The organism is Neoroseomonas terrae, from assembly GCF_018129025.1.
Lineage (GTDB): Bacteria > Pseudomonadota > Alphaproteobacteria > Acetobacterales > Acetobacteraceae > Neoroseomonas > Neoroseomonas terrae.
This window is the reverse complement of the sequence record NZ_JAAEDI010000006.1, coordinates 1-53,818: the sequence shown is the minus strand read 5'-3', so window position 1 is coordinate 53,818 and position 53,818 is coordinate 1. Positions and strand designations below refer to the sequence as shown.

At 70.0% G+C, this 53,818-nt stretch carries 60 protein-coding genes (1 of these 60 cut by a window edge); 36 read left to right on the top strand and 24 right to left on the bottom strand.

Annotation, left to right across the window (positions count from 1 at the left end; genetic code table 11):
• Nucleotides 1-913 carry the 3' portion of a Na/Pi cotransporter family protein gene (locus GXW78_RS06705; protein WP_211867236.1) on the top strand. Its footprint begins 779 nt before the window's first position, so only the last 913 of its 1,692 coding nucleotides appear in the window; its start codon lies off the left edge, out of view; it ends in the stop codon at nucleotides 911-913.
• Between the two features lie 42 nt (nucleotides 914-955).
• Here GXW78_RS06705 and flgH read toward each other — a convergent pair whose 3' ends face one another.
• Genes flgH through flgF form a run of 4 tightly spaced genes read right to left on the bottom strand, consistent with a single transcriptional unit; the run spans nucleotide 956 to nucleotide 4,181 of the window.
• On the bottom strand, nucleotides 956-1,690 hold the full coding sequence (flgH, locus tag GXW78_RS06700) for a flagellar basal body L-ring protein FlgH (RefSeq protein WP_211867234.1): 735 nt from the start codon (nucleotides 1,688-1,690) through the stop codon (nucleotides 956-958).
• Between the two features lie 5 nt (nucleotides 1,691-1,695).
• Nucleotides 1,696-2,646: a flagellar basal body P-ring formation chaperone FlgA gene (gene flgA / locus GXW78_RS06695; RefSeq protein ID WP_211867232.1), complete on the bottom strand. Its 951-nt coding sequence runs from the start codon at nucleotides 2,644-2,646 to the stop codon at nucleotides 1,696-1,698.
• The gene (flgG, locus tag GXW78_RS06690) at nucleotides 2,646-3,431 is read right to left on the bottom strand and encodes a flagellar basal-body rod protein FlgG (protein ID WP_211867230.1); all 786 of its coding nucleotides are present in this window, start codon (nucleotides 3,429-3,431) and stop codon (nucleotides 2,646-2,648) included. The genes flgA and flgG overlap by 1 nt, the downstream gene beginning before the upstream one ends.
• Before the next feature lie 12 nt (nucleotides 3,432-3,443).
• Entirely contained in the window at nucleotides 3,444-4,181 is a 738-nt protein-coding gene (flgF, locus tag GXW78_RS06685) for a flagellar basal-body rod protein FlgF (RefSeq protein ID WP_211867228.1), read from the bottom strand.
• Between the two features lie 162 nt (nucleotides 4,182-4,343).
• Between flgF and GXW78_RS06680 the strand changes: the two genes are divergently transcribed.
• The 9 genes from GXW78_RS06680 to speE all read left to right on the top strand — a co-directional run bounded on the left by GXW78_RS06680 (nucleotide 4,344) and on the right by speE (nucleotide 12,484).
• Nucleotides 4,344-4,871 (top strand): flagellar basal body-associated FliL family protein, encoded by a 528-nt coding sequence (locus GXW78_RS06680; protein ID WP_211867226.1) that lies wholly within the window; start codon nucleotides 4,344-4,346, stop codon nucleotides 4,869-4,871.
• A complete protein-coding gene (gene fliM / locus GXW78_RS06675) occupies nucleotides 4,868-5,932 on the top strand; it encodes a flagellar motor switch protein FliM (RefSeq protein WP_211867223.1) in 1,065 nt (354 codons plus the stop codon). The genes GXW78_RS06680 and fliM overlap by 4 nt, the downstream gene beginning before the upstream one ends.
• Nucleotides 5,929-6,360 (top strand): DUF6468 domain-containing protein, encoded by a 432-nt coding sequence (locus tag GXW78_RS06670; protein ID WP_211867221.1) that lies wholly within the window; start codon nucleotides 5,929-5,931, stop codon nucleotides 6,358-6,360. Before fliM ends, GXW78_RS06670 begins: the two co-directional genes overlap by 4 nt.
• Nucleotides 6,360-6,983, top strand: coding sequence for a MotE family protein (locus GXW78_RS06665; protein WP_211867219.1), 624 nt, complete (start codon nucleotides 6,360-6,362; stop codon nucleotides 6,981-6,983). Before GXW78_RS06670 ends, GXW78_RS06665 begins: the two co-directional genes overlap by 1 nt.
• 33 nt (nucleotides 6,984-7,016) lie before the next feature.
• Nucleotides 7,017-7,397, top strand: a complete 381-nt coding sequence (locus tag GXW78_RS06660; protein ID WP_211867217.1) for a chemotaxis response regulator CheY — start codon at nucleotides 7,017-7,019, stop codon at nucleotides 7,395-7,397.
• Nucleotides 7,390-7,980 carry a protein phosphatase CheZ gene (locus tag GXW78_RS06655; protein WP_211867215.1) on the top strand — a complete coding sequence of 197 codons (591 nt, stop codon included), beginning with the start codon at nucleotides 7,390-7,392 and terminating at the stop codon, nucleotides 7,978-7,980. Before GXW78_RS06660 ends, GXW78_RS06655 begins: the two co-directional genes overlap by 8 nt.
• Entirely contained in the window at nucleotides 7,980-10,907 is a 2,928-nt protein-coding gene (locus GXW78_RS06650; protein WP_211867213.1) for a hypothetical protein, read from the top strand. The genes GXW78_RS06655 and GXW78_RS06650 overlap by 1 nt, the downstream gene beginning before the upstream one ends.
• Before the next feature lie 163 nt (nucleotides 10,908-11,070).
• Complete coding sequence (gene speD, locus GXW78_RS06645) at nucleotides 11,071-11,529, top strand: adenosylmethionine decarboxylase (protein ID WP_211867211.1); 459 nt, start codon at nucleotides 11,071-11,073, stop codon at nucleotides 11,527-11,529.
• Nucleotides 11,530-11,611: 82 nt separating this feature from the next.
• Complete coding sequence (gene speE, locus GXW78_RS06640) at nucleotides 11,612-12,484, top strand: polyamine aminopropyltransferase (RefSeq protein WP_211867209.1); 873 nt, start codon at nucleotides 11,612-11,614, stop codon at nucleotides 12,482-12,484.
• A 41-nt stretch (nucleotides 12,485-12,525) separates the two neighbouring features.
• On the opposite strand, the gene fliP is transcribed toward speE, so the two are convergent.
• The 3 genes from fliP to GXW78_RS06625 form a co-directional block, all read right to left on the bottom strand.
• Nucleotides 12,526-13,278 (bottom strand): flagellar type III secretion system pore protein FliP, encoded by a 753-nt coding sequence (gene fliP / locus GXW78_RS06635; protein WP_211867207.1) that lies wholly within the window; start codon nucleotides 13,276-13,278, stop codon nucleotides 12,526-12,528.
• Nucleotides 13,279-13,490: 212 nt separating this feature from the next.
• Complete coding sequence (locus GXW78_RS06630) at nucleotides 13,491-13,739, bottom strand: flagellar biosynthetic protein FliO (RefSeq protein ID WP_211867205.1); 249 nt, start codon at nucleotides 13,737-13,739, stop codon at nucleotides 13,491-13,493.
• A 30-nt stretch (nucleotides 13,740-13,769) separates the two neighbouring features.
• Nucleotides 13,770-14,030, bottom strand: a complete 261-nt coding sequence (locus GXW78_RS06625) for a hypothetical protein (RefSeq protein ID WP_211867203.1) — start codon at nucleotides 14,028-14,030, stop codon at nucleotides 13,770-13,772.
• An 86-nt stretch (nucleotides 14,031-14,116) separates the two neighbouring features.
• Here GXW78_RS06625 and GXW78_RS06620 point away from each other — a divergent pair, with 86 nt between their 5' ends.
• From GXW78_RS06620 to GXW78_RS06580, 9 genes are all read left to right on the top strand, one after another.
• Nucleotides 14,117-14,497 carry a flagellar basal body rod protein FlgB gene (locus GXW78_RS06620; RefSeq protein WP_211867201.1) on the top strand — a complete coding sequence of 127 codons (381 nt, stop codon included), beginning with the start codon at nucleotides 14,117-14,119 and terminating at the stop codon, nucleotides 14,495-14,497.
• Nucleotides 14,498-14,507: 10 nt separating this feature from the next.
• Entirely contained in the window at nucleotides 14,508-14,915 is a 408-nt protein-coding gene (gene flgC / locus GXW78_RS06615; RefSeq protein ID WP_211867199.1) for a flagellar basal body rod protein FlgC, read from the top strand.
• The gene (locus GXW78_RS06610; protein ID WP_211867197.1) at nucleotides 14,915-15,211 is read left to right on the top strand and encodes a flagellar hook-basal body complex protein FliE; all 297 of its coding nucleotides are present in this window, start codon (nucleotides 14,915-14,917) and stop codon (nucleotides 15,209-15,211) included. The genes flgC and GXW78_RS06610 overlap by 1 nt, the downstream gene beginning before the upstream one ends.
• Before the next feature lie 40 nt (nucleotides 15,212-15,251).
• Nucleotides 15,252-15,521, top strand: coding sequence for a flagellar biosynthetic protein FliQ (locus GXW78_RS06605; RefSeq protein ID WP_211867196.1), 270 nt, complete (start codon nucleotides 15,252-15,254; stop codon nucleotides 15,519-15,521).
• Nucleotides 15,522-16,298, top strand: coding sequence for a flagellar biosynthetic protein FliR (locus GXW78_RS06600; RefSeq protein ID WP_211867195.1), 777 nt, complete (start codon nucleotides 15,522-15,524; stop codon nucleotides 16,296-16,298).
• Between the two features lie 3 nt (nucleotides 16,299-16,301).
• Nucleotides 16,302-17,363, top strand: coding sequence for an EscU/YscU/HrcU family type III secretion system export apparatus switch protein (locus GXW78_RS06595; protein ID WP_211867194.1), 1,062 nt, complete (start codon nucleotides 16,302-16,304; stop codon nucleotides 17,361-17,363).
• Nucleotides 17,364-17,389: 26 nt separating this feature from the next.
• Nucleotides 17,390-18,886, top strand: coding sequence for a hybrid sensor histidine kinase/response regulator (locus GXW78_RS06590; protein WP_211867193.1), 1,497 nt, complete (start codon nucleotides 17,390-17,392; stop codon nucleotides 18,884-18,886).
• Between the two features lie 173 nt (nucleotides 18,887-19,059).
• A complete protein-coding gene (recA, locus tag GXW78_RS06585; protein ID WP_211867192.1) occupies nucleotides 19,060-20,106 on the top strand; it encodes a recombinase RecA in 1,047 nt (348 codons plus the stop codon).
• Nucleotides 20,107-20,230: 124 nt separating this feature from the next.
• Entirely contained in the window at nucleotides 20,231-20,413 is a 183-nt protein-coding gene (locus GXW78_RS06580) for a hypothetical protein (protein WP_211867190.1), read from the top strand.
• 14 nt (nucleotides 20,414-20,427) lie between these two features.
• Here GXW78_RS06580 and GXW78_RS06575 read toward each other — a convergent pair whose 3' ends face one another.
• Nucleotides 20,428-20,697 carry a PepSY domain-containing protein gene (locus GXW78_RS06575; protein ID WP_211867188.1) on the bottom strand — a complete coding sequence of 90 codons (270 nt, stop codon included), beginning with the start codon at nucleotides 20,695-20,697 and terminating at the stop codon, nucleotides 20,428-20,430.
• A 167-nt stretch (nucleotides 20,698-20,864) separates the two neighbouring features.
• Between GXW78_RS06575 and alaS the strand changes: the two genes are divergently transcribed.
• From alaS to GXW78_RS06560, 3 genes are read left to right on the top strand one after another with little or no spacing between them, the layout of a single operon-like run.
• Complete coding sequence (gene alaS, locus GXW78_RS06570) at nucleotides 20,865-23,522, top strand: alanine--tRNA ligase (protein ID WP_211867186.1); 2,658 nt, start codon at nucleotides 20,865-20,867, stop codon at nucleotides 23,520-23,522.
• Complete coding sequence (locus GXW78_RS06565) at nucleotides 23,519-24,604, top strand: DmpA family aminopeptidase (protein WP_211867184.1); 1,086 nt, start codon at nucleotides 23,519-23,521, stop codon at nucleotides 24,602-24,604. Before alaS ends, GXW78_RS06565 begins: the two co-directional genes overlap by 4 nt.
• Entirely contained in the window at nucleotides 24,601-25,203 is a 603-nt protein-coding gene (locus tag GXW78_RS06560; RefSeq protein ID WP_211867182.1) for a hypothetical protein, read from the top strand. The genes GXW78_RS06565 and GXW78_RS06560 overlap by 4 nt, the downstream gene beginning before the upstream one ends.
• On the opposite strand, the gene GXW78_RS06555 is transcribed toward GXW78_RS06560, so the two are convergent.
• From GXW78_RS06555 to GXW78_RS06535, 5 genes are all read right to left on the bottom strand, one after another.
• Nucleotides 25,204-25,887: a DUF599 domain-containing protein gene (locus GXW78_RS06555; RefSeq protein ID WP_211867180.1), complete on the bottom strand. Its 684-nt coding sequence runs from the start codon at nucleotides 25,885-25,887 to the stop codon at nucleotides 25,204-25,206.
• On the bottom strand, nucleotides 25,884-26,348 hold the full coding sequence (locus tag GXW78_RS06550; protein ID WP_211867178.1) for a hypothetical protein: 465 nt from the start codon (nucleotides 26,346-26,348) through the stop codon (nucleotides 25,884-25,886). The genes GXW78_RS06555 and GXW78_RS06550 overlap by 4 nt, the downstream gene beginning before the upstream one ends.
• Nucleotides 26,329-27,432, bottom strand: coding sequence for an NAD(P)/FAD-dependent oxidoreductase (locus GXW78_RS06545; protein WP_211867176.1), 1,104 nt, complete (start codon nucleotides 27,430-27,432; stop codon nucleotides 26,329-26,331). The genes GXW78_RS06550 and GXW78_RS06545 overlap by 20 nt, the downstream gene beginning before the upstream one ends.
• 228 nt (nucleotides 27,433-27,660) lie before the next feature.
• On the bottom strand, nucleotides 27,661-28,875 hold the full coding sequence (locus GXW78_RS06540; protein WP_211867174.1) for an NADP-dependent isocitrate dehydrogenase: 1,215 nt from the start codon (nucleotides 28,873-28,875) through the stop codon (nucleotides 27,661-27,663).
• A gap of 426 nt (nucleotides 28,876-29,301) precedes the next feature.
• Entirely contained in the window at nucleotides 29,302-30,288 is a 987-nt protein-coding gene (locus GXW78_RS06535) for an MBL fold metallo-hydrolase (protein ID WP_246521932.1), read from the bottom strand.
• A gap of 136 nt (nucleotides 30,289-30,424) precedes the next feature.
• On the opposite strand from GXW78_RS06535, the gene GXW78_RS06530 reads away from it, so the two are divergent.
• The 3 genes from GXW78_RS06530 to GXW78_RS06520 all read left to right on the top strand — a co-directional run bounded on the left by GXW78_RS06530 (nucleotide 30,425) and on the right by GXW78_RS06520 (nucleotide 32,197).
• Nucleotides 30,425-30,619: a hypothetical protein gene (locus GXW78_RS06530; RefSeq protein WP_211867172.1), complete on the top strand. Its 195-nt coding sequence runs from the start codon at nucleotides 30,425-30,427 to the stop codon at nucleotides 30,617-30,619.
• A gap of 60 nt (nucleotides 30,620-30,679) precedes the next feature.
• Nucleotides 30,680-31,909 carry a flavin-dependent oxidoreductase gene (locus GXW78_RS06525; RefSeq protein WP_246521931.1) on the top strand — a complete coding sequence of 410 codons (1,230 nt, stop codon included), beginning with the start codon at nucleotides 30,680-30,682 and terminating at the stop codon, nucleotides 31,907-31,909.
• 78 nt (nucleotides 31,910-31,987) lie between these two features.
• Nucleotides 31,988-32,197, top strand: coding sequence for a DUF1127 domain-containing protein (locus GXW78_RS06520; RefSeq protein ID WP_211867170.1), 210 nt, complete (start codon nucleotides 31,988-31,990; stop codon nucleotides 32,195-32,197).
• 89 nt (nucleotides 32,198-32,286) lie between these two features.
• Here the strand turns inward: GXW78_RS06520 and GXW78_RS06515 are convergent, their stop codons facing one another.
• On the bottom strand, nucleotides 32,287-33,567 hold the full coding sequence (locus GXW78_RS06515) for a metalloprotease (protein WP_211867168.1): 1,281 nt from the start codon (nucleotides 33,565-33,567) through the stop codon (nucleotides 32,287-32,289).
• 97 nt (nucleotides 33,568-33,664) lie between these two features.
• On the opposite strand from GXW78_RS06515, the gene GXW78_RS06510 reads away from it, so the two are divergent.
• Entirely contained in the window at nucleotides 33,665-34,438 is a 774-nt protein-coding gene (locus tag GXW78_RS06510; protein WP_211867166.1) for an enoyl-CoA hydratase, read from the top strand.
• 21 nt (nucleotides 34,439-34,459) lie between these two features.
• On the opposite strand, the gene GXW78_RS06505 is transcribed toward GXW78_RS06510, so the two are convergent.
• Nucleotides 34,460-35,020, bottom strand: a complete 561-nt coding sequence (locus GXW78_RS06505; RefSeq protein WP_211867164.1) for a nucleoside 2-deoxyribosyltransferase — start codon at nucleotides 35,018-35,020, stop codon at nucleotides 34,460-34,462.
• 34 nt (nucleotides 35,021-35,054) lie between these two features.
• On the opposite strand from GXW78_RS06505, the gene GXW78_RS06500 reads away from it, so the two are divergent.
• The 7 genes from GXW78_RS06500 (at nucleotide 35,055) to GXW78_RS06470 (ending at nucleotide 41,016) form a co-directional block, all read left to right on the top strand.
• Complete coding sequence (locus tag GXW78_RS06500) at nucleotides 35,055-35,879, top strand: alpha/beta hydrolase (RefSeq protein WP_211867162.1); 825 nt, start codon at nucleotides 35,055-35,057, stop codon at nucleotides 35,877-35,879.
• A gap of 41 nt (nucleotides 35,880-35,920) precedes the next feature.
• The gene (locus GXW78_RS06495; RefSeq protein WP_211867160.1) at nucleotides 35,921-37,102 is read left to right on the top strand and encodes an ABC transporter substrate-binding protein; all 1,182 of its coding nucleotides are present in this window, start codon (nucleotides 35,921-35,923) and stop codon (nucleotides 37,100-37,102) included.
• 154 nt (nucleotides 37,103-37,256) lie between these two features.
• Nucleotides 37,257-38,177 (top strand): branched-chain amino acid ABC transporter permease, encoded by a 921-nt coding sequence (locus GXW78_RS06490; RefSeq protein ID WP_211867158.1) that lies wholly within the window; start codon nucleotides 37,257-37,259, stop codon nucleotides 38,175-38,177.
• Nucleotides 38,174-39,100 (top strand): branched-chain amino acid ABC transporter permease, encoded by a 927-nt coding sequence (locus GXW78_RS06485; RefSeq protein WP_211867156.1) that lies wholly within the window; start codon nucleotides 38,174-38,176, stop codon nucleotides 39,098-39,100. The genes GXW78_RS06490 and GXW78_RS06485 overlap by 4 nt, the downstream gene beginning before the upstream one ends.
• Nucleotides 39,093-39,845 (top strand): ABC transporter ATP-binding protein, encoded by a 753-nt coding sequence (locus GXW78_RS06480; protein WP_211867154.1) that lies wholly within the window; start codon nucleotides 39,093-39,095, stop codon nucleotides 39,843-39,845. Before GXW78_RS06485 ends, GXW78_RS06480 begins: the two co-directional genes overlap by 8 nt.
• A complete protein-coding gene (locus tag GXW78_RS06475; RefSeq protein WP_211867152.1) occupies nucleotides 39,845-40,555 on the top strand; it encodes an ABC transporter ATP-binding protein in 711 nt (236 codons plus the stop codon). Before GXW78_RS06480 ends, GXW78_RS06475 begins: the two co-directional genes overlap by 1 nt.
• 17 nt (nucleotides 40,556-40,572) lie before the next feature.
• On the top strand, nucleotides 40,573-41,016 hold the full coding sequence (locus GXW78_RS06470) for a cupin domain-containing protein (RefSeq protein ID WP_211867150.1): 444 nt from the start codon (nucleotides 40,573-40,575) through the stop codon (nucleotides 41,014-41,016).
• A gap of 269 nt (nucleotides 41,017-41,285) precedes the next feature.
• Here the strand turns inward: GXW78_RS06470 and phoB are convergent, their stop codons facing one another.
• From phoB to GXW78_RS06435, 7 genes are all read right to left on the bottom strand, one after another.
• Complete coding sequence (gene phoB, locus GXW78_RS06465) at nucleotides 41,286-42,002, bottom strand: phosphate regulon transcriptional regulator PhoB (RefSeq protein ID WP_211867148.1); 717 nt, start codon at nucleotides 42,000-42,002, stop codon at nucleotides 41,286-41,288.
• 28 nt (nucleotides 42,003-42,030) lie between these two features.
• Nucleotides 42,031-42,744: a phosphate signaling complex protein PhoU gene (gene phoU, locus GXW78_RS06460; protein ID WP_211867146.1), complete on the bottom strand. Its 714-nt coding sequence runs from the start codon at nucleotides 42,742-42,744 to the stop codon at nucleotides 42,031-42,033.
• A gap of 19 nt (nucleotides 42,745-42,763) precedes the next feature.
• Entirely contained in the window at nucleotides 42,764-43,603 is an 840-nt protein-coding gene (gene pstB, locus GXW78_RS06455; protein WP_211867144.1) for a phosphate ABC transporter ATP-binding protein PstB, read from the bottom strand.
• A gap of 17 nt (nucleotides 43,604-43,620) precedes the next feature.
• Nucleotides 43,621-44,514 carry a phosphate ABC transporter permease PstA gene (pstA, locus tag GXW78_RS06450; RefSeq protein ID WP_211867141.1) on the bottom strand — a complete coding sequence of 298 codons (894 nt, stop codon included), beginning with the start codon at nucleotides 44,512-44,514 and terminating at the stop codon, nucleotides 43,621-43,623.
• Between the two features lie 4 nt (nucleotides 44,515-44,518).
• Entirely contained in the window at nucleotides 44,519-45,487 is a 969-nt protein-coding gene (gene pstC / locus GXW78_RS06445) for a phosphate ABC transporter permease subunit PstC (protein ID WP_211867140.1), read from the bottom strand.
• Nucleotides 45,488-45,551: 64 nt separating this feature from the next.
• A complete protein-coding gene (gene pstS, locus GXW78_RS06440) occupies nucleotides 45,552-46,568 on the bottom strand; it encodes a phosphate ABC transporter substrate-binding protein PstS (protein WP_211867138.1) in 1,017 nt (338 codons plus the stop codon).
• 278 nt (nucleotides 46,569-46,846) lie between these two features.
• A complete protein-coding gene (locus tag GXW78_RS06435; RefSeq protein ID WP_211867136.1) occupies nucleotides 46,847-47,632 on the bottom strand; it encodes an enoyl-CoA hydratase-related protein in 786 nt (261 codons plus the stop codon).
• Between the two features lie 233 nt (nucleotides 47,633-47,865).
• Between GXW78_RS06435 and GXW78_RS06430 the strand changes: the two genes are divergently transcribed.
• From GXW78_RS06430 to GXW78_RS06420, 3 genes are all read left to right on the top strand, one after another.
• The gene (locus GXW78_RS06430; RefSeq protein ID WP_211867134.1) at nucleotides 47,866-49,569 is read left to right on the top strand and encodes a gamma-glutamyltransferase family protein; all 1,704 of its coding nucleotides are present in this window, start codon (nucleotides 47,866-47,868) and stop codon (nucleotides 49,567-49,569) included.
• 154 nt (nucleotides 49,570-49,723) lie between these two features.
• Nucleotides 49,724-50,311: a histidine phosphatase family protein gene (locus GXW78_RS06425; protein WP_211867132.1), complete on the top strand. Its 588-nt coding sequence runs from the start codon at nucleotides 49,724-49,726 to the stop codon at nucleotides 50,309-50,311.
• A gap of 115 nt (nucleotides 50,312-50,426) precedes the next feature.
• A complete protein-coding gene (locus GXW78_RS06420) occupies nucleotides 50,427-51,398 on the top strand; it encodes a Bug family tripartite tricarboxylate transporter substrate binding protein (RefSeq protein WP_211867130.1) in 972 nt (323 codons plus the stop codon).
• Here the strand turns inward: GXW78_RS06420 and GXW78_RS06415 are convergent.
• A complete protein-coding gene (locus tag GXW78_RS06415) occupies nucleotides 51,395-52,531 on the bottom strand; it encodes a mandelate racemase/muconate lactonizing enzyme family protein (RefSeq protein WP_211867128.1) in 1,137 nt (378 codons plus the stop codon). The genes GXW78_RS06420 and GXW78_RS06415 overlap by 4 nt on opposite strands.
• 179 nt (nucleotides 52,532-52,710) lie before the next feature.
• The coding region (locus GXW78_RS06410) for a thiamine pyrophosphate-dependent enzyme (RefSeq protein ID WP_211867126.1) at nucleotides 52,711-53,818 on the bottom strand (1,108 nt) is incomplete at its 5' end.

Sequence of the window (53,818 nt, the reverse complement as noted above, 5' to 3'; positions counted from 1 at the left end):
GATGATCACGGTGCCGCTGTTCTTCGTCTCGATCGAAGTGCTGCGCTGGGGCATGGGCTGGTTCGGCGGCGACCCGTCGGTGCCCGTGATGATCAACGGGCGCGAGACCTATCCGCTCGTGCCGGTCGCGGTCGGCCTCTACTCGACCGTGTTCAACATCTTCAACACCGCGCTGCTTTTCCCCTTCACCGGCGTGTTCGAGCGCGTGCTGTCTCGCATCGGCCGCAACGCCGAGGAGGACATCGAGGACTATTCGACGCCGAAGCACCTGACCGCGCAGGCGCGCGAGCACCTCGGCACCGCCGTCCCGGCGATCCGCGAGGAGATCGGGCGGCACCTGCAGGCGAGTGCGCTGTACCTGCAATCCGCGCGGCGCGTGCCGACGGCACCGGGCGACCTCGACGAGCATCGCCTGGCGATCGACATCCTGAGCCGCGACATCCGCGGCTACACCGCCTCGCTGTTCGTGCCGGGACAGACGCAGCAGCAGCAGGACCTGATCGCCAGCCTGATCGAGGAGGAAGACTTCGCGTCCAGCCTCGCCGAGACGCTGCACCAGGTCGCCCGCCGCGTGCAGCGGGACGAGTTCTCGCCCGAGGCCAAGCCGCTGGTCGAGGCGGTGCTGGACGCGGTGGGGGAGGCGATGGCCTGCGTCCTGCCCGGTGCGGCCCTGCGACCGATGCCGGGCCCGCAGGTGCTGTTCGACCTGCGCGAGAAGGTGCTCGGCCTCAGCGACGCGGTGAAGCCCTTCGAGCGCGGCGCGATCCTCGCGTTGCTGGGCAGCGCCGAGCGGGCCTTCATGCTGATCGGTCGGCTGGAGGAGGAACGCCGTTCAGTGCCGCGCGCGGTGCCGATGCCGGTTGGCGCCACCGCGGGTGACGCGATCGACGGCGCCGTGGTCCCCGCGGAGTGACGCGGGCGGGGAGGGGTGTCGCCCCTCCCCATCATCCCACCGTCAGAACGGCAGGATGATATCCAGCAGTTCCTGCCCCGTCCGCGGCCGCTGCACGTCGCTGATCGTCCCGCGGCCGCCATAGGAGATACGCGCTTCCGCCAGCCGATCATGGCGGATCGTGTTGTCCGAGCCGATGTCCTGCGGGCGGATCACGCCGCCGATCGTCAGGTCACGCAGCTCGCTGTTCACCCGCATCTGCTGGCGGCCCATCAGCACCAGGTTCCCGTTCGGCAGCACCTGGGTGACCGTGGCCGCGACGCGCAGCATCACCGTCTCATTGCGCCGTATCTGCCCGTTGCCGTTCACACCGCTCGTGGAATTGGCCTCGACGAGGCGCGAGGGATCGATGCCCGCCGGAAACAGGCGCGGATAGGACGCCTGCAGGCCGAGCATCTGCGGGATGCCCATCCCTTCGCTGTTGTTGCGGCCGCGGACGGTGCTGTTCTCGAGTTCCGCCTCGTCCGCCACTGAGACCAGCACCGTCACAAGGTCGCCCACCGTCGCGGCGCGCTGGTCCCGCAGGAAGGTACGGCTGCCCGGTCGCCAAAGCGAATTGTTGGCGAGCGGCGGGTCCTGCGGGTTCGGCATCGGCATGCTGACCGGCCGCCAACGCGGGTCGGCGGTCGGATTGGTCACACTGGCCATCTCCGGCGGGTCGCCCAGCCGCGACAGCCGCTCCGCGCCGGAACAGGCCATCATGGCGAGGGGCGTCATCAGCATCAGCAGGCGGCGCATCGGGGCTATCTCCGTGCGATCTGGAGCGGTACGGCGCCGAGCAGCACGCGCACGCGGCCGGGCCCGATCGCCTCCGCTTCCACGATCGACCGGGAGACGAGGTTCATCACCGGGATGCGCTCGCCCCGCGCGGCGGCTTCCAGGGCGCGGCCCTGCGCCGTGAGTGTCAGGCCCGGTCCGTCGAGTAGCATCAGCACCATCTGGTTCTTGGCGATCACCGTGGGTGCGGTCAGATCCACCAGCACATAGGGCAGGTTGGCCGCGATCGGTCGCCGCAGCTGGCGCCCGACGACGTCCTCCGCGCGCTGGGCGGCGCCGGGTCGGACGCGCTCGGCACGCTGCCGGATCTCGCGCAGATCCTCCGGCCCGACGATGTCGCCGACGGAGAGGCGCCGCGTCGCGACCACCACGGGAACAGTCGCCAGCGCCCGGCCGGCGAGGCGCGCGCGGAAGCCCGCCATGCCTTCGGCGGCGATGACGAGCGTGGCAGCGAAGCGCCGCGTCGCGACGTCGAAATGCACCGCGTCAAGCACGGTCTGCGGCAGCACGCCGAGGGGCACCATGGGTGGGACGAAGCCCGGCAGTTCCAGCTCGGCCTCCGGGTCCATGCCGAGCCGCACCAGCTCGTCGCGCAGCAGGCTCTCGATCTCCTCGCGCGGCAACGGGCGGCCGGGGCGCTCGACAATGCTGCGCTCCTCTCCCGACAGAGGGCGCCAGGCGAGGCCGTACCGGCGCGCGATCATCGAAAGCTGCGCGGCGTCGAGCGTCATCCGGCGCCCTGGGGCTGGCGCCGCGCCGATGACGGCGGCGGATGCCTCGCCGGCATTCTCGAACAGGTCGCCCAAACGCAGCGCGGCGTCCTCGGCGACGACCAAGGGGCGCGGCGCGGGCGGGAGGCCCTGCGCCCGCGCCGGCAAGGCAGCGAGGACCAGCAGGGCGAAAGCGCGCCGGCGCATCACCGCAGCCTCGTCAGCGTGGAAAGCATCTCATCCGACGTCGTGATGACGCGGGAGTTCATCTCATAGGCGCGCTGCGCGGTGATCAGCGAAGTGATCTCCTGCACCACGTTGACGTTGGAGGTCTCGATGAAGCCCTGCATCGTCTGGCCGTAACCGACGGTGCCCGGGGCACCCTGCTGCGCCTCACCCGAGGACGGGGTGGACAGGAACAGGTTGTCGCCGATCGCCTCCAGCCCGCCCTCGTTGGTGAAGATGGCGAGCTGGATCTGGCCCACATTCTGCGGCTGGACCTGGCCGTCGATCTTCGCCAGCACCTCGCCATTCGCGTTGATCGTCACGTCGCGGGCATTGGCCGGGATGGTGATGCCCGGCTGCACGATGAAGCCTTCCGCCGTGACGATGGTGCCCTCGGCCGACAGCCCGAAGGTGCCGTCGCGGGTATAGGCTGTCTCGCCGGTCGGCAGCTGGATCTGGAAGTAGCCGTTGCCACGGATGGCGAGGTCGAAGCGGTTCTCGGTCTGCGCCAGGTTGCCCTGTTCGCTGATGCGATAGACGGCGGCTGTGCGTACGCCGAGCCCGATCTGCGCGCCCGAAGGCAACGTCGTGCCGGTATCGGCCGATTGGGAGCCGGTCCGCCGAAGGTTCTGGTAGATCAGATCCTGGAATTCCGCCCGCCGGCGCTTGAAGCCGGTGGTCGAGATGTTCGCGATGTTGTTCGAGATGACTTCGACGTTGTTCTGCTGGGCCTGCATGCCCGTGGCGGCGATGGTCAGCGATCGCATCGGCGGTTTTCCTTACGAGCGGCGGCGCAGGATGCGCTCGACGGCGGTGGACAGGCGCTCGCCCTCGCGTTCGGCGAATTGGGCGGCGAACTGGAACTCACGCAGCTCGGTGGTGAGCCGCGTCATCTCGGCGATTGGGCGGACATTGCTGCCTTCCAGCGCGCCCTGGACCACGCTGGGGCGTTCGACGGGCTGCGGTGGCTCGCCGGCGGCGTCGAACAGCCGGTCGCCCTCGGCGCGCAGCGTCTGCGGATTGGCGAAGGTGACGACGCGCAATCGGCCGAGCGCTCCGTTCTCGCTGCGCACCGTGCCGTCGCCCTGGATGACGATGCGCGTGTCGTTGGGGGCGACGGCGATGGGGCCGCCCTCGGCGCCCATCACGGCGTTGCCCTCCATGTCGACGATCCGGCCGCCATCGCCGATTGAAAATCGCCCGGCGCGGGTGAAGCGCTCGCCGCGCGCCGTCTCGACGGCGAAGAAGCCATCCCCGGCCAGTGCGACGTCGAGCGGGTTGCCGGTGGTCTGCACCGGGCCGTTCTCCATCTCCCGCCATGTAGCGCGGTCCTGCACATACGCGACCGGGCGGCCGCCGGGCGGCGCCATGTCCTGCCGCGCGACGAAGTCGGTGAAGACCGGCCGCTGCGCACGAAAGCCCGGCGTATCGGCATTGGCGACGTTGTGCGCCAGCACCTCGGTGGCGCGCGACTGGAGCGTGAGGCGCGAAAGGATGATGTAGCCGGGACTGTCCATGAAGCCGCCGGGGCAACCGGCGTGCCAGCCCGCGACAGGGGCTTGGCCGGCATTTGCTGCCGGGGCGCGGCAAGCCCGACCTGCCCCCGGCACCGAGCGGCTCGCCCGCAAGCCTTCCTTAACGGCGCCTGTGGATGCTGCCCGGAGTGCAGGAGGCATGGCATGGCGGCGGCGTCAGCCGAGGGGACAGCGGGGAAGGGGGGAAGCGGGGGCAGGAAGAAGCTCGTCCTGGTCGCTGCGCCCGCGCTTCTGGCGGCGATTGGCGCAGGGCTCTGGTTCACCGGCATCCTGCCGCCGCTGCTCGGCCTGGGCCACGCGCCGGCCGCGGACGCGACCGCGCCGCAGGCCGAGGCGCCGCGCCCGCCCGCCTTCTTCGACATGCCCGAGATCATCGCCAACCTGAACGCGCCGGGCCGACGGTCCGTCTACGTGAAGCTACGCAGCAAGCTCGAGATCGCCCGCGCCGAGGACGCCGCCGCGATCCAGCTTGCCATGCCGCGGCTGCTCGACCTGTTCCAGACCCATCTCCGCGAAATGCGGCCCGAGGAGCTGCGCGGCTCGACGGGTACCCAGCGGCTGCGCGAGGAACTGGTCGCCCGCGCCAACATCGCCGTGGCCCCGCCGGCAGGCAGCAGCCAGCCCGCACCACGCGTCACCGACGTCCTGTTCCTGGAGATGCTGGTGCAATGAGCGGGCAGTCCGAGGAGGATCTCGCCGCAGCCTGGGGCGCGGCGCTGGACGAGGAAGGCGGAGACCAGCACACGCCCGACGCGGCGCGTGTGCTGAACCAGGCCGAGATCGACAGCCTGCTCGGCTTCGACAGCAAGGGCGGCGAGGCCGGCGAGGAGAGCGGCATCCAGAGGATCATCTCCTCCGGGCTGGTGTCCTATGAACGCCTGCCCATGCTGGAGATCGTCTTCGACCGTATGGTGCGGCTGATGTCGACGACGCTGCGCAACTTCACCTCGGACAATGTCGAGGTGTCGATCGACGGCATCGTATCGCTGCGCTTCGCGGACTACCTCAATTCCATCCCGTTGCCGGCGATGCTCGGCGTAACCCGCGCCGAGCAATGGGACAATTACGGCCTCGTCGTCGTCGATTCCGCGCTGATCTACTCCGTGGTGGACGTGCTGCTGGGCGGACGGCGCGGGACTGCGGCGATGCGCATCGAGGGCCGCCCCTACACCACCATCGAGCGCACCCTGGTCGAACGACTGATCGGCGTGGTGCTGGAAGACCTGACGGCGGCGTTCGAGCCGCTGTGTCCCGTCGTCTTCGGCTTCGACCGGCTGGAGGTGAACCCGCGCTTCGCCGCCATCTCCCGCCCGTCCAATGCCTGCGTGCTGGTGCGGCTGCGCGTGGACATGGAGGACCGTGGCGGAAAGCTCGAGTTGCTGCTGCCCTACGCCACGCTGGAACCGGTGCGCGAGCTGCTGCTGCAGCAGTTCATGGGCGAGAAGTTCGGCCGCGATTCCATTTGGGAAACTCACCTCGCCGAGGAACTGCGGTCCACCGAGGTCACGCTCGACGTCGTGCTGGACGAACAGATCGTGCCGCTGTCCTCCGTCGTCGGGCTGAAGGTCGGCGACCGCATCGCCCTCGGCGTCGCACCGGGCGCACCGGTACGGCTGCGCTGCGGGGAGGTCGCGCTGTTCGAGGCCGAGCTCGGCCGGCAGGAGCAGCGTCTCGCGGTGCGCATATCACGCGAGTTGGAACGTGCCAGGGGTGCTGTGGGGGCAGGGGCATGAGCTGGCTCGAATGGGGACTGCAACTTCTTCTGCTGGCGATGCTGGGTGCGGCGATTCCCTTTGCGCTGCGGCTGGAACGGGCGTTGCGCGAGATCCGGCGCGACCGGGCGGCGATGGACGGCAGCGCGCAGGGTCTGGGCGAGGCCGCCCGAATGGCGGAGGCCGCCATGGTGCGGCTGCGCGCCTCGGCGGAACTCGCGGGGCGGCAGGTGGCGGAGAAGCTCGCGACGGCCGAGCCGCTGCGCGACGACCTGCGCTACCTCATCGAGCGCGCCGAGACGCTGGCCGACCGGCTCGAGGGGCTGGTGCGCAACGGCCGCCCGCTGGTGCAGGAGGCACCGCGCGCGCCCGAGCCCGCGTCCTTGCAGAGCCAGGCCGAGCGCGACCTTCTGCGCGCCATCACCCTGGGCGCACGGGGCGCGCGCTGATGCGCCCGCCGCGCCTGCTGCCGGCGGTGATTCTCGCCATGGGCGGGCTGTTCCTGGTGAAGGCGGAGGCATTGCTTGCCATCCCGCCGGCGCCGGCGCTGACCGTCGTCTCGGCCGCGCGGGCGGCGGATCCGGCGCCGGCAGCGGCCGTTCGGCCACCGGTGCCGCCGCCGGCACCCGTGGTGCCCGCCGCAGCGCCCGATCCCGCCGCGCTGGCGGAACGCGCGCTGCTGGAACAGCTTCGCGCCCGCCGTGCCGATATTGAGGCGCGCGAACAGGCGGTCGCTGCGCAGGAAGTGATGCTCCAGGCTACCGAAGCGCGGCTGACCCGCCGCGTCGAGGAATTGACCGCGATGCGCCAGCGCCTCGAGGCGCTCGACCAAGCGCGCGGTGAGAGGGAGGAGGCCGGGTGGCGCGGCCTCGTCCGCACCTATGAGGCGATGCGCCCGCGCGACGCGGCGACGATCTTCGACGAGCTCGACGTCCCGGTGCTGGTCGAGATCCTCGACCGGATGAACGACCGCAAGGCCGCGCCGGTGATCGGCGCCATGCGCCCGGATCGCGCGCGGATGGCGACGGCGGAACTGGCGCGCCACCGCGCGCGTCGCACATCCGCGGACTGAACGGACCCCAAGGCAGGAGGCAAGACCCGACCGATGGACAGGAACACCAACGTCCTGATCGTTGACGACTACAGGACCATGCTACGCATCATCCGCAACCTGCTGAAGCAGCTTGACTTCAACAACGTGGACGAAGCGACGGACGGGCAGGAGGCGCTCGCGAAGCTGCGCGCCGGCAATTTCGGCCTGGTCATCAGCGACTGGAACATGGCGCCGATGACGGGGCTGGATCTGCTGAAGGAGGTCCGGGCTGACCAGCGGCTCAAGAACCTTCCTTTCATCATGATCACGGCCGAGAGCAAGACGGAGAACGTGGTCGCCGCGAAGCAGGCGGGCGTCTCCAACTACATCGTGAAGCCCTTCAACGCCGAGACGCTGAAGGAGAAGATCGAGAAGGTGGCGGTCCATGCCTGACGGGAACCCCATCAACCCGGAGGATGACCGGATCGAGGCGGCGGTCCGCGCCGTGCTCGGTTCCATGGCGGGCGACCTGACAGCGCGCGAGGCCGCGCTGCTGGCCGAGCTCGAAGCGCTCGGCCGCACCATCGCCCGCGCCAAGGCCGAGATCGCCGCGCTGTCGGTGGACGACATCACTGGCGCCCATATTCCCTCCGCGACCGATGAGTTGGACGCGATCGTCGGCCATACCGCTGAAGCCACGAACGAAATCCTCGATTGCTGCGAAGTGCTCGAACGCCTGCAATCGGAGGTACCCGAGGCGGCGGCGGCCGCGCTGCAGGGCGCGGTGACGCGCATCTACGAGGCGTGTTCCTTCCAGGACATCACCGGCCAGCGCATCTCGAAGGTCGTGTCGGCGCTGAAGGCCATCGAATCCCGTGTCGAGGCGGCGGTCGCCAATGCCGCGGGGCGGCCCGTTGCGTCGGCACCGGCCGCGGCACCGCGCACCGAGGGGCAGGAACTTGCCCAAGGGCCGCAATTGCCGGGCGGCGGAACGTCCCAGGCCGAGATCGACCGGCTTCTCGCGAGCTTCGACTGATGCGCCTGCCGGCGCTGCTGCTGGTCGCGGTTCTTGCCGCCGCTGCGCCGGCGCGTGGCGAAGGGCCGGTATCCGTCCCGATGCGGGTCGGTACGCATCCGGACCTCGGCCGCGTGGTCTTCGACTGGCCTCGTCGCGTCGGCTATGCCGTGGAAGAAGAGGCAGGCCGCGTCGTAATCCGCTTCGCCGAGCCGGCGCGGATCGACCTTGCCGCCGCCCGCCGTCCGCCGCGCAACGTGCTGACCATCGGGCAGGATGGCGATGCGGTCGCGATGCGCATCACGCCCGGTGCGCGGCTGCGGCATTTCCGCCTCGGCAATCGCATCGTGATCGATCTGCGCGATCCAGCCGCCGCGCAGCCATCGGCGCAACGGCCGCCGGAACGCGCCGCAGCGCCGTCAACGGGCGTAGCGAGGCCTTCGGCCGAACCATCCGCGCCACGGGTGCCGACGCCCGCAACTCCGACGCCGGAACGTCCGGCGGCGCTTCCGCAGGCCGCCCCCGCCGCGGTGCGCGCACTGTCTGAACCATCGGCGCTGACAGCCCCGCCGCGCCCTGCCGCGCCGGTCGCTGCACCCATCCCGGCCGCCCCGGCACCCAACCCATCTCCCGCCTTGCAGCAGGACATCGCCGCCAGCCTGCCCGCTCCCGGCACGACGCGCTTCCGGCTGGTGCATGGTGCGCCCGGCATCGTCTTCGATGCGGGCGCCGACGCCGCCATTGCGATGTTCCGTCGGGGCGATCGTGTTCATCTGGTTGTCGACCGTGCCATCACGCCGGACCTTGCGGCGCTGCACGGCCATCCGGTCTTCGGCCGGCTCGAGAGCCAGCCCGCCGGTGACGCGACCGTCTTCAGCCTGGCGCTGCCTGCGCCCGCGCGCCTCGCCGCGCGGCGCGACGGAACTTCCTGGGTCATCGAGGCGACGCGCCACGCCGTACCGGCTGACGCACCGGTGCTGCGTGCGGCCGCCGACGCAGGCCCGCCGGCGCGCCTGCTGTTCACAGGGGGGAACCCAGGCCAAACCGTGGCCATCGCCGATCCCGCCACGGGCGAGACACTGCTGGTCGGCACCCTTCGCCAGCCTGGTCCGGCGGTCCTGTTCGCGCGCCGCCTGCCGGAGTTCGATCTCCTGCCGACCATGCTCGGCGCCGCGATCGTGGCGCGGTCGGACCGGCTGCGGCTGCGCGCCCTCGCGGCGGATCGTCTCGTGCTCGAGGCTGCGGCCGGCGCCCCGCTCGGCCTCGGCATGCAGCCGGGCGACGAGCCGCCACCTGCCGCGATCGCCATGAGTCGCCTGCTCGAACTGCCGGCCGGTCCCGTGCCGATGCTGCTCGAACGGTTGCGCGCGGTCCTGTCCTCGGTAAACGCTACGCCTCCGCTGACGCGCGGCCGGTTCCGGCGCGACGCGGCGGAGACGCTGCTCGCCCTCGGCATGCCGCAGGAAGCGCAGGCGATGGCCGCCATCGCCTTCCAGGAGGACCCTCGATCGCGGGAGGATCCACGCCTGCTGCTCGCCCACGGTATCGCGGCGCTGCTCTCCGGCCGGCCCGGCGATGCGCAGGGCATCGAGGATCCGCGCCTGCCGCTGCGGGATGAGGTGACGCTGTGGCGCGCGCTGCGCGCCCTGTCGCACGGTCAGGGCACCGCGGCGGCGTTGCGCGGCTCCGCGCCGCTCCTGCTCGGCTACCCCGAGGCGCTGCGCGCCCGCACCCTACCCCTGGCGATCGAGGCTCTGGCCAGCGGCGGGGAGCCTGCCGCCGCCGCCTCGCTGCTCGCTGCGGCCGTTGACATGCCTGGGCTCGATACCGCGCGCGCCATGCTCGCCGAGGCCGAGGGGCGGGCCACGGAGGCGATCGTGATCCTTGAGCGGCTCGCTACGGGGCGGGACCGACGCCAACGCGCCATCGCGGTACGCCGCTTGGCCGAGCTACGGCTCACCGCGGGCACAATCGACGGTGCGGGTGCTGCCGATGCGCTGGAGCAATCACTCTATGCATGGCGCGGCGGCGATGAGGAGGTGGCGCTCCGCCGCCGCATCGCCGCGCTGCGCATCGCAGCGGGGCAGGGACAACAGGCCTTTGCGCTGCTCGACGAAACGCGCCGGCTATTCCCCGATCACGCTGCCGGGCTGGGCGCCCCGTTGCAGGAGGCCTTCCTGGGCGCGCTCGAAACGGCGCCGCCGCTCGCCGCTGCCACGCTGTTCGATGCGAACCCGGACTTGTTGCCCGCCGGCGCGCGCGGGGAAGCGGCAGTGCGCGTCCTTGCCGAGCGGGTCGCGGCTCTCGACCTGCCCGATCGTGCCGCGGCGTTGCTTCGCCGCGCGATGGAGGCGACCGAGCATGGCCCGACCCGTGCCGCGATTGGCGAGCGCCTTGGTGTGATGCGCGCGGCCGGTGGTGATGCGGCCGGCACCATAGCCGCGCTCGATGCCAGCGAATCGACAGAGATCGACAGCGCGCTTGCTGCGCGCCGCACCATCCTCCGCGCCCGCGCGATGGCACGCAGCGGCGCGCGGGACGATGCCGACACGCTGCTCGTCGGCCTTGGCCCGGCCGGTGCTGCCGCCCGCGCCGAGTTCCGCGCCGAGATACAGGACTGGCCCGGCGCCGCCGCCTCGATGGCCGAACATCTGGCCGCGACCTTACCGCCGCCCAGCGCGCCGCTCACGCAGGAGCACCGTTCCGCAATCGCACGCCAAGCCGCCTATCTCGCCCTGGCCGGCGATGAAGCAGGGCTTGCAACGCTGCGCAGCGCGCAGGGGGGGCGCATGGAAGGTGGCGCATTGGCCGAAGCCTTCGGCGTGCTGACCGCCGACCCGGTGCGCGGCGTCGAAGACCTTCCGAGACTGCAACGGGACCTCGGGTTGGCGCGCCTGTTGCCGACGCGGCTGGAGGCCTTGCGGGCAGGATCGCAGGTAACGCGCTGAGATGCGCGTCCCCCGGGGGGGACATCTGCAATTCTTCCGGTCCACGCGCCGTATTTTCACTTGCGCCCCCGGACCCCTTGCCCCATATCGCGCGGCCGTTGACCCAAATGATCGGACTTCCCCGATCGCCCTGGTCATCTGCTGGCTGGAAGGAGCCCTTAACATGGATGCTCTCGTCCAACCGGGGATGGTCTCGGATTTGCCGAGCGACACCCGGAACACTGACGAAGACCGCTCGGTGACTCCCGAGAAGGACTATTTCATTGCGCGCAACGGCATCCGTTATGCCGGCACGCATCTGATCATCGACCTGTGGGGGGCGACGAATCTCGACGACCCAGACCACATCGACGCGACGCTGCGTGAGGCTGCGCTGGCGACGGGTGCCACGATTCTGCACGGGCATTTCCATCACTTCTCGCCGAATGGCGGGGTGTCGGGGGTGCTGGTGCTGGCCGAGAGCCACGTCTCGATTCACTCCTGGCCGGAGCGGGACTATGCCGCGCTCGACATCTTCGTCTGCGGCGAATGCGACCCGTACAAGGCGATCCCGGCGCTGAAGCGCGGCTTCCTGCCGGAGCGCGTGCAGCTGTCCGAGCACAAGCGCGGCCTGATCGGCTGACGCTTCCGGCACAGCCGATCTGATACGGGGCCGGGCGGCAGCGTCCGGCCCCTTTGCTTTACCAGCACGGGGAATGCCCGCCATGGCCTACGACCTCTGGGTGAATGAGACGCTGTACGAGGCCTGGGGCCAGCGCTTCCGGGTGAAGCGCGAACTCGCCCGCGTGACGTCCGCGTTTCAGGACATCATGATCTTCGAGAGCGAGACGCATGGCCGTGTCATGATGCTCGACGGCGTGGTGCAGATCACGGAAGCGGATGAGTTCTCCTACCAGGAGATGATCGCCCATGTGCCGCTGCTGGCGCATGGCGATGCGAAGAATGTCCTGATCATCGGCGCAGGCGATGGCGGCGTGCTGCGCCGCGTGCTGCAGCACCGGAATGTCGAGCGCGCCGTCATGGTCGAGATCGACGGGGAGGTGATTCGCCTCGCGAAGGAGTTCCTGCCCGGCATCGCAGGAGACGCCTGGAACGATCCGCGCGCCGAGGTCCTCGTCGCCGACGGCATCGACTACGTGCGGAACGCGCCGGATGCATCCTTCGATGTCGTGATCGTCGACAGCACCGACCCGATCGGCGTGGGGGAGGTGCTGTTCACCGATGAATTCTACGCGAACTGCGCGCGGCTGCTGACGGCGCGCGGCCTGGTGGTGAATCAGTGCGGCGTGCCGCAGATGCAGGCGGATGAACTGCGCGAGACCTCGATCCGCCGTGGGAAGGTGTTTCCCGATATCTGGGCCTATGTCGCCGCCGTGCCGACCTATGTCGGCGGCTTCATGACGCTCGGCTGGGCCGGCAAGGACGCCGGCTGCCGCGCCGTGCCGCCCGCTGAGATCCGCCGCCGTGCCGAGGCCGCCGGCATCCTCGGCACCACGCGCTACTGGACGCCGGAAATTCATGCCGGCGCCTTCCACCTGCCGCCCTACATCGCGGAACACCTGCCGCCGCGGCGCTGACAGCCGCTGCCGGGCCGCGCCGCCACGGTCGCGGTCCGCTGCTATGTCGCTGCGAAGCCCTGCACGAGCGATGCCGCGACAAGCCGCCAGCCGTCGACCAACACGAAGAAGATCAGCTTGAACGGCAGCGCCACGACCGAAGGCGGAAGCATCATCATGCCGAGCGACATGAGGACGGAGGCCACCACCATGTCGATGACGAGGAACGGCAGGAACAGCAGGAAGCCGATTTCGAACGCCCGGCGCAACTCGCTGACCATGAAAGCCGGTACGAGGGCGCGGTAGGGCGCCGCCTCCGCGCTCGCGGGCTGCGGCAGGTTGGCGAGTTCGATGAAGTGGCTGAGGTCGTCTTCCCGCACATGCGCCGCCATGAAGCGGCCGAACGGTTCGGCGGCAGCTTCGAGGCCGGCGATCTCACCGATGCGTCCTTCGGTCATCGGCACGATCCCCTGGGTCCAGGATGCCTCGAAGACCGGTTGCATGACGAAGAAGGTGAGGAACAGCGCGAGCCCGACCAGCACGGGATTCGGTGGGACGCCCTGTGCCCCGATCGCACTGCGCAGCAGGGCCAGCACGATGATGATGCGCGCGAAGGCCGTCGCCATCACGAGAAGCGATGGCGCCAGGGACAGCAACCCGATCAGCGCGGTGAGCTGAACCAGCCGCGCCGTCGCACCCGGCTGGCCGGCCTGCCCGAGATCGATGGCAACGGATTGCGCGGCGGCGGTCGCGGGGCAGAGCAGCAGGAGCAGCGCGAGGAGTCGGAGGGGCCTTGCCCCTCCAAGCCACCCCACCAAAGGCCGAAGGGCCTTTGGAAACCTCAACCTGCGACAGAGCGCGTCGGTGGCGCGCAACACTCCAAGCGTGCTTCGTGCGCCGGAGTGCGTTTCGGCATTCCTGCCACGAGTGGTGCCCGGCGCCAGATCGAGGTTCCCAAAGGCCCTTCGGCCTTTGGCGGGGAGGGTCCGGGAGGGGCAGAGCCCCTCCTGGTTCCGGAAACCGACCCTCACGGCAGCCACCCGACCACCTGGTCCTGCGCGCCGCCCGTCATCAGCAGCAGCGCGCGTCCGTCGCAGCGCACCAGCACCAGGCGTCGCCGCGCGTCGAGCGCGATCGTCTCCTCGATGTGCAGCCGCGTTCCCGGGCGCGGCGCGAGGCCCGTCCGCCGCGCGAGGTTCCCGGCGAGCAGGATCAGCGCCAGCACGCCGATGAGCGCGCCGGCGGCGGTGATCCAGGTCGTGGAATCGATGATCATGCCGCGGCCTCCTGCCGGCGGTTGAAGGGGTCAGGCGCGGGGCATGGCGTCGCGCAGGCCGTCGAGCCGCGAAACAAGGCCGAGGAGCCGCACGCGCACGGCCGGCACGGCGCTGCGCGGGGCGGCGAGGCAGGCGGCGCAGAGCCGTTCAACCTCGGCTTCCAGCCCGTCCAGCTCGATGCGGCGGCGCTCCCCGACCAGGGCGACGGCCACCGCGACCATCGCCTCGATCGCCTCGATCGCCGCGAGGAGCGCGGTGGCCTGGCGGGCCTCGGTGCCGATGCTGTCCATCGCGGTATCGAACACCCGCGCTGGTTACCGCCGCGTTGTCGCCGCCGTTAACCGAACCTTCGTCACGCGCATGCGAGGTCTGCGCCATGGACCCGACCCGCAGCGGCCCGATCGCCCTCGCCGAGACGCGCCTGCACTGGCTGGACGCACGGCAGCGCGTGCTGGCGCACAACGTCGCCAATGCCGATACGCCGGGCTACCGCCCCTCGGACATGCGCCCCTTCGCGCAGGCGCTGGCAGGGGCGGACCGGGCGATGGCGCGCACTGATCCGCGTCACCTAGCCGCACCACGGGATGCGCGCGCGCAGCGCGAACGACGTGTGGAACACACGATGGACGGCAACGGTGTCGCGCTCGACCGGGAAGCGCTGCGCATCGCCGACACCGAGACGGCGCACGCCGTCGCGGTCGGGCTGCACCGCCGCTACCTCGGCATGTTCCGCACTGCGCTCGGGCGCAACCAGTAGGGGGCAGGGAATGGATCTCGATCGCGCGTTGCGCATTTCGGCCGCCGGCATGCAGGCGCAGTCCACGCGGCTGCGCGTCGTCGCCGAGAACCTGGCGAACCGCGACAGCACCGGGCAAGCGCCCGGGGCCGACCCATATCGCCGCAAGATCGTGACGTTCCGAAACCGCATGGACAGCGAATTGGGCGCCGAGACGGTGCGCGTCGCGCGGATCGGCACCGCGCCTGGGGACTTTCCGCAGCGTCATGATCCGTCGCACCCCGCGGCGGATGCCCGCGGCTATGTCCGCGTGCCGAACATCGATTCCATTGTCGAGACGATGGATATGCGCGAGGCGCAGCGTTCCTACGCCGCGAACCTCCAGGTACTCGAAGTCACCCGAGGCATGCTGACCCGCACGATCGAGGCGTTGCGCTGATGGCCTTGCCACTGACCGCTGCCGGCGTCGCCTCCGCCTATCGTGCTGCCGATGCGCTGCCGCAGGCGGCAACCGGCGGTGCGGGATTCGGCGCGGCGCTGACGCGGGCGATGGAACAGGCCGTCGATGTCGGCCGCCAGGCCGATGCCGCCTCGACTGCCGCGTTGACGGGGCAGGGCAGCGTGACCGACGTCGTGCTCGCCGTCGGTCGCGCCGAACTCACCCTGCAGACGGCGGTAGCGGTGCGTGACCGCGTCGTGGCTGCCTATCAGGACGTGATGCGAATGCCGATCTGACGCGGCACCGACCACGTCAGGTCCAGGGAAAATCCCGGCCGTGAACGAAACCGCCCTTGCCGCGCGCGAAGCGCTCTGGGTGGCCCTGCAGATCGGCGGGCCACTCCTGCTGATAATGCTTGCCATCGGCCTGGTGATCGCCGTGCTCCAGGCGCTGACCCAGGTGAACGAGGCGACGCTCGCCTTCCTGCCCAAGGTCGTGGCCCTGGCGGCGGCGCTGCTCCTGCTCGGGCCATTCTTCGTCGGCGTACTGCGCGGCTATGCGGGCGGGCTGTTCCAGGCGGTGGTGGATGTGGGGCTGAAGGGCTGAATGGAGCCCCCAGGATTGCTCGCCGAACTGCCGGCGCTCGCCTTCCACGCTGCGCTGCTGTTCGCCCGGCTCGGAGCGGCAGCAATGCTGCTGCCGGGGCTTGGCGAACAGGAAGTGCCGGCGCCGATACGCCTGGGCCTCGGGCTCGGGCTGGTCGTCCTGCTGTTGCCGGCCCTGGCGGCCGGCCTGCCGGCGGCACCGGACGATGCCGGGCAGGCGGTAAGGCTGATCGGGCTTGAGGTCGTGGTCGGCCTCTGGCTCGGCGGGCTGGCTCGGCTGGTGACGCTGGCCATGGCGATGGCGGGACAGGCGGTCGCTCTGCTGCTCGGGCTAGCCCAGGCGCTGGTGCCGGACCCGGAACTCGGTGGGCTGGGCACGGCGACAGGGCGGCTGTTCTCGCTCGCCGCCGCGGTGCTGGTGCTGGCCAGCGGCCTCTACGCCATACCGTTGCGCGCCCTCGTGGAATCCTACGCGCTGCTGCCGGTCGGGGAGCCATTCCCCGCCGGTGCGGGTGCCGAGGCGATGGCGGTCGCGGCGTCCGACAGCCTCGCCCTAGCGCTTCGGCTCGCCGCGCCGTTCGTGCTGGCAGCGGTCGTCATCAATGTCGCGCTCGGCCTGCTGACGCGCATCGCGCCGCAGGTGCAGGTCTATTTCATCGCCGTGCCGGGCCAGGTGCTGGCGGGCCTGGCGCTGCTCGCGCTGATCCTGCCGGCGTTGCTCGGTGCCTTCGGGGAAGCGGCACGCGAGGCTTTCCTCTCGCTGCCCGGTCTGCGCTGACGCATGGCGGGGCAGGACGACGGCTCCGAGGCCGAGGACAAAACGGAAGCCGCATCGCCCCGGCGGCTGGAGAAGGCGCGGGAGGACGGTCAGGTCGCCCTGTCGCGGGACCTGGTGGGCTTCGGCGCGCTGTCGGGCGGCGTGCTCGGGCTGGTGCTGTCCGCGCCGTTGGCGGTGGAGATGCTGCGCGGCCTGGCCGGTGCGATGGCTCGCGCGCATGCGATCCCGGTGATGGAATCGGCGCTCGAGATGGCGCGGCTTGGCCTGATGGCCGCGCTGCCGGTGGCGCTGCTGACGGCGCTGGGCGCGATCGCTGCCACCTTCCTGCAGACGCGGATGCTGGTCTCCGCCAAGGGGCTGGCGCCGCAGCTTTCGCGGCTGAACCCCTTCGCTTCGCTGAAGCGCATCTTTGGCCCGGACGGCGCCGTCGAGCTGCTGCGGACCATCATCAAGCTCGGCCTGGTGGGCGCGGCGCTATGGCATGCGATGGGCGACCCGGCCGAACTGCCGCGCCTGCTGTTCCTGCCGGCGGCCGCACTGCTCGCCCGGCTCGGGGAGGCGGCGGCGGACCTGACGATCGCCGCCCTTCTGGCCTTTGCGGCCGTCGCGGCGCTCGACTGGCTGTGGGTGCGCCATCGCCACCTCCAGCGCCTGCGCATGTCCCGCCAGGACCAGAAGGAAGAGGCGCGCGAGAGCGAAGGCGACCCGCATGTGAAGGCCCGCCAGCGGCAGATCCGTCAGCAGCGGGCAAGGGGGCGGATGATGGCCGCGGTGCCCAAGGCGGCCGTGGTGATCACCAACCCCACTCACTTCGCGGTGGCGCTGGCGTATGAGCAGGGTGGCGAAGCGGCGCCACGCATCGTCGCCAAGGGCGCCGATGAGGTCGCGGCGCGCATCCGTGCGGCGGCCGGGGAGGCAGGCGTGCCGGTCGTCTCCAACCCGCCGCTGGCGCGCGCCCTATTCCGGCTGGATCTGGATACGGAAATTCCGCCGGAGCACTATCAGGCCGTGGCCGAGATCATCGCCTATGTTTGGCGGCTCGGCGGGCGGGGGCAGGCAGGGTGAGCGAATTGCGCAGGCGCGGACCGGACGTGGCAGCCTTCCGGAAACTGTTCGAGGCCGAGGAGGCGGTCGGCCTGGCGGTGGTGGACACGGAAGGACGCATCCGGTTCGCCAATGCCGCGCTGTCACGGCTGTGCGGCGGCGGCCCACCGCCGCAGTCGGGGTGCATCGCGGCGGTGTTGTTCACGGAGGACACGGCCGATGGCGTGGCGGGGGCACTGCGCGCCGCGCTAGCCGGCCCGCCGGCCCCGCCGGTGGTGCTCGCGCGCCTCGCCGATGCGTCGCTGCCGCCCGATGCGCAGGTCGAGGTCGCCTGCCGGCCGCTCCGCGGGGAACCCGGCGCCCTGCTGCGCGTGACCGATGTGACCGCGCGGCAGCGGATGCAGGCGCAGATGGAAGAAGGCGCGCGGCTGCAATCCGTCGGCCGGCTTGCGGGGGGGGTGGCGCACGACTTCAACAACCTGCTCGCGGCGATCTCCGGCGCGGCGGAAGCGGCCCTGTCGCGACAGCCCGATGCGCCGACGACCGAGGATCTGCGCCAGATTCTCGACAGTGCGGCGCGGGGGGCGCGGCTGGTGAAGCAGCTGCTGGCCTTCGCGTCGCGACAGGCGCTGGCGCCGCGGGTGCTGCCGCTGGCCGGGATGGTGGAAGCGATGATCCCGCTGCTGCGCCGGCTGCTCGGCGGGCGGCATGAACTGGGGCTTCACCTGCCGCCGAAGCCCGGGCCCTTCGTGCGGGTGGACGGCTCGCAGCTCGACCAGGTGCTGTTGAACCTGGTGGTGAATGCGCGCGACGCCATGCCGGATGGCGGCACGATCGGCATCCGCGTCGCAGCCCTGACGCTGGCCGAGCAGCGCATCGAAACCGGTGGGGTGGTGCCGCCGGGCGACTGGGTGGTGCTGAGCATCGAGGATGCCGGCCGCGGCATTGCGCCCGCCGACCTGCCGCGGATATTCGAGCCCTTCTTCACCACGCGCCGCTCCGAAGGCGGCACCGGTCTCGGCCTGCCCACGGTGCTCGGCATCCTGAGGCAATCCGGGGGGCAGGTGACGGTCGAAACCCGGCCGGGCGAAGGCACAGCCTTCCATCTATGGTTCCCGGCGGTGACGGATATGCGGGAGGCTGCGCCGGTGCCCACGCGGGCCGCACCGGCGGCAGCGGACGTGCCCCGTCGTGTGCTGCTGGTCGACGATGAGGCGCCGCTGCGGCGCCTTGCCGCCCACGCGCTGAAGGCGGCGGGGCACGAGGTGCGGGAGGCCGAGGATGCCGAGACCGCGCTGGAGGCGGTGAGGGCGGGCTTCGTGCCGGACGTGCTGGTCTCCGACGTCACCATGCCGGGCGACATGGACGGCTTCGCGCTGGCCGAGGGGCTGCGGGACCTGGTGCCCGGCCTCTTGGTCGTGCTGGTTTCCGGCTATGCCGAGCGCGCGGTGGGGGAGGGGCTGTCGGGGCAGAGCCTCGTCTTCCTGGAGAAGCCGTTCCGCATGAAGGCGCTGCTGGAGGCGATCGCCGGGGTCAGTTCTTAATTTGTTCTTGCTGTCCCGTGCGCTGGGGCGCATCTTTCCCTTGCGCCGAATCGTGTCCCCATGAGCGGGTGCGGACGGCCCGGCGGGTCAACTGATCCGCTACGAATGGGCGATAGACTGCAAGGAGATATCGCCTTATGGTTGATAAATCGTCGCCGGATCGGGGGAAGGGCATGGATAAGGGAAAGGCGCTCGACGCCGCGCTGAGCCAGATCGAACGGGCCTTCGGCAAAGGCTCGATCATGCGCCTCGGTGCCAAGCAGTCCCAGCAGGGCGAGATCGAGGTCGTGTCCTCCGGTTCGCTCGGGCTCGACCTCGCGCTGGGCATCGGCGGCCTGCCGAAGGGCCGCATCATTGAGATCTACGGGCCGGAATCCTCGGGCAAGACGACGCTCGCGCTGCATGTCATCGCTGAGGCCCAGAAGAAGGGCGGCACCTGCGCCTTCGTCGATGCCGAACATGCACTGGACCCCGGCTATGCCAAGAAGCTCGGCGTCGATGTCGACAACCTGCTGATCAGCCAGCCGGATGCCGGCGAGCAGGCGCTCGAGATCGCCGATACGCTGGTGCGCTCGGGCGCGATCGACGTGCTGGTGGTCGATTCCGTCGCCGCCCTGGTGCCACGCGCGGAACTCGAAGGCGAGATGGGCGACACCCATGTCGGCCTGCATGCTCGCCTGATGTCCCAGGCGCTGCGCAAGCTGACCGGCTCGGTCGCGAAGTCCAACACGCTGCTGATCTTCCTGAACCAGATCCGGCTCAAGATCGGCGTGATGTTCGGCAACCCGGAGACCACCACGGGCGGCAACGCGCTGAAGTTCTATGCCTCGGTCCGCATGGAGATCCGCCGCATCGGGGCGATCAAGGACCGCGACGAGGTCACCGGCAACCACACCCGCGTCAAGGTGGTGAAGAACAAGATGGCCCCGCCGTTCCGCGAGGTCGAGTTCGACATCATGTATGGCGAAGGCATCTCCAAGGTCGGCGAGTTGATCGACCTCGGCGTGAAGGCCAGCGTCGTCGAGAAGTCGGGCGCCTGGTTCTCCTGCGACAGCCAGCGCATCGGCCAGGGGCGCGAGAACGCGAAGCAGTTCCTCCGCGATCACCCGGAGATGTCGAATTCCATCGAGCAGCGCATCCGCGGCCAGGCCGGCCTGCTCGCCGACCAGATGCTGGTGGGCGAGGGTGGCGACGACGACGAGGCGATGGCGGCGGAGTAACCCGCGCCGCATCGCACGAACCGAAGGACGCCCGCGGCAGGGATGCCGCGGGCGTTTGTCGTTCCAGGTGGCGCGCAACCCTGCCGGGTTACGCCGTGTTGTTCAGCGGAGGAGATAACCACCGATGAACACGCCCCGTCCCCCCCACCTGCCGAAGAACGCCCCCGAGCCTCCCCCGGAGAAGCCGCATCCGCTGCACCGGCCCGATGAGCGGAAGGAAGGCGGGCCGGATTTCGGCAAGGCAGACAAGCAGCAGGAGAACCGCCGGAAAACGAAGAACGATGCGGAGGAGGAACGCGAGGCGTAGGCCCAGCTAAGGCATCAGCGCCGCTCGCGATCGACCTCGATCACCCGTCCGTCACGGGCGTGGACGTCCACTTCGATCTTGCGGCCTTGCGCGTCCCGGCCTTCCACCTCCCAACGGCCGTCGTCGCAATCGACTTCCTGCACCCGCGCGACGCCGGCATCACGGGCGATGCGGATTGCCTCCTCGGCGGTGATGCCCGTGCGGCACAGGCCCTCATCGGCGAAGGCAGGCCCGGCAAGCAGCGGCAGGGCGAGGCAGGTGGCGAGCAGGGTGACTCGGGTCATGGTGCATCCTATCGACATTAACGATCGTCCATATTGGTTGGCGCGGCCGCAGCGCCAGGGGGGCGTGCCGCCCCTTCACGCCCCGCGTGCCGCGCGCTACCTGTCGCTCCTTTCAGGCCAACACCTTGCCGGGACCGGTTCTTCCCGGGCGACGCGACGGGCGGGACATGACCAGCAGCAACGATATTCGCGCCACCTTCCTGGATTACTTCCACCGCAATAGCCATGAGGTGGTGGAATCGAGCCCGCTGGTCCCGCGCAACGACCCGACGCTGATGTTCGCGAATTCGGGCATGGTGCAGTTCAAGAACGTCTTCACCGGACAGGAGACGCGCCCGTACAAGCGCGCCACCACGGCGCAGAAGTCGGTGCGCGCCGGCGGCAAGCACAACGACCTCGACAATGTCGGCTACACCGCGCGCCATCACACTTTCTTCGAGATGCTGGGGAACTTCTCCTTCGGCGACTACTTCAAGGAGCAGGCGATCCCCTATGCGTGGGAATTGCTGACCAAGGACTTCGCGCTGCCGAAGGACAAGCTGCTCGTCACCGTCTATTCAGAGGACGACGACGCGGCCGCCATCTGGAAGAAGGTGGCCGGCCTGCCCGACAGCCGCATCATCCGCATCAGCACCTCCGACAATTTCTGGCGCATGGGCGATACCGGCCCCTGCGGCCCTTGCTCCGAGATCTTCTTCGATCACGGCGACAAGATCCCGGGCGGCCCGCCCGGTTCCCCCGATGAGGATGGCGACCGCTTCATCGAGATCTGGAACCTGGTCTTCATGCAGTTCCTCGAGGACCCGCCCGGCACGCGCAACCCGCTGCCGCGCCCGTCCATCGACACCGGCATGGGCCTGGAACGCTTCGCCGCCATCCTGCAGGGCAAGCACGACAACTATGACACGGACACGCTGCGCGCGCTGATCCTCGCCTCGGCGGAAGCGACGGGGCAGGAGCCGGACGGCCCGTTCCGCATCAGCCACCGCGTCGTCGCGGACCATCTGCGCGCCGGCGCCTTCCTGATCGCCGATGGCGTGCTGCCGTCGAATGAAGGCCGCGGCTATGTCCTGCGCCGCATCCTGCGCCGCGCGATGCGCCACGCGCATATGATGGGCTCTCGCGAGCCGCTGATGCACCGCCTGCTGCCGGCGCTGGTGCGCCAGATGGGCGCGGCCTATCCGGAGCTGGTGCGCGCCGAGGCGCTGATCTCCGAGACGCTGCGGCTGGAGGAGACCCGCTTCCGCTCGCTGCTGGAACGCGGCCTCGGCCTGCTGGCGGAGGAAACCGGCAAGCTCGGCGACAAGCAGACGCTGCCGGGCGACGTCGCCTTCCGCCTGTATGACACCTACGGCTTCCCACTCGACCTGACGCAGGATGCGCTGCGCGCCGAGGGCCGACCGGTCGATGTCGAGGGCTTCAACGCCGCCATGGCCGAGCAGCGCAAGCGCGCCCGCGCCGCCTGGGCGGGCTCGGGCGAGGCCGCGACGGAAGGCGTGTGGTTCGACCTGAAGGAGAAGGTCGGCGCGTCCGAATTCCTCGGCTATTCCACCGAGACCGCCGAGGGCGAGATCGTCGCCATCGTGCAGGACGGCAAGCCGGTCGACAGCGCGCCGGTCGGCGCCGAGGTCGCGGTGCTGCTGAACCAGACGCCCTTCTACGCGGAATCCGGCGGCCAGGTCGGCGACACCGGCATCATCCAGAGCGGCGACACCCGCATAGAGATCCGCGACACGCAGAAGAAGCTCGGCGCGCTGTTCGTGCACCTCGGCACCGTCGTGTCAGGTGAGGCGAAGCTCGGCCTCCCCGTGCAGGCCGAGGTCGATCATGCGCGGCGGTCGAAGATCCGCTCGCACCACTCCGCGACGCATCTGCTGCATGAGGCGCTACGTCGCCGGCTCGGCAACCATGTCGCGCAGAAGGGCTCGCTGAACGCGCCGGACCGGCTGCGGTTCGATGTCTCCCAGCCGACCCCGATGACCGAGGAAGACCTGCGCTGGGTCGAGGCCGAGGTGAACGCCCGCATTCGCGAGAATGCCGAGGTCGTCACCCGCCTGATGACGCCTGAAGCCGCCGTCGAGGCCGGCGCGATGGCGCTGTTCGGCGAGAAGTATGGCGAGGAGGTCCGCGTCGTCGGCATGGCCCATGACCCGGCGGCCGTCGAGAAGCACGGCGTCTATTCGCTGGAACTCTGCGGTGGCACGCATGTGCGGCGGACCGGCGATATCGGTCTCTTCAAGATCGTGTCCGAAGGTGCGGTGTCTGCCGGCGTGCGGCGGGTCGAGGCGGTGACCGGCGAGGCGGCACTCGGCCTGGTCGGCGAGATGGAGGAAAGCCTGCAGGCCGCGGCGGCGGTGCTGAAGGTGCAGCCAGGCGAACTCGCCGGCCGCATTGCCGCGCTCGTCGAGGAGCGCCGCAAGCTCGAACGCGACGTGGTGGACCTGCGCAAGAAGCTCGCGACCGGCGGCGGCGGTGCTGAGGTCGAAGAAGTCGCCGGCCTGCGCGTCGCGCTGCGCGACCTGGGCGAGGTGCCGCCGCGCGACCTGAAGGGGCTGGCTGAGGCCATCCTGAAGGGCGGCACCGCGGATGTCGTGGCGCTGGTCAGCACGGCGGAGGGCAAGGCCTCGATCGTCGTCGCAACCGGCGAGCAGGCGAAGGGCAAGGCGGATGCCGTGGCCCTGGTGCGTGCCGCATCGGCCGCGGTCGGCGGCAAGGGCGGCGGCGGCCGGCCGGACATGGCGCAGGCGGGCGGGCCGGACGCGACCAAGGCAGCCGAGGCCCTGGCGGCCGTGCGCGACACCTTGACCCACGGCGTGGCGGCGTGACAGATCGCTGTCGGGCGCGGGATTTCGGCCTCGCACCCGGCATCTTCGCGCCCGGCGCGAACAACGCCATCACCGATGTCGACGGCGTCGCCGTCGGCCATGTCACGCTGATCGAGGGCGACGCCACCCGCACCGGCGTCACCGCGATCCTGCCGCATCCCGGCAATCTCTTCGCCGAGCGCGTCCCGGCCGGCCTCGCCGTCATGAACGGCTTCGGCAAGCTGGCGGGCGCGACGCAGCTCACCGAGCTCGGCGAACTCGAAACGCCGCTCGTGCTGACCAACACGCTGGCCGTCGGCCGCGCGGTCGAGGCACTGGTGGACTGGACCCTCGCGCGCAATCCGGACGCGGTGAGCGTCAACGCCGTGGTGGGCGAGACCAATGACGGCCGCCTGAACGACATCCGCGCGCTCGGCGTCACGCGCGACCAGGTCCTCGCTGCCCTTGATGCGGCCGTACCTGGCCCGGTCGCCGAGGGCTGCGTCGGCGCCGGCACCGGCACGATGGCCTTCGGCTGGAAGGGGGGCATCGGCACGTCGTCCCGCCTGCTGCCTGCCGCGCTCGGCGGCTGGACTATCGGTGCGCTGGTCCAGGCGAATTACGGTGGCGTGCTGACCATGGACGGCGTTCCGGTCGGGCGCGAACTCGGCAAGTGGTATCTGAAGGAGCACACCGACCGCGGGGACGCGGACGGGTCGGTCATGGTAGTGATCGCCACCGACGCACCGCTGTCCGACCGCAACCTGGCGCGGCTCGCCAGCCGCTCCATGGCCGGCCTCGCACGCACAGGTGCTGCGTTCAGCGATGGCTCGGGCGACTACGCCATCGCCTTCAGCACCCATGCCGGCGTCCGACGGGATGCCCGGCGCCGCGCCGGTCAGGCGGATGTCGCCGATTGGCCGAATGATCGCATGTCGCCGCTGTTTGTCGCGGCGGCCGAGGCGGTGGAGGAGGCCGTCCTGAACGCCCTGACCATGGCAACCACCATCGTCGGCCGCGACGGCCGCACCGGCCGGCGCGCCACCGGGCATGCCATCGATCTCGATGCGCTGCGCGCGGTGCTGCGGGCGCACGGCCGATGAGACGCGCGCTCCTGACCCTCCTGCTCACCTTCGCGATCCCTGCGGAGGCTGCCCGCACCACGCTGCGCGCCAACCGGCCGGGTGCGACGCCACTCGAACTCCGCGCGACCTCCAATGACGAATACTGGGTGATCGACGTGCTCGAAGGCGGCGTGTCGAGCCAGCGCATCGAGGTGCAGTCCGACCTGCCGAACACCCTGCCGCGCCTGATCGATACCAACGGCGATGGTGCGGCCGATCTCTGGGTGCCGGTGATCGGCGGCAATGCGAATACCGCCTGGGATATCTGGCTGATGGAACCCGGCGGCGCCCGTTTCCGCCGCGCGGGAGAGGTGAGCGGCGTCGGCTTCTCGCGCGCCGGCGGGCGGCTGGTGTCGCTCGGGCGCAATGGCTGCTGCGCCGTCTCCTATACCTTCCACGATTTCACGCCGGAGGGCCGGCTGCGCGAGGCCTTCGCGGTGGAACGGCAGATCGACGATCTAGGCCGCGGCACCTGCGAACCGTCCGAGATCGCCATCACCGCGCCGGCGGATGCGGTGACGTCGCTGTGCCGCCTGCGGCCGGGTCAACTACCGGGGACCGTGTTCCGGCTGCCCTGATCAACGCACCTCACGCGTTGCCAGCGCATCCCGCGCCACTGACCGGAACTCACGCCGGTGCAGTTCGCGCAGCACGAGCAGGCTTGCGACGATCAGCGCCAGCGGATGAATGATCCAGGCGAGCGCCGCCAGGCCGAAGTAGTACGCCCTGAGCCCTGTGTTGAAGTGCCGTGCGGCACGGTTCGCGAGCTTCGCCGCGGCATCCGCATGGCCGACGGCATGAGGGTCCAGCGGCATGCCCATGAGCAGCGTCGAGGTGTAGTTGAACTGGCGCAACGCCCAGGTGAACTCGAAGAAGGTCTTCACGAAGATCACCAGCAGAAGGCCGATCTTCAGCTCCCACATCATCTCATCCGGCATCTGGCTCCAGGGCAGGACCGCGACGACGTGCCGCGCCGGGTCGGGCGCCGAGAGCATCGCGACCAGGCCGCCCAGCACCAGGATCGAGGTGGTGGCGAGGAAGGAGGTCGACGACATCAGGTTGCCGATCGCCGCGATGTCCGCGATGCGGTTCTCGCGGCCCAGCGCGGCGCGCATCCAGCGATGGCGGTGCTCGTCCATCGCGGCGATGACGCTGCGGGCGCGGATCGACTTCACGCGGTCCGTGATCGAGGCGTACCCTATCCAGGCGAGGGCGAAGACCGCGAGGGCGACCCAGTCGAGGATGGTGAGCGGCAGCGTCATGAGTCGGCAGGGACCGGGACGGGCGTGCAACTCACCGCCAAAGACTCCCGCGCGTCGCGGGTGGCCCCCGTGAAGCGGCGCGATGCATGGCTCCAGGTATAGGGCAGGGTGACGCCGCGGCAGCCGCCGCCGCGCTCGCAATAGGTGATGCGCAGTTCGAGCCGGCCACGCCGCACGCGCAGGGAGGGGCGGCCCTGCTGGATCTCCTCGAACAGGGTCTGGCGCCAGACCTGCCCGTCCTGCGCGGTCCAGGCGACCTCGACCGAGGTCGATTGATGGGACCACCCCGCCGAGCGAAGGCCCACGCGCCAGCGGACGGCACCCGGCGGCAGCCCGCGCAGCGTGCCCCGATCCGTGCGCTCCATGCTGTCCCAATCGACGCAGTCGGCGAGCGCCGGCGAGGCGACCGGCGGCAGCGCCAGCAGCGCCACGGCCAGCGCGCTAACGGCGCAGCGGGTCATAGGGCGCGATGTCCAGTGGCGGCGCCTCGCCGAGCGCAAGCTGGGCGGCGACCCGGCCGGCGAAGGGCGAGACGGTCAGCCCCGACGGCCCCAGGCCGTTGGCAATCACGAGCCCCGGCAGGCCGGGCACGGTGCCGAGCAGGGGCCGGCCGTCGGGGGGCATCGGGCGGAAGCCGATCCGCGTTTCGACATGCGTCGCCTGCGCCAGCCCCGGCGCGACCGACAGCGCGGTGCCCAGCACCTCCGCAAGCCCGGCCGCGGTCACGCGCTGGTCGAAGCCCGACCCTGTCTCCCGCGTCGCGCCGATGACGACACGGCCATCCTCGAAGGTCAGCAGGTAGTGGGAGGTCATCGGGTAGAGCACCGGCCAGGCGCGGGTATCCATCCCTTCCAGCCGCAGATGCAGGATCTGCCCGCGCTGGGGCTCGATCGCCAGGCGCAGGCCGAGCGGGGCGAGCAGGGAAGGTGCCCAGGCCCCGGCCGCGACGATGACTGCATCGGCGCCGATCGCCTCGCCATCCAGGCTCGCGCCGCGCAGCCGGTCGCCTTCCGTCAGCAGCGCGGCGCTGCCCTGCCGGATGACGCCGCCGCGCTGCGCGATGGCCCGGTGCAGTCCAGCGGCCAACCGCCGGCCGTCCACGCGGGCGCCGCCGGTCAGGTGCAGCGCGGCGCGCGGTGCCATGGCGGGGAACAGGCGCTGCGCCTCGGCCGCGGTCAAACGCGCGACATCGCCGGCGAGCGGGCAGGCGGCGGCGCGACGGCGCACCAGCGGCTCGATTGCATCGAGCACCGCCGGGTCCTCCGGCGCGCAGAGCGTCCCGACGCGAGCATAGCCCAGATCGGTTTCGCCATCCTCGGCCAGCGCGGCAACCAGGTCGGGATAGGCGGTCGCGCCGCCTTCGAGCATGGCGTAGAGCGCCTCACCCTCGTAGCGCGTGGTCCAGGGGGAGACGATGCCGGCGCCCGCCTGGGTGGCGCGGCCGGGATGGGCGGCGTCGATCAGCACGGCCTCGGCACCCGCTCGCAGCAGTGAGTAAGCCGCGATGGAACCGAGGATGCCCCCGCCGATGACGATCACGCGCATACGCATCCCCCCAGTGAGCCGGTAAGCGACCCCCGCCGCGTCACGCCGCCGGCGCGCGTTGCCCTCGCCGGCCGCGGCACCGCACCAACCGACGCCGCATTGCAAGGGCATCGGGACGGCGACGCAAGCCCCTGACGGTCCATCCCGGCGAACGAAAAACGGCCCGCACCCCTTCCGGAATGCGGGCCGCCCGACGGCCGACCGGGGACAGGGCCCCGGTGCCGATCCTTACGCCATCTTCTTCTTCAGGTTCTCGTCGATCTTCGCGAGGAACGCCTGGGTGTTCAGCCAGGGCTGGTCCTTGCCGATCAGGATCGCGAGATCCTTCGTCATGTGGCCGCTCTCGACCGTCTCGACGCAGACCTTCTCGAGCGCATTCGCGAAGTCCACCACATCCTGCGTGCCGTCGAACTTGCCGCGATAGGCGAGGCCGCGCGTCCAGGCGAAGATGGAGGCGATCGGGTTGGTCGAGGTCTCGCGGCCCTTCTGGTGCTCGCGATAGTGGCGCGTCACCGTGCCGTGCGCGGCTTCCGACTCAACGGTCTGCCCATCCGGGGACAGCAGCACCGAGGTCATCAGGCCGAGCGAGCCGAAGCCCTGCGCCACGATGTCCGACTGCACGTCGCCGTCGTAGTTCTTGCAGGCCCAGATGTAGCCGCCTTCCCACTTCAGCGCCGAGGCCACCATGTCGTCGATCAGGCGGTCCTCGTAGGTCAGGCCGCGCTTCTCGTATTCCGCCTTGAACTCGGCGTCGTAGATGCCGCGGAAGATGTCCTTGAAGTTGCCGTCATAGGCCTTGAGGATCGTGTTCTTGTGGCTGAAGTAGACCGAGAAGTTGCGCGCCAGGCCGTAGTTGAAGCTGGCGCGGGCGAAGCCCTCGATCGACTTGTTGAGGTTGTGGATCATCATCGCCACGCCGCCGGTCGCCGGCATCGCGAATTCGCCGATTTCCTGCGGGGCACCGCCCTCGGGGATGTAGGTCATCTTCACCGTGCCGGCGCCGGGGACCTTCATCTCGACCGAGCGGTAGATGTCGCCATAGGCGTGGCGGCCGACGACGATCGGCTTCGACCAGTGCGGCACCAGGCGCGGCACGTTCTCGCAGATGATCGGCTCGCGGAAGATCGTGCCGTCGAGGATGTTGCGGATCGTGCCGTTCGGCGAGCGCCACATCTTCTTCAGGCCGAATTCGGCGACGCGCGCCTCATCCGGGGTGATCGTCGCGCACTTCACGGCCACGCCATACTTCTTGGTGGCGTTGGCGGAATCGACGGTGATCTGGTCGTCCGTCTCATCGCGCTTCTGGATGCCGAGGTCGTAGTACTTCAGGTCGATATCGAGGTACGGGAGGATCAGCTTCTCCTTGATGAACCCCCAGATGATGCGGGTCATCTCGTCCCCGTCCATCTCGACGACGGGGTTCTTCACCTTGATCTTGGCCATGGGCAATCCTCTGCGGAGCGAACGGATGCGGGTCGCGCCCGGGCAGGGGCGGCCGATGCGGGCGGAAATTGCACTGCCAGGACAGGGGCGGCAAGCCCGGGGGCCGGGCGCGGGTCTGTTGCGCTCCGCTGGGGCCCGTGTCTGGCACCACGGTCATGGAAGATCGGGGGCCGCTGCCCGAACCGCCTGAGCTTCACTGACGCAGGACCGACAACGTGAGTAGGAGGCCTGGGTGCTGGCGTCCCGGACAGGCGGCCGCACCGGCCACGCTGCATGCTCCCGGCGCGCAAAGCGGCATCGAGGCCTCGAATATTGACGGCGGCGCACGGTACCAGGTCGAAGCTTCCAAAGGCCGTTCGGCCTTTGGTGGGGGGCCTGGAGGGGCAAGGCCCCTCCAGTTCTCCCGGCGCCGAAGCCGAGCGCTCTTTAACCGAGGCTCGTCACATCCATCGGCGCCGGCATCCAGGCATAGCCCTCGCCCTGCTTGGCCACCCTGCCCACACCCGGCCAGGGGAAGTGGTAGGACAGCACCAGCGGCCTGTCGGTCGCGAAAACCTCGAGCGCGCGCGACCGGGTCTGCGCCGACTGCTTCGGGTCCGTGTCATAGGCGAATTCGAGCATCGGCCGCTGCAGCAGCAGGATGTGATGGTGCGCAAGGTCGCCCGTATAGACCATCACATTGGGGCCGGAGCTGATGGTGTAGATGGTATGGCCGACGGTATGGCCCGGGGCCGAAACGGCGGTCACTCCCGGCGTCACCTCGCGCCCGTCCTGCACCATCACCATGCGGTCGCGATAGGCGTTGAGGTTCTTGGCCGCCCCGCGGATGAAGGGGCCCATGAAGGCGGGGCCGCGGATATTGCCCTCATCCGTCCAGTACCGCAGGTCGGCCTCCGAGATGGCGACCTGGGCGTTGGGGAAGTTGCGGTTGCCGTTGGCGTCCACCAGCGCCCAGCAATGGTCGCAATGGGCGTGGGACAGCACGACGAGGTCGATCTGCGCCGGGTCGATGCCGGCATCGCGCATGTTGCGCAGCAGGCGTCCCGTTGTGGGGCCGAACATCCGGCTGTCGGCCCCCATGCTCTCGCCCATGCCGGTGTCGAACAGGATGAGCTGCCGGCCGGTGTTCAGCACCAGCGCGTTCTGTTCCAGCAGGGCGTTTGCGGGGTCGAGGAAATTCGCCGTCAGCATGGCGTTGACCTCGCCGGGCCGGGCCCCGACGAAGGCTTCATCCGCCTTGCCGAGCGGCAGTGCGCCGTCGGAGATGACGGTCACCTCATACTCGCCGAGCTTGAAGCGGTACCAGGCGGGCGCGCCGCGCCCGACGAAGGGGGCCGCGGCTTCGGCGCGGAACAGTGGCAGTGAGGCGGCAGCAAGCCCGGCGCCCAGAAGGGCGCGACGGTTCATGGACATGATGCGTTTCTCCCACCGGCGCTGCCACGCGGGTGGGCGGCGCCGCGCCGAGACGCTATCGTTTCCGCCACGCGAAATGCCAGCATGACGTGTAACGCGCATGCTCATGCTCGCGTGATGGGCCAGGGAGGATCGCATGCTGTTACGGATCATGGGTGTGGGTCTGGCCGGCGCAGCTCTGCTCACCGCCGCGGCGGCGGCAAGCGGGGCTGCGGTCGCGGGCGCTGCCGTGCTGGCCTGCGCGGTGGCGAAGCGCCGCGGCAAGGCGCGAAGCGCCTGGCCGAAGGAGGAACCGGAGGCGGGCGAGGAAGCGACCGAGATTCGGCCTTAGGCACGCCACGGCCATTCTGGATCTCTTGCTCCGCCAGGGTCCCGGCGCTACCCCGCCGGCATGGCGTCGGAGGCTGACATGCGCGTCCTGATCGCGGGCGGGGGCGTGGGCGGGCTCGCCCTCGCGCTGTCGCTGCACGAACGCGGCATATCCAGCACGGTGTTCGAGGCGGCGGAGCAGGTCCGGCCACTGGGCGTCGGCATCAACACCCTGCCGCATGCGATCCGCGAACTCGCCGCGCTTGGCCTGCTGCCCGCGCTCGATGCGGTCGCCGTGCGCACGCGCGAGCTGCGCTATCTGAACCGCTTCGGCCAGGAGATCTGGGTCGAGCAGCGGGGCACCTGGGCCGGGCACGACGTCCCGCAATTCTCCATCCATCGCGGCCATCTGCATGAGGCACTGTGGCAGGCCGCGCGCGACCGGCTGGGGCCGGAGGCGCTCGTCACCGGCGCGCGGCTGGCCGCCTACGAGCAGGACGATGCCGGCGTGACCGCGCGCTTCGCCGACGGCCGGACCGCCCGTGGCGACGTGCTGATTGGTGCCGACGGCATCCATTCCGTGTTGCGCGCGGCGCTGCATCCCGACGATGGCGGCATCCGCTGGAACGGCATCCAGATGTGGCGCGGCGCCGTCGACTGGCCGGCCTTCGAGGGCGGCGACACCATGATCGTCGCCGGCGACATGACCGAGAAGCTGGTGCTTTATCCGATCGCTGGCGGCAGCACGCCGGCAACGCGGCTGACCAACTGGGTCGTCTGCGCGCAGATCGGCGACGCGACGAAGCCACCGCCCCGGCGGGAGGACTGGTCGCGTCCCGGCAGCCTTGCGGAGGTGCTGCCACATGTCGGGCGCTTCCGCATCCCTTTCCTGGATGTCGAGGCGCTGGTGCGGGCGACGCCAGCCTTCTGGGAGTACCCGATGTGCGACCGTGACCCGCTGCCGTTCTGGACGCGGGGGCGGGTCACGCTGCTCGGAGATGCGGCGCATCCGATGTATCCCGTGGGATCGAACGGCGCCTCCCAGGCGGTGCTCGATGCGCGCTGCCTCGCATCGCTGCTGGCAGGCGGCGATGCGACCGCCGCACTTGCTGCCTACGAGGCCGAACGCCTGCCTAAGACAGCGGAGATCGTGCGCAGCAACCGGCACGGCGGGCCGGAACGCGTCGTCGATGTCGTCTCGGCGCGCGCGCCTGATGGCTTCGAGCGCATCGAGGACGTGATCGCAGGCGCGGAGCTGGCCGCCATTGCCGGCGGCTACGCGCAGATGGCCGGGTTCGCCGCGCCGGGATAGCGCCACGCTTCGGCCGTTTCCGCACCATCCGCCGGAACGACGACGCATCCTGCCCGCGACGCGAAGCAGGAGAGCAGGATGACCACGCACAGCGAAACCTGGATGACGGTGCGTCAGCCGCGCGCGCGGGCCGGCCTGCCTGCATTCGTCGCCCTGTTGGCCCGGGCGCTGGAGCGCCGCGCGCAGCGGGCGGCGCTTGCCGCGCTTGAGCCACGGCTGCTGCGCGACATCGGTGTCACGCCGGATGACGCGGCGCAGGAAGCGGGAAAGCCGTTCTGGCGGCACTGACGGCGAGAGCCGATCGCGTCCGGGCGGGCGAGGGTGCCCGCCAAACGGAAAGTGCGCCGGTCGCGTGGGCGCAAGCGAACGCGGATGCTCTACTGCGCGAAAGGCCCCTCGACCAGCGCGGCAAAATACGTGCGCACGGGTGTCGCGTCGGTCAGACCTTGCATGATGCCCCAGAGGCTGGCCGCCAGCGCGAGCCCTATACCCACCAGCACGACCGACTGGCCGCGCGTGAGCGCCGGTCGGTCCGGGATCCGGGCTGCACCCGGCTGGGCCAGCGCGATGGCGACCAGCCCGCTCACCAGCACGCCGAGCAGCCACCAGCCGTGCCACAGCAGCAGCGCGCAGCTCACGCCGAGCAGCGCGGTCGTGACATGCGGCACCAGCCTGGCCGGCAGGAAGGGGCGCAGGGCCAGGATCAGCAACTGCCCGCCATCCAGCGGCGGCAACGGCGCCATGTTGAACAGGTTCAGCACGGCGAAGAAGAACGCGCAGCCGAGCAGGTAGTCGCTGCCGGCCATCCAACCGAGCAGCGCCGCCACGAGCGCCGAGGCAAGCCCCGCGAGCGGCCCGCCAAGCACCATCGCCGCATGCTGCCAGTCCTGCCCGTGCCGCATCCGCCCCACCGCGACGCCGCCGAGGAAGGGCACGAAGTAGAAGGCGCTGGTGCGGTCGCCGAAGGCGCGCATCACCGCCACATGACCCGTCTCATGCGCGACCAGCCCGACCATCAGGGCCAGGGTGAGCCACGGCCCGAACTCCCACGACCACCAGGCGCCGGCGATGACAGCGAAGGCCAGCGCCCCGCGCGACAGCCGCATGCCCAGCAGGCTGCGCGGCGCCGGCGGCTCGCCGTGCTGCGCCTCGAACCGCGCCCGCGCGCCGCTGCGTTCCATGGCCTGCTCGATCTGCATGCGGAGGGAACGCGCCGTCAGGGGGCGGAACAGCGTTGTCAGCCAATGCGCCGGTCCGCCGCTGCCGAGCCGCTGGAAGAAGATGTCCATCACCAACCGCGTACCGGCCGGTTCCTGCATCAGCGCGACCTGGCACGTCATCCGCTCGGCCACCCGTCCGGCCCGGTCGAGCAGGTCGAGCACCTGCTCGACGCGACCCTGCGAATGGTCCGTCCGCTGCGCCAGCCGCGCCGTCAGCCCGTGGCGATAGAACACCAGCGCGTCCGTCTCCGAGTGCCATTCATAGCGTTCGATACTCTCGAACGGATTGGGGCGGTGCGGGGAAGGCACGACCAGTTCCCACAGATCCTCCGGTGCGATCCGGTAGGTCTGGTCGATGCGGAGATGCTTGCGCGGCCGCAGCAGCAACACCGCCACACCGACCAACAGGATGAGGAGGAGGATGATCTGGGTACTCACGCCGGCCTTCTCGCCACCACCGTGCGCGGCGTCAACGCCGCCCCTTGCGCGGCGCGGCACGCCGGGCAGCATGTGCGCCACTCAGGGAGGATCAGGCATGGCCGGACGGATGACGGTGCGACGCTCGCATGATGGGCGCGTCGCGCATGTGGCGGTGGATCACGACGCCAAGCTGAACACGCTAAACCCGGCACTGATGCAGGAATTCGCGGCGACCTTCGAGACGCTCGGCGAGGATCCGTCGCTGCGCGCCGTGGTGCTGACCGGCGCCGGCCCGCGCGCCTTCATCGGCGGCGCTGACATCTCGGTGATGGCCGCGGTGCAGGACCCGCCGGGCGGCGAGGCCTTCATCCGCCTGGTCCATGGCTGCTGCCGCGCGGTGCGCGGCTGCCCCGTACCGGTGATCGCGCGGGTGAACGGATGGTGCCTCGGCGCGGGGCTGGAGATCGCGGCCGCCTGCGACCTGCGCATCGCCTCCGACGCCGCGAAGTTTGGCATGCCGGAGGTTCGCGTGGGCATTCCGTCGGTCGTCGAGGCCGCGCTGCTGCCCGGCCTGATCGGCTGGGGCCGCACCCGCCGCCTGCTGCTGCTGGCCGAGACGATCGGCGCGGCGGAGGCGCTGGAATGGGGCCTGGTGGAGCGCGTCGTCGCGCCGGATGCGCTGGATAGCGCGGTCGATGCCTGGATCGACTTGCTGCTGGAAGCCGGGCCGGAAGCGATCCGGTCCCAGAAGGCCCTGATCCGGCGCTGGGAGGATCTGACGATCAGTCAGGGCATCGAGGCGGGGATCGGCGCCTTCGCCGCGTCCTGGCAGACGGATGAGCCGACGCGAATGCTCGGCGGTTTCATGGCGCGCAAGAAGGGCGGGTGAGGTTCCACCGGCGGCGCGCCCCTATCGGCGTGCCTGCAATCGCTCGCAGCACCGTTCAAACGCGGTGAAGTCCCGCCAGCGCCGAGCCCGCGCGGCTTCGAAGCGTTCGAACACGCCGCCCGCCGCCTCGATCCCACCATCGATCATCAGGTTGTCGGCCAGCCCGAAATCCTCGAGGCCCATCGCCTCCGCATCCTCCCACCCGCCATCCTGTCGCTGCCGGGCCTCGGCGCCGAGGAAGTCGCGGGTGCGCGCCAGGAACTCGGCGCCTTCGTTGCTGTAGCCCATCACGGGCCGGCCCAGCGCACTCATGAACCCCAGTTCGAACACCGTTCCCGCGTCGGCTGACGGGCCGCGGAAGGGGGTGAGGTTCGCGATCAGGGCGCCGCAGGACCGGATATGCGCCTCGTTGCCGAGATAGATGCGCATCCAATACGGCCGGTCCGCGGGCGGCGCGGCGGGCGGCGTATCCAGCGGAAATACGCCTTCCAGCCCATGTGCCGCGCAGATGCGCTTCTTCGCCGCCGCGATGTCGAGCGCATCGGGCAGGAAGACTTCGGGGCCGGCGAGGTAGACGCGCATCCGCCGATCCTGCCTTGCCGGGTGCCGCCGCGCCATGCGGAATGCCCGGATGGACCTGGAAGCCGAGTACAACAACCGTGCGCGGGTGGCGGACAGCGCGGCGATCATCGCCGGCTGGGCCCGCGACGCCGCCGCCTTCCGCGCCGAATGGCCGCGCAGCACGCTCGACATCGCCTATGGCGCCGGCGATCGCGAGCGATTCGACCTGTTCGAGGCGAAGGCGCCCGGCCCCGTCGCGATGTTCATCCATGGTGGCTACTGGCAGGCGCTCGACAAATCCTTCGGCAGCCACTGGGCGAGGGGGCTCGCGACGCGCGGCGTGACGGTGGCGGTGCCGTCCTACGACCTGTGCCCCACCGTGCCGCTCGCGCGGATCGCCGACCAGATGCGGGCTGCCTGCATTGCCCTGCACCGGCGGACGGGCCAGCGATTGCTGGTAGCGGGGCATTCGGCGGGCGGGCACCTCGCCGCCATGCTGATGGCGACGGACTGGCGCGCCATCGACCCGGCGCTGCCGGAACGGCTGGTCGGCGCGGCCCTTCCGGTCTCCGGCGTCTTCGAACTGGAACCGCTGCTCGGCACCTCCGTCGGGCGCGGGCTCAACCTGTCGCCGGCCGAGGCGCAGGCGCTGTCCCCGCGGTATCTCCGCCCGGCGATCGGTGACCTTCACGCCGTGGTCGGCGGGGCGGAAAGCTCGGAGTTCATCCGCCAGACCCACGCCTTCGCCGCCGCCTGGAGGGCCAGCGGGGAAGAAATCCCGGGCGCCAACCACTTCACGGTGCTCGACCTCTTCCCGGACCCCGGCCACGCCCTGGTGTCCTTCGCTGCCGACATGGCGGGGCGGCTTGCGCCCGCCTGACGGATCGCGCTTAACAGGAGCGTGAATCCGGGGAGAGTTCCATGATCGGGATCGGACGGCGCGGGCTTCTGGGCGGGACCACGGCGCTGCTGGCCGCGCCCGCCATTCTCCATGCCCAGCCGGCGGGCGGCGTGAAGATCGGCGTGGTGGCGGTGCAGACCGGTCCGCAGGCGGCGCTCGGCAACCAGTTGAAGGATGGGTTCGCGCTCGGGCTGCGGCACCTGGACGGCAAGCTCGGCGGGCTGACTGCCGAGACCGTCATCATCGACGACGAGCTGAAGCCCGATGTGGCGGTGACCAAGGTCCGTGCCGCGCTGGAACGCGACCGCGTGGACTTCGTCGTCGGTGTGGTGTTTTCGAACATCCTGCAGGCGATCATCCGTCCGGTGACGGAATCCGGCACCATCCTGATCAGCACCAATGCCGGCCCGTCCACCTTCGCCGGGCGCGGCTGCAACCAGAACTTCTTCACCACCTCCTACAACAACGACCAGGTCCATTCGGTGATGGGCCAGGCGGCGCAGGATGCCGGCTATCGCCGCGTCTTCGTCATGGTCCCGAACTACCAGGCCGGGCGCGACGCCGTCGCCGGCTTCAAGTCGAAGTTCCAGGGGGAGGTGGTGGACGAGGTGTTCGTCCCGCTGACCCAGCTCGATTTCTCGGCCGAGCTCGCGAAGATCGCGGCATCGCGGCCGGATGCGATCTTCACCTTCATGCCGGGCGGGCTCGGCGTAAACCTCGTGCGGCAGTACCGGCAGGCGGGGCTCGCGAACATCCCGTTCCTGTCCACCTTCACGGTGGATGAGGCGACGCTGCCGGCACAGGGCGACGCGGCGCTCGGCTTCTACTCGGCGGCGTCCTGGGCGCCGAACATGGACAACGCGCAGAACGTGAAGTTCGTGACCGACTACATCGCCGCGCACAATGCGGTGCCGGCGACCTACGCCGCGCAGGCCTATGACGCGGCGATGCTGCTCGATTCCGCGATCCGCCGGGTGAACGGCAACCTCGCCGGCAAGGACGCTCTGCGCGCCGCGATCAAGGCCGCCGACTTCCGCTCGGTGCGCGGCCCCTTCGCCTTCGGCGTGAACCACTACCCGGTGCAGGATTTCTGGCTGCTGAAGGTGGGCCGCCGCGCTGACGGCAAGCTGGAGACGCAGACCGACCGGAAGATCTTCAGCAACGCGGTCGATCCCTGGGCCGCCGAATGCCGCATGCGCTGACGCCGGTCGCGCGCCGGCTGGCGAGGCTCGCCGTCGCCGGCCGGCACCCAGGAACGGCCGACGCGCACGAGCAGACCACGGTGCGAGCCAGTCGCGAGCGCGCCACGACGCCACCGGGGCGCGCCCATGCAGCGCCGCCGCCAGGGCGCGCCGCGTGACCACCCAGCTGCTTCTGGTGCAGGCGCTGAACGGGCTGCAGCTCGGCATCCTGCTTTTCCTGGTCGCCGCAGGGCTGACGCTGGTGTTCGGGGTGATGGACTTCATCAACCTGGCCCATGGTGTGCAGTACATGCTGGGCGCCTATCTCGGCGCCTCGCTGGCCGCGGCGACGGGGTCCTTCTGGTGGGGGCTGCTGCTGGCGCTGCCGGCGGCGCTGCTGGCCGGGCTGCTGCTGGAAGTGCTGGTGTTCCGGCATCTTTATGTGCGCGACCATCTGTCCCAGGTGCTGGCGACCTTCGGCGTCATCCTGTTCCTCAACCAGGGCGTGAAGCTCGTTTGGGGCGCCGCACCGCTGGAATCGCCGATCCCTGCGCTGCTGGAAGGCGGGGTAGAGATCATGCCCGGCCTGCAATACCCGCTGTATCGCATCGCGGTGCTGGGGGCGGGCATCGTCACGGCAGGCGGCCTGTGGTGGCTGGTGGAGCGCACCCGCGCCGGCATGCTGGTGCGCGCGGGGGCGACCAATGCGCCGATGGTCTCGGCGCTCGGCATCGATATCAACCGGCTGTTCACCATGGTCTTCGCCTTCGGGGCGATGCTGGCGGGCTTCGCCGGGGTGCTGGCCGGACCGATCTTCTCGGTCGAGCCGGGCATGGGCGACAACGTGCTGATCCTCGCCTTCGTGGTCATCGTGATTGGCGGGATCGGGTCGATCCGCGGGGCTTTCATCGCGGCGCTGCTGGTCGGGCTGATCGACACGCTCGGCAAGTCGCTGATGCCGGACCTGATGCGGTTGTTCCTCGATGCGTCGTCCGCCCGGCAGACGGGCGCGGCGCTGGCCTCGATGCTGGTCTATGTGGCGATGGCCGCGATCCTCGCCTTCCGCCCCGCGGGGCTGTTCCCGGTCCGGGCATGATCCGTCGCAACTGGCTTCCGCTGGCGGTGCTCGCCGCGCTGGCGCTTGCGCCCGTCGCGGGCTTCGCATCGTCCTATGAGACGACGCTGATGGCGCGGATCATGATCCTCGCCATGGCGGCGGTGTCGCTGTCCTTCCTGGTCGGCGGGGCGGGGCTGGCGAGCCTCGGCCATGCCGCCGCGGTCGGCGTCGGCGCCTATGCGGTGGTGGTGCTGGATGCGCAGGGCGTGACGGAAGCGGCCATCGTCCTGCCGGTCGCGATCGTCGCGGCGGCGCTGTTCTCGCTGCTGACGGGTGCCATCGCCATCCGCACCAGCGGCGTGCATTTCATCATGATCACGCTCGCCTTTGGGCAGATGGCGTTCTTCACTGCGTCGTCGCTGTCGGCCTATGGCGGCGATGACGGCTACACGCTCTACAGCCGTACAGAGGTCGCCGGAGCACGGCTGCTCGAGAACCGGCTCGCCTTCCACTACATCGTGCTCGGCGCGCTAGCGCTGACCTGGGCGGTGTGTGCGATGCTGCTCGCCTCCCGCTTCGGCCGCGTGCTTCGTGCGGCGCGGGAGAACGCGCAGCGCGTGGAGGCGATCGGCCTTGCGCCCTATCCCTTTCGCTTGACGGCCTATGTCATTGCGGGCGCCATCGCGGGCGTGGCCGGCGTGCTGCTGGCCAATGCGACCGAGTTCGTCTCCCCCGCCATCCTTTCCTGGCAGCGGTCGGGCGAGCTGCTGTTCATGGTCATCCTGGGCGGTATCGGGCGCCTGTGGGGTGCGATGCTCGGCGCGGTGGTCTTCGTGCTGCTGGAGACCTGGCTGGCCGAGATCACTCCGCATTGGCGCATGATCTTCGGGCCGCTGCTGGTGATCGCGGTGCTGACCATGCGCAACGGGCTGTCCGGGCTGGTGCATCGGCGCCATGGCTGAGCCGCTGCTGCGCCTGACGGGGCTGCGCAAGCACTATGGCGGGCTTGCCGTGACCGACGGCGTCTCGCTCGACGTGCGGCCCGGAGAGATCCACGCCGTGATCGGCCCAAACGGCGCGGGCAAGACGACGCTGATCCATGAGATCACCGGCGTGGTCCTGCCGGATTCCGGACGCATCGACTTCGCCGGGCGCGACATCACGCGCCTGTCCCTGCCGCGCCGCGCCCGCGCCGGCCTGGCGCGCAGCTTCCAGATCACCAGCATCGTCGCCGGCTTCTCGGCGCTGGAGAACGTCGCGCTGGCCGCTCAGGCGCGGGACGGCTCCTCCTTCCGCTTCTTCCGCCCCGCCGCATCCGAGCGCGCCCTGAACGACGCCGCCATGGCCGCGCTGGGGGAAGTCGGCCTCGGCGACCGTGCCGCGGTCCCGGCCGGCGCCCTGTCGCACGGCGAGAAGCGCGCGCTGGAACTGGCGATCGCGCTGGCCACGCAGCCGCGCCTGCTGTTGCTCGATGAACCGCTCGCCGGCGCCGGGCCGGAGGAGACCGAACGGCTGGTCGCCCTGCTGACGCGCCTGAAGGCCCGCTACACCATCCTGCTGGTCGAACATGACATGCAGGCCGTCTTCGCGCTGGCCGATCGTATCTCGGTGCTGGTCTATGGCCGCGTCATCGCGACCGGCAGCGTCGCGGAGATCCGCGGCAATGCCGAGGTTCGCGCCGCCTATCTCGGCGAGGACGACGCCTGATGCTGGCGGTCGAGAACCTCGTCGCCGGCTATGGCGGTGGCGGCGGCAGTCGCGTGCTGCACGGCATGTCATTCATGATCGGTGCCGGGGAGGTGGTCACGCTGCTCGGCCGCAACGGCATGGGCAAGACGACGACCGTGCGCGCCGTGATGGGCCTGTTGAAGCCCCAGGACGGCCGGATCGCAATGGACGGCGCCGATATCACCGGCCTGCCGCCCTTCCGCATCGCCCAGCGCGGCATCGGCCTGGTGCCGGAGGGCCGACAGGTCTTCCCGACTCTGACGGTCGAGGAGAATCTGGTCGCGACCGCCGCCAACCGGGCCGGCGGGGCGCCGCGCTGGACGCTGCCGGCCGTGCTCGCGCTGTTCCCCCGCCTGGCCGAGCGCCGCCGCAACCTCGGCGCCCGCCTGTCAGGGGGCGAACAGCAGATGCTCGCCATCGGCCGCGCTTTGATGACCAACCCGCGCCTGCTGATCCTGGACGAAGCGACGGAGGGCCTGGCCCCCCTGATCCGCGCCGAGATCTGGGCCGTGCTGGCGCAGCTTCGCGCCGAGGGGCTGGCCATCCTGTTGATCGACAAGAACCTCGCTGCCCTCCAGCGCCTCGCCGACCGGCATGTGGTGGTCGAAAAGGGCAGGGTGGTCTGGACCGGCAGCAGCGAAGCCCTTTCGGCCGCGCCCGAAGTGCGCGACACCTATCTTCACGTCTAGGTCAGGGAGAGCAGGACATGAACGCGTTGACCGCCGGCGTGACGCCGGCCGGCGAGGGCCTGGATGGCATCGTCTGGAACATCCTCGGCCAGACCTACAAGCCCGTCGCCCATGGCGAGTCCTGCTTCGCCTTCGACACGCTGTTCCCGGATGGGACCTTCGTGCCCCCCCATATCCACGCGACGCAGGACGAGTTCATCCGCGTGCTGGAAGGTCGGTTCGACCTGGTGCTGGACGGCCAGCCCGCTTCAGCCGGGCCGGGTGATCTGATCCGGATGCCGGCCGGCATCATGCACGGCATCTTCAACAAATCCGGGGCGCCGGTACGCGCGCTGTTCTGGGTCAGCCCGGCGCGGGACCTCTACCGACTGTTCACGCGCATCCACAATGTGGCGGACCCGGCCGAGGTGGTGCGGATCGCGGCGGAACACGAGGTGGAGTTCCTGCCCCCGCCAGGGTGAGGTTCGGCGAGAGGCTTGATGGAACCGCTGAGCGGCCGAAGCGACGATACCGGACGGTGAGATCCGGCGCGATCCAAAAGCGGCGCGCCGATTCGTTTTGCTTGGGCTCAACACGCGCAGCCCGGCTGCAGACTGCTCCGCGCCATGCCCGTCCTTGACATTGTCTACGTGACCGCCGCGCGCACCGCCAACAGAATGCGGTCCAGGATGCCCAGCATCCTGGTGGGGTGAGGTTTGGAGAGGGGCAAAGCCCCTCTCCAATAGTGCCCTCAGTGGTCCTCGGCGTCCAGTGCGTAGCCGGCGGAACGCACGGTGCGGATCAGGTCCACCTCGTGCTCGCCGTTGATCGCCTTGCGCAGCCGGCGGATGTGCACATCGACCGTGCGCGGCTCCACATGGATGTCGCGGCCCCACACGGCGTCGAGCATCTGCTCGCGCGTGAAGACCCGGCCCGGATGCTGCAGGAAGAACTCCAGCAGGCGGTACTCGGTCGGCCCCAGATGCAGGGCCCGCCCGTTGCGGCTGACGCGATGCGAGTCCTGATCCATGGTCAGGTCGCGATAGGTCAGCGTCCCCTTCGTGGCCGCGCCGCCGGACCGGCGGAGCAGCGCGCGGATGCGCGCGAGCAGCGCGTCCATCACGAAGGGCTTCGCGATGTAGTCGTCCGCGCCGGTGTCCAGGGCGCGCACGGCGTCCTGGTCCTCGGTGCGCGCCGTGACCATGATGATGGGCAGGTCGCGCGTGCCCGGGCGGCGGCGGAGCTGCCGGCAGACCTCGATGCCCGACAGGGCAGGGAGCATCCAGTCCAGCAGCACGAGATCCGGCCGGGCCTCGGAGACGCGCAGCAGCGCCTCCTGGCCATCGGCGGCTTCTTCGACCTTAAAGCCTTGCTTCTCCAGATTGTAGCGCAGCAGGGTCATCAACGGCGCCTCGTCCTCGACCACCAGGATGGTGGGCTTGGCGAGGGTGGAATAGGCCTCTGCCATCTAGGTCTCCCGAACCCTTGTCTCGAGTTTATTCGCCGGCCGGCCGAACCACCGCATAGGCCGACTGGTCGGCCTTGGGGCGGTCGTCGGGCAGGCTGTCGCCGCGCACGGCGTAGAAGATGCGCTCGGCGATGTTGGTGGTGTGGTCGCCGATGCGTTCCAGGTTCTTCGCGATGAACAGCATGTGGGTCGCCGCGGAGATGTTGCGCGGATCTTCCATCATGAAGGTCAGCAGCTCGCGGAAGATGCCGTTGTAGATCGCATCGATCGGCTCGTCGGCCTCCCAAACGCGGTGGGCGGCCTCGGCGTCACTGTTCACGAAGGCGTCCATCGCCGCCTTCAGGTTCTCCTGCACGAGATGCGCCATGCGCTCGAAGCCGTTCAGGCTGCCGATCGAAGGCAGGGAGGCCAGCACGATCGACCGCTTCGCGCCGTTGGCGGCGTAGTCGCCGATGCGCTCCAGGTCGTTCGACGCTTTCATCGCCGCGATGATGACGCGCAGGTCGGCCGCCATCGGCTGCCGCAGCGCGAGCAGCTTCACGCAGAAGGCCTCGATCTCGCGCTCCAGCGCATCGATCTGCACGTCGCGCTGCACCACCTCGGAGGCGAGCTCCGTGTCGCGGCGCACCAGGGCGCGCGTCGCATCGGCCACCTGGCGCTCGGCCAGGCCGCCCATGCGGGCGGTCATGTCGCGCAGCTTGCGCAGGTCCTCGTCGTAGCTGCGTACGATGTGTTCGCTCATGTCGTGGTCCTCCCGCCGCTCAGCCGAAGCGGCCGGTGATGTATTCCTGGGTCTTGGGATGCTTCGGCGCGGTGAACATCTGCGCCGCCGGCGCCACCTCGATCAGCTCGCCGAGGTAGAAGAACGCCACCTGGTCCGCGCAGCGCGCCGCCTGCTGCATGTTGTGCGTGACGATCACGATGGTGAAGTCGCGCTTCAGCTCGTCGATCAGCTCCTCGATCTTCAGGGTCGAGATCGGGTCGAGCGCCGAAGTCGGCTCGTCGAACAGGATGACTTCCGGGCGCACAGCGATGGTGCGCGCGATGCACAGGCGCTGCTGCTGGCCGCCCGACAGGCCGAGGGCGGAGGCGTCGAGCCGGTCCTTCACCTCGTCCCAGATCGCCGCGCGCGACAGGGCCCATTCGATGCGCTCATCCATCTGGGCACGCGACAGCTTCTCGTGCAGCCGGATGCCGAAGGCGATGTTCTCGTAGATCGTCATCGGGAACGGCGTCGGCTTCTGGAACACCATGCCGATCTTGGCGCGCAGCGCGTTCAGGTCGGCATCGGGGGCGACGATGTTCATGCCGTCGATCATCGCCTCGCCGGTGGCGCGCTGGCCGGGGTAGAGCGAGTACATCCGGTTCAGCACGCGCAGCAGGGTCGACTTGCCGCAGCCCGACGGGCCGATCATGCCCGTGACCTGGCGGTCGGGGATCAGGAAGTCGATGCCCTTCAGGGCGCGGTTGTCGCCGTAGAAGAACTCGAGGTTCTTGATGGCGATGCGCGGTGCATTCAGGGCCACCTCGGAGCGCGCCTGAACGCCTCCGAAGCTCTGGCTCGCGGTGTCGGCCACGCCGGTCTCGGTCGTGCTGGACATGGGGTCTTTCCTTCCGCTCACTTGCGGGTGCGCAGGACGCTGCGCGCCAGGACGTTAAGGGCGAGTACGCTCAGCGTGATCAGCAGGGCGCCGGCCCAGGCCAGGGCGATCCAGTCCTCGAAGGGCGAGCCCGCCATCGAGTAGATCGTCACCGGCAGGCTGGCCATCGGCGCGGACAGGTTGGTCGACCAGGCGTTGTTCCCGAGCGAGGTGAACAGCAGCGGCGCCGTCTCACCAGCCACGCGGGCGACGGCGAGCAGGATGCCGGTGATGATGCCCGACATCGCCGACTTCCAGCAGATGAGGACGATCATCTTCCACTTGGGCGACCCGAGGCCGATCACCGCCTCGCGCAGCGTGTTCGGGATCAGCGTCAGCATGTCCTCGGTGGTGCGCACCACGACGGGGATGACAATGATCGCGAGCGCCACGACGCCGGCCCAGCCCGAGAAGCCGCCGAAGGGCAGCACCAGGATCTGGTAGACGAAGAGGCCGACGAGGATCGAGGGCGCGGAGAGCAGGATGTCCGAGACGAAGCGGACCAGGTTCCCGAACTTCGAACCCTTGGCGTATTCGGCGAGGTAGGTCCCGACCAGCATGCCGATCGGCGTGCCGATGGCGGTGCCGAGCGAGGCCTGGATCAGGCTGCCCACGATGGCGTTCAGCAAGCCGCCCTCGGAGCCCGGGGGCGCCGTGACGTTCGTGAACACCCGCACCGACATCGCTTCGAAGCCACGATAGGTCAGCGTGATCAGGATGGAGGCGAGGAAGGCGAGGCCGATCAGCGTGGCGCCGACGCAGAGAGCACGGATGATCGTGTTCGTCCGCTTGCGACGCCGGCCGAGCGCGGCCGCGACCTCGGGGTCCTTGCGGGGACCGGGAACGGCCCCTGCGGTGAGGGAGATGCTCATCGGATCAGGCCTTCAGCCGCGAGCGCAGCAGGTAGCGTGAGGTTGCCAGGACGATGAAGGACAGCACGAAGAGGATGAAGCCGAGCGCCAGCAGCGAGGAGAGCTTGAGGCTGCCCGTCTCGCTCTCACCGAATTCGAGCGCGATCAGCGAGGCGATGGTGTTGCCCGGCCCGAAGATCGAGGTGCTGATCCGGTTCGCGTTGCCGATGACGAAGGTGACCGCCATGGTTTCGCCGAGCGCGCGGCCGAGGCCGAGCATGACGCCGCCGACCACCGACACGCGGGTATAGGGCAGCACGACGCCCTTCATCACTTCCCAGGTGGTGGCGCCGAGGCCGTAGGCGCTTTCCTTGTAGACCGGCGGCACCTGCAGGAAGACGTCGCGCATGGTCGCCGCGATGAACGGCAGGATCATGATCGCGAGGATGAAGGCCGCGGTGAAGATACCGGTACCGAAGGGCGCGCCCTGGAACAGGAAGCCGACCAGCGGCAGTTCACCGAAATTGTCGATGATCCAGGGCTGGAGATGTGCGGCGAATGCCGGGGCGATCACGAAGAAGCCCCACATGCCGTAGATGATGGAGGGCACCGCGGCCAGCAGCTCGATCGCCGTGCCCACCGGGCCGCGCAGCCAGGTGGGTGCGAGCTCGGTCAGGTAGAAGGCGACGCCGAAGGCGAGCGGCACCGCGAAGGCGATGGCGAGGATGGCGGTAACGATGGTTCCGTAGATCGAGACGCCGGCGCCGAACACCTCCCGCACCGGGTCCCATTCCGTGGACCAGATGAACTGGAGGCCGAAGGCGCGGAACGCCGGCAGGCCGGCGATGAAGAGCTCCACGATGATGGCGCCGAGCAGCACCAGGACGAGGAGACCCGAGCCCTTGCAGGCCCACTCGAAGATGATGTCGCCGATATTGCCGCCGCGACGCGCGGTGGCCGGCAATGGGGTGGTCGCGGTGGCTGCCTGGCTCACGTCATTGGCCCGTCACGAGGGGGGAGGAAAAGGGGCCCGGCCGATCGGCCGGGCCCCGTCTGGATCAGGCGCCGAACTGGCGCGTCCAGGCCTGGCGGATCGCGGTCTTCGTCGCGTCCGGCAGCGGGATGTATTCCAGCTCGCGGGCCAGGTTGTCGCCGTTGGTGAAGGCCCAGTCGAAGAAGCGGCGCACCGCGGCGCTGCGGGCCGCATCCTGCGGGTTGGTCGGCAGCAGGATGAAGGTCGGGGACACGATGGGCCAGGAATTCGCACCGGCCTGATCGATGATGTTCGCCGCGAAGCCCGGCACCGACCAGTCGGCGTTCGACGCGGCCGCGAGGAAGTTGTCCATCGTCGGGCGCACGAAGTTGCCGGCCTTGTTGCGGAGCTGCACGGTCACGAGGCGGTTCGTCGTGGCATAGGCGTTCTCGACATAGCCGATGCCGCCGCGCGTGTTGCGCACGCCGCCCGCGACGCCTTCATTGCCGCGCGCGCCGTTGCCGACCGGCCAGCGCACCGAGGTCGCCGAGCCCGGGCCACCGCGCCAATCGGCCGACACCGCCGTGAGGTAGGAGGTGAACACGAAGGTCGTGCCCGAACCGTCCGCACGGTAGACCGGGGCGATCGCGAGCGCCGGCAGGTTCACGCCCGGGTTCAGGGCCGTGATCTTGGCGTCGTTCCAGCGGGTGATCTTGCCGAGGAAGATTTCGGCCAGCACTTCGCCGTTCAGGCGGAGCTGCTCGTTCTCGATGCCCGGGACGTTGATGATCGGCACGACCGAGCCCATCACCGTCGGGAACTGCAGGAGGTTGGCTTCGGTCAGCTGCTGCGCGGACAGCGGCGCGTCGGTGGCGCCGAAATCGACGGTGCGGTTGCGGATCTGGTTGATGCCCGCACCCGAGCCCACCGACTGGTAGTTCAGCTGGATGTTGGTCGGCCCACGGGCGGCCTCGGCCCACTTCTGATAGACCGGGTTGGGGAAGGACGCGCCGGCGCCGGTGATCTGCGCAGCCTGGGCGCGCGCGACGACGGGGAGAGCCAGCGCCGCGCCGGCGCCAAGGAGGAGGGACCGCCTGTTCATAAGAGTTACTCCATGCGTGTGACAGCAGCACCCCGCGAGGGAGGCACCGACGCGGCGGCTTCTAGGCGGGGTGAAAGACCTCCCGATTGCAAATTTATGATGGTTCGATGACAGACCCTGCGACAATTGCCGCAGTCATCCCCACGTTGCGCAGCGCCGCGCCGGACTGCAACCGGAGGCTGCATCACGTACCTCGTTCCGGCCCGCTGGATGGGCAAGTAGCTACATCGAAACGAATTTGGTACGGCGGGCGGTGCAACGGCACCGCCCTTCCGCGCTTAGCGATACCAGTTCGGGCGCCGCTTCTCGCGGAACGCGGCAAGTCCCTCGCGGCCCTCGGCCGAGGCCCGCTGCATCCAGGATTCATGCGCCAGCAACGACATCTCGCGCGCCGAGAGCTTCAGCCCATTGGCCCCAAGGAACGAGTCCTTGGTCATGGCAATGGCAGTCGGTGAGGACAGCATGGTCTGGTCGATCACCTCGGCGAGTCGCGCATCGGCCTTGTCCGCGGCGACCACCTCATGCACCAGCCCGATCCGCAGCGCCTCCGCGGCATCGAAGCGTTCCCCCGTGATCGCGTAGCGCCTAGTCTGCCGGACCCCCATGGCGTGGACCATATGCGTGCTGATGGGGGTGGGCGCGACGCCGACTCGCACTTCCGTGAGGCCGAAGATGGCGTCCGGGGTCGCGATCGCGACATCCACGCAGCACACCACGCCGCAGCCGCCGCCGAAGCAGGCCCCATGGACCAGGGCGAAGGTCGGCTTCGGGAACTCGTTCAGCTTCTGCATGGCCGTCGTCGTCGCCATCGACGCGACATAGGCCTGCTCCGGCCCATAGGTCGCGGCCTTCGCCAGCCAGTCGAGATCGGCCCCGGCCTGGAAATGCTTGCCCGCCCCGCGGATCACCAGCGCACGAACGCTGTCATCGTCATGCAGCTTGTCCAGCCCGGCGATCAGCGCGCCGAGCAGATCCTCGTCATACGCATTGCCCTTGCTGGGCTTGTTGAGCGTGGCGGTGGCGATGCCGCGATCGTCGATCGACAGCAATACGGGGTCGGCCATGGCGGTACGTCCTTGTCGTGAAGAGCAGCACCGGTCCGCACCCCATCCGGTCACCCCATGACAGCATGCTGGATGGGTGGCCGGGCGAGATGCGGGCCGTGCCGGGATGCGCCGGATTGGCGCGTCCCTCAAGCAACCGCATCCTTGCCGCGGCGAGGCGTCCCGCCAAGTCACCGTTGACGCATGGTCGCAGCGCGCCGAGGCTCCGCCGGGTCAATAGGAGCGCCCGAGCCATGGCCAGCAGCCGCCCCACGCTTTCCGGTCCGCGTCACGCCGTCTCGGCGGGGCATTACCTTGCCGCCTCGGCCGGCGCCGCGGTGCTGGAAGCCGGCGGCAACGCCATCGATGCGGGCTGTGCGGCCGGCATGGCGCTCGGCGTGGTGCTGCCGGACCTGGTCAACGTCGCCGGCGTCGCACCCATCATGATCCGCCTTGCCGACGGCACGGTCGAGACGATCGCCGGCCTCGGCCACTGGCCGCGCTCCCTGCCGCCCGACATCTTCATGCGCGAACATGGCGGCAAGATCCCGTCCGGCGTCCGCCGCACCGTCGTGCCGGCCGCGCCCGACGCCTGGATCACCGCCCTGGAACGCCACGGCACGATGAGCTTCGGCGACGTCGCGCAATACGCCATCCGCTATGCGGGGGAGGGCTACGCCGTCTTCCCGCTGCTGGCCGAGACCGTCGCGCTGCATCAGGCCGACTACGCGCGCTACCCGTCCAACGCCGCGATCTTCCTGCCCAACGGCGCGCCGCCGAAGGTGGGCGAGCGCTTCGTGCAGTCCGACCTCGCCCGCACGCTCTCCTATATGGTCGACGAGGAACGCCGCGCCGCCGCCAAGGGCGGGCGCATGGCGGGCCTCGCCGCGGCCCACGCGGCCTTCTATCGCGGCGACATCGCGCGGGAGATCGTGAATTTCATCCAGGCCGAGGGCGGCTTCCTGTCCATGGAGGACATGGCCGGCTTCCGCTCCCGTCTGGAACCCGCCGTCGCCCGCCCGTGGCGCGGCCATACGCTGCTGACCTGCGGCCCGTGGTGCCAGGGGCCGGCACTCGCCCAGGCGCTGCTGCTGATGGAACGCGCCGGCTTCTCCGGCATGGCGCATAATTCCGCCGACTACCTTCACCTGCTGACCGAATGCGTTAAGGCGGCGATGGCCGACCGCGAATACCATTTCGGCGACCCGCTCTACACGCAGGTGCCGCTCGACGGGCTGCTGTCGCCGGAGCATCTCGACGCCCGGCTACGGCAGATCGACCCGCAGCGCGCCCACCCGTCCATGTATGAGCCGCTGCTCGGCCAGGGCACGCCGGCCGATGGCCCGCAGCGCACCGACCTGCCGAAGGTCGAGGCCGATACCTCCTACGTCGCCGTGGTGGACCGCTGGGGCAACGCCTTCAGCGCGACGCCCTCGGACGGGTCGTGGAACTCGCCGGTCGTGCCGGGGCTGGGGCTGATCCCGTCCAACCGCGGCAGCCAGTCGCGCCCCGACCCGGCGCATCCGTCCGGTGTCGCGCCGGGCAAGCGGCCGCGGCTGACGCCGAACCCGGCGATGCTTGTCACGGAAGATGGCGGCGTCATGCCCTTCGGGACGCCGGGCGGCGACGTGCAGATCCAGGCCATGCTGCAGGTCATGCTGAACGTGTTCCATTTCGGCATGGAACTGCAGGAGGCCATCGAGGCGCCGCGCATCGCTTCCTATGCCTTCCCGTCCTCCTTCGCGCCCTTCGACTACTTCCCCGCCCGCGTCGCCGCGGAGGCTCGCATTCCCCAGGCCGTGCGCGACGAACTGACCGCGCGGGGGCATGAGGTGAAGGAGTGGCCCGAGATCACCTGGCTCGCCGGCAGCGTCGAGGCGGTGATGTCCGACCCCAAGGCGGGCCTCGTCCGCGCCGGGGCTGACCCGCGCCGCCCGGCCTACGCCATCGCCGGGTGAGGCGAAGCCTGCCCATGATGTGCCCCGGTGAGCGCGGCGCGTCCACCATGGAGCGCGAGGCGATCGGCGGGCGTCGTGCCTTCGTCACGATGACGGAGACGCGTGCCGATGTCGCTCGCGCCACGCGGTCGAAACCGTTTGGGGGGATCGCGTGATGCTGCGTCGCAGCCTGGCTTTGCTGGCGCTGGCGGCGCCGGCGAGTGCCGCCGTGCCCGACTGGGTCGCTGAGCTGCGCAGCGGTGGCTTCGTACTGTACATGCGGCACGGCGTCACCGACCGCAGCCAGGTGGATACGGGGCGGCTTGGCGATCGCGCCGGACAGCGCAACCTCTCGCTGGCCGGCATCAGGCTGGCCGAGCAGGTCTCCGCCACCTTCGCACGGCTGGCGATCCCGATCAGGGCGGTTCGATCAAGCCCCGTCTTCCGCGCCTCTGACACCGCGACGATCATGGCGCGCGGGATGCCCGTCGACGTCACGATGGACCTCGTCGCGGATGACTACACCGTCGATGTGGCGGCGGCCGCAGCGTCGCTACGGCGTGCGCTGACAGCGGCGCCGGCGGCGGGCACCAACACGCTGCTGGTCGGGCATATCCAGAAGCTCGCCCTGGTACTGGGCCGTCCGCTGTCGCAGCAGGAGTTTCCGGAGAACGGCGTCGCCATCGTGCAGCCCGAACCGCCGGACGGCTTCGCGCTGCGCCGCATCCTCGCACCCGACGTGATCCTCGCCGCAGCGACCTGATCACTGCCGCGCGAGGCCGCGCGCCTTGCTTGCGTTGGCAGAGGCCCGCGGCGTCTAATCGACCGATCGGTCGGTCGTGGTGCGGCGCACCCGTACCGCGCGGGAGGAAAACACCATGATCACGCGACGTCTGCTGCAGGGCGCTGCCCTGACGCTTGCCGCCCCTGCCTCGCTCCGCGCCCAGGCGGGCGGCGGACGCCCAATCCGCATGCTGGTCGGCTCCGCCGCCGGCGGCTCGCAGGACATGACCGCCCGGCTGATCGCGCCGGGCATGTCCACGCGCCTCGGCCAGAACGTCGTGGTGGAAAATCGCGGGGGCGGGGGTGGGATGCTCGTCTTCGACCCCGTGATGCGCGCCATTCCCGACGGCACCGCCGTCACCACCGGCAACATGGGCACGATCATCATCAACTCGATCGCCGAGCCTGACTTCCCGATCAAGCCGATGCGCGACCTTGCGCCGGTGTCGCTGGTCGCAGACGTGATGACCGTCCTGGTCGTCCCGGCCGACCGCCCCTGGCGCAGCGTCGATGAACTGGTGGCCGCCGCCCGCGCGCGGCCCGGCGAGTTAAGCTGGGCGCATCCCGGCATCGGGTCGAGCCCCTGGCTCGCGGCCCTGCTGCTCGACAAGGATGCGGGCCTTTCGACCATCTCCGTTCCCTTCCGTGGCGGGGCCCCGGCCGTGATGGAACTCCTCGCCGGCCGCATCGACTATTGCTTCGCGACCACGCCGACGGCGCTGCCGCATATCCGCAGCGGCAAGTTGCGGGCGCTCGCCGCGCCGACGCCCGAGCGGCTGTCGGTGCTGCCGGAGGTGTCGACGATGGTCGAACTCGGTTACCGGGACTTCCTGGTCAGCGGCTGGTTCGCGGTGCTCACCACGCCGGGCACGCCGCCCGAGACCATCACGCGGCTGAACCGCGCGATCAACGCCGCGACCGCCGATACCGACGTGATCGCCGCCTTTGCCCGCGAAGGCATGGCGACGTTGCATTCGACGGCGGAGGAGTTCGCGGCGCGCGGCGCGGCGGAACGCGAGAAGTGGGAACCCATCGTGCTCGCCGCGACGCGCAACCGCTCTCTCTAGACGTAGCCGGGCCCCTCGATCGCCGGATGCGCGGCGAGGAAGCCCTCGTCGATCTCGACGCCGATGCCCGGCGCCTCGTTCGGCCGCACATTGCCATCCGTGCCGATTTTCCACGGCGCGCTGCCGAGCTCGTCACGGAACTTGTTCGCCTTCGAGATATCGGCCTCGAAATACCCGCCATTCTCGATCGCGGCGAGGAAGTGGATCGACGCCGCCTGGTTCACCCCAGTCATGGACGAGTGCGGGTGGATCGGGATCTTGAAGGCGCTCGCCATGCCCGCGATCCGCAGTGCCTCGGTGATGCCGCCGCATTTCGACAGGTCGGGCTGCCAGATGGCGATGACGCCGTCCTCGAGCACGCGCGTGAACTCGTAGCGGGTGAAGTGGTTCTCCCCCGCGGCGAGCGGCGTGGTGCCGTAGCCGCGGGCCTGGCTGTAGAGATGATGGTCGTGGGCGGGGAAGGGTTCCTCCAGCCAGCCGATGTTGAGCCGGTCCATCTCCGGCATCACCTGCCGCACCTGGTCGATGGAGTAGCCGATATTGGCGTCGGTCAGGATGGTTACCGCCTCGCCGAAGGCGGTGCGCACCGCCTCCATGCGTGCGACGTCGTCCTTCACCGTGTCGCCGACGCGCAGCTTCACCGCCCTGTAGCCGGCTTCCATGTGCGGCGCGGCCTCATCGATCAGCGCGGCCGGGTCCTGGTAGCCGAGTGCGACGCCGCCGGCATAGGCCGGCACCGGCCGCGACGACCCGCCGAGCAACCGGTACAGCGGCAGCTTCAGCGCCTTCGCCTTGGCGTCCCAGATCGCCATGTCGAGCCCCGACATCGCCATGGCGCAGCCCGCGCCCATGCCGTGGCTCGCGAGCTGGTACTTGTAGATCCGCGCATTGATGCCCGTGGTGTCGAAGGCATCCATGCCCAGCACCAATTGCCGCAGCGTCGTGCGGATCAGAGTCGCGATCGCCGTATGTGCCCGGCCATGATGGCTTTCGCCCCAGCCGACGATGCCGTCCTCGGTGGTGACCTTCACCATCACCGCATCGCGCTTCACCGCCTGGCCGATCCCGAGCTTCGGGCCACCCGGCGGCAGGGGAAAGGAGGTCGGGAAAGCCTCGACGTCGACGATCTTCATGGTTGCGCTGTCCTCCATCGTTGCGCTGACGCTGCCAGCCGGGCAGGCCGTTTGCAAATCGAGGTCAGCCAGACGCCGGCGCGCTTTGCGGCGATGCGGTTGCCGTGAGGGCACGGCGAGCGAAGACGGCGCCCACGGGCCCCGGCGAGGAACCGCCCGTGGATCGGCCCGGCGCTCCGCTACCCGCGCAGCGCCTTGATCTGGGCCGGATAGCCAGATGGATCGACGGCGGCATCGATCAGCACCGGGCCTGACGCGGCGCAAGCGGCCGCGACGGCCTCGGCGAGTTCCGCTTCGGTGTTGGCGGTCAGCCCGATGCCCCCCATCGACCGCATCGCAGCCGCCAGGTCGGCGCGCGGCCAGCCCAGTGCGCCCGTGGGCAGGTCGCGCTTCTCCTTCTTGATGTCGATCAGCGAGAGCGTGGCGTCATTGAACACCACGACAACCAGCTTCACGCCCAGCACCGCCGCCGTCGCCAATTCACCGAGCCCCATCAGCAGGCCGCCATCGCCGGTGAAGGCGAGCGCACCGCGCCCAGGGTCGTGGAGCGCCGCCGCAATGGCGGCCGGCAGCGCGAAGCCCATCGTCGCGAGCCCATTGGAAATCAGCAGGTCGCCAGGCCGCCTGCACTGCCAGAAGGTCGTCGCGGGGAACATGTGGGCGCCCGCATCCACAGCGACGCGCGGATCGAAGCCGGCCTTCCCGCAGGCGGCCTGGGTGATCTCGACGATGCGCTGCGGCCCGATGCCGCCGCCCTGCCTCGGATCGTTAGCGAGCGTGAGCAGCCAGGCCTCGCGCAGCGCGGCGATCGACGGCGCGTCCCATTCGCTGCGCGTGACGCCGCCAGCCAGCGCATCCAGCGCCGGCGCGATCGCGCCCGACAGCGCGGCTTCCGGCGCGGCGTAGGGCAGGGTCCGCGGCGCCGTCGCCACCTCGATGATCGGTACGGGCCAGCGCCAGGGCTTCGGGATGAACTCGACCGGATCGGCGCCGACCATGATGACCGCGTCGCAGGCATCGAGCACCGGCCCTTCCGCCGCGCCGCAGGTGAAGATGCCGGCAAAGTGCGGGTCGGCATCCGCGATCGCGCCCTTGGCCTTGTAGGTGACGAGCGCCGGGCAGCCGAGAGCGGCGACCAGGGCGCGAAGTTCGTCGGCCGCATCCACTGCTTCCAATCCGGCGACCACGACGGGCCGCCGCGCCCGCGCCAGGACCTGCCGCGCGGCCGCGACGGCGACAGCGTCCGGCGCAGGCAGGGCAGGGCGGGCGACCGCCGCCGGCAGCGCC

Excerpts from the sequence above, each read along its gene's own strand:
- flgH (WP_211867234.1), bottom strand. The coding sequence starts at position 1,690 with ATGCGCCGCCTGCTGATGCTGATGACGCCCCTCGCCATGATGGCCTGT.
- flgA (WP_211867232.1), bottom strand. The coding sequence starts at position 2,646 with ATGCGCCGGCGCGCTTTCGCCCTGCTGGTCCTCGCTGCCTTGCCGGCG.
- flgG (WP_211867230.1), bottom strand. The coding sequence starts at position 3,431 with ATGCGATCGCTGACCATCGCCGCCACGGGCATGCAGGCCCAGCAGAAC.
- flgF (WP_211867228.1), bottom strand. The coding sequence starts at position 4,181 with ATGGACAGTCCCGGCTACATCATCCTTTCGCGCCTCACGCTCCAGTCG.
- GXW78_RS06680 (WP_211867226.1), top strand. The coding sequence starts at position 4,344 with ATGGCGGCGGCGTCAGCCGAGGGGACAGCGGGGAAGGGGGGAAGCGGG.
- fliM (WP_211867223.1), top strand. The coding sequence starts at position 4,868 with ATGAGCGGGCAGTCCGAGGAGGATCTCGCCGCAGCCTGGGGCGCGGCG.
- GXW78_RS06670 (WP_211867221.1), top strand. The coding sequence starts at position 5,929 with ATGAGCTGGCTCGAATGGGGACTGCAACTTCTTCTGCTGGCGATGCTG.
- GXW78_RS06665 (WP_211867219.1), top strand. The coding sequence starts at position 6,360 with ATGCGCCCGCCGCGCCTGCTGCCGGCGGTGATTCTCGCCATGGGCGGG.
- GXW78_RS06660 (WP_211867217.1), top strand. The coding sequence starts at position 7,017 with ATGGACAGGAACACCAACGTCCTGATCGTTGACGACTACAGGACCATG.
- GXW78_RS06655 (WP_211867215.1), top strand. The coding sequence starts at position 7,390 with ATGCCTGACGGGAACCCCATCAACCCGGAGGATGACCGGATCGAGGCG.
- GXW78_RS06650 (WP_211867213.1), top strand. The coding sequence starts at position 7,980 with ATGCGCCTGCCGGCGCTGCTGCTGGTCGCGGTTCTTGCCGCCGCTGCG.
- speD (WP_211867211.1), top strand. The coding sequence starts at position 11,071 with ATGGATGCTCTCGTCCAACCGGGGATGGTCTCGGATTTGCCGAGCGAC.
- speE (WP_211867209.1), top strand. The coding sequence starts at position 11,612 with ATGGCCTACGACCTCTGGGTGAATGAGACGCTGTACGAGGCCTGGGGC.
- GXW78_RS06630 (WP_211867205.1), bottom strand. The coding sequence starts at position 13,739 with ATGATCATCGATTCCACGACCTGGATCACCGCCGCCGGCGCGCTCATC.
- GXW78_RS06625 (WP_211867203.1), bottom strand. The coding sequence starts at position 14,030 with ATGGACAGCATCGGCACCGAGGCCCGCCAGGCCACCGCGCTCCTCGCG.
- GXW78_RS06620 (WP_211867201.1), top strand. The coding sequence starts at position 14,117 with ATGGACCCGACCCGCAGCGGCCCGATCGCCCTCGCCGAGACGCGCCTG.
- flgC (WP_211867199.1), top strand. The coding sequence starts at position 14,508 with ATGGATCTCGATCGCGCGTTGCGCATTTCGGCCGCCGGCATGCAGGCG.
- GXW78_RS06610 (WP_211867197.1), top strand. The coding sequence starts at position 14,915 with ATGGCCTTGCCACTGACCGCTGCCGGCGTCGCCTCCGCCTATCGTGCT.
- GXW78_RS06600 (WP_211867195.1), top strand. The coding sequence starts at position 15,522 with ATGGAGCCCCCAGGATTGCTCGCCGAACTGCCGGCGCTCGCCTTCCAC.
- GXW78_RS06595 (WP_211867194.1), top strand. The coding sequence starts at position 16,302 with ATGGCGGGGCAGGACGACGGCTCCGAGGCCGAGGACAAAACGGAAGCC.
- recA (WP_211867192.1), top strand. The coding sequence starts at position 19,060 with ATGGATAAGGGAAAGGCGCTCGACGCCGCGCTGAGCCAGATCGAACGG.
- GXW78_RS06580 (WP_211867190.1), top strand. The coding sequence starts at position 20,231 with ATGAACACGCCCCGTCCCCCCCACCTGCCGAAGAACGCCCCCGAGCCT.
- GXW78_RS06575 (WP_211867188.1), bottom strand. The coding sequence starts at position 20,697 with ATGACCCGAGTCACCCTGCTCGCCACCTGCCTCGCCCTGCCGCTGCTT.
- alaS (WP_211867186.1), top strand. The coding sequence starts at position 20,865 with ATGACCAGCAGCAACGATATTCGCGCCACCTTCCTGGATTACTTCCAC.
- GXW78_RS06560 (WP_211867182.1), top strand. The coding sequence starts at position 24,601 with ATGAGACGCGCGCTCCTGACCCTCCTGCTCACCTTCGCGATCCCTGCG.
- GXW78_RS06555 (WP_211867180.1), bottom strand. The coding sequence starts at position 25,887 with ATGACGCTGCCGCTCACCATCCTCGACTGGGTCGCCCTCGCGGTCTTC.
- GXW78_RS06550 (WP_211867178.1), bottom strand. The coding sequence starts at position 26,348 with ATGACCCGCTGCGCCGTTAGCGCGCTGGCCGTGGCGCTGCTGGCGCTG.
- GXW78_RS06545 (WP_211867176.1), bottom strand. The coding sequence starts at position 27,432 with ATGCGCGTGATCGTCATCGGCGGGGGCATCCTCGGTTCCATCGCGGCT.
- GXW78_RS06540 (WP_211867174.1), bottom strand. The coding sequence starts at position 28,875 with ATGGCCAAGATCAAGGTGAAGAACCCCGTCGTCGAGATGGACGGGGAC.
- GXW78_RS06535 (WP_246521932.1), bottom strand. The coding sequence starts at position 30,288 with ATGTCCATGAACCGTCGCGCCCTTCTGGGCGCCGGGCTTGCTGCCGCC.
- GXW78_RS06530 (WP_211867172.1), top strand. The coding sequence starts at position 30,425 with ATGCTGTTACGGATCATGGGTGTGGGTCTGGCCGGCGCAGCTCTGCTC.
- GXW78_RS06525 (WP_246521931.1), top strand. The coding sequence starts at position 30,680 with ATGGCGTCGGAGGCTGACATGCGCGTCCTGATCGCGGGCGGGGGCGTG.
- GXW78_RS06520 (WP_211867170.1), top strand. The coding sequence starts at position 31,988 with ATGACCACGCACAGCGAAACCTGGATGACGGTGCGTCAGCCGCGCGCG.
- GXW78_RS06510 (WP_211867166.1), top strand. The coding sequence starts at position 33,665 with ATGGCCGGACGGATGACGGTGCGACGCTCGCATGATGGGCGCGTCGCG.
- GXW78_RS06505 (WP_211867164.1), bottom strand. The coding sequence starts at position 35,020 with ATGCGCGTCTACCTCGCCGGCCCCGAAGTCTTCCTGCCCGATGCGCTC.
- GXW78_RS06500 (WP_211867162.1), top strand. The coding sequence starts at position 35,055 with ATGCGGAATGCCCGGATGGACCTGGAAGCCGAGTACAACAACCGTGCG.
- GXW78_RS06495 (WP_211867160.1), top strand. The coding sequence starts at position 35,921 with ATGATCGGGATCGGACGGCGCGGGCTTCTGGGCGGGACCACGGCGCTG.
- GXW78_RS06485 (WP_211867156.1), top strand. The coding sequence starts at position 38,174 with ATGATCCGTCGCAACTGGCTTCCGCTGGCGGTGCTCGCCGCGCTGGCG.
- GXW78_RS06480 (WP_211867154.1), top strand. The coding sequence starts at position 39,093 with ATGGCTGAGCCGCTGCTGCGCCTGACGGGGCTGCGCAAGCACTATGGC.
- GXW78_RS06475 (WP_211867152.1), top strand. The coding sequence starts at position 39,845 with ATGCTGGCGGTCGAGAACCTCGTCGCCGGCTATGGCGGTGGCGGCGGC.
- GXW78_RS06470 (WP_211867150.1), top strand. The coding sequence starts at position 40,573 with ATGAACGCGTTGACCGCCGGCGTGACGCCGGCCGGCGAGGGCCTGGAT.
- phoB (WP_211867148.1), bottom strand. The coding sequence starts at position 42,002 with ATGGCAGAGGCCTATTCCACCCTCGCCAAGCCCACCATCCTGGTGGTC.
- phoU (WP_211867146.1), bottom strand. The coding sequence starts at position 42,744 with ATGAGCGAACACATCGTACGCAGCTACGACGAGGACCTGCGCAAGCTG.
- pstB (WP_211867144.1), bottom strand. The coding sequence starts at position 43,603 with ATGTCCAGCACGACCGAGACCGGCGTGGCCGACACCGCGAGCCAGAGC.
- pstA (WP_211867141.1), bottom strand. The coding sequence starts at position 44,514 with ATGAGCATCTCCCTCACCGCAGGGGCCGTTCCCGGTCCCCGCAAGGAC.
- pstS (WP_211867138.1), bottom strand. The coding sequence starts at position 46,568 with ATGAACAGGCGGTCCCTCCTCCTTGGCGCCGGCGCGGCGCTGGCTCTC.
- GXW78_RS06435 (WP_211867136.1), bottom strand. The coding sequence starts at position 47,632 with ATGGCCGACCCCGTATTGCTGTCGATCGACGATCGCGGCATCGCCACC.
- GXW78_RS06430 (WP_211867134.1), top strand. The coding sequence starts at position 47,866 with ATGGCCAGCAGCCGCCCCACGCTTTCCGGTCCGCGTCACGCCGTCTCG.
- GXW78_RS06425 (WP_211867132.1), top strand. The coding sequence starts at position 49,724 with ATGCTGCGTCGCAGCCTGGCTTTGCTGGCGCTGGCGGCGCCGGCGAGT.
- GXW78_RS06420 (WP_211867130.1), top strand. The coding sequence starts at position 50,427 with ATGATCACGCGACGTCTGCTGCAGGGCGCTGCCCTGACGCTTGCCGCC.
- GXW78_RS06415 (WP_211867128.1), bottom strand. The coding sequence starts at position 52,531 with ATGAAGATCGTCGACGTCGAGGCTTTCCCGACCTCCTTTCCCCTGCCG.